This is a genomic window from Providencia sp. PROV119 (genome assembly GCF_028482435.1).
GTDB lineage: Bacteria > Pseudomonadota > Gammaproteobacteria > Enterobacterales > Enterobacteriaceae > Providencia > Providencia stuartii.
On record NZ_JAMPQL010000026.1, the window covers coordinates 1 to 57,671 of the forward strand.

53 protein-coding genes, 1 tRNA gene and 2 pseudogenes (1 of these 56 running past the window's edge) are annotated in these 57,671 nt (G+C 40.8%); 28 read left to right on the forward strand and 28 right to left on the reverse strand.

Annotated elements, in window-relative coordinates; all coding sequences use genetic code 11:
• Positions 1-672: 16S rRNA (guanine(1516)-N(2))-methyltransferase RsmJ (gene rsmJ / locus PSF11_RS18020; RefSeq protein WP_272526321.1), on the reverse strand; the 672-nt coding region annotated here is incomplete at its 3' end.
• Complete coding sequence (prlC, locus tag PSF11_RS18025; RefSeq protein ID WP_072502632.1) at positions 665-2,707, reverse strand: oligopeptidase A; 2,043 nt, start codon at positions 2,705-2,707, stop codon at positions 665-667. The genes rsmJ and prlC, both read right to left, overlap by 8 nt.
• Positions 2,708-2,963: 256 nt before the next feature.
• Between prlC and PSF11_RS18030 the strand changes: the two genes are divergently transcribed.
• Together PSF11_RS18030 and PSF11_RS18035 are read left to right on the forward strand one after the other, a co-directional pair.
• Positions 2,964-3,058, forward strand: a tRNA-Sec gene (locus tag PSF11_RS18030).
• A 142-nt stretch (positions 3,059-3,200) separates the two neighbouring features.
• Positions 3,201-3,388: pseudogene (locus PSF11_RS18035) on the forward strand (Arm DNA-binding domain-containing protein); the annotation flags it as partial.
• Positions 3,389-3,393: 5 nt separating this feature from the next.
• On the opposite strand, the pseudogene PSF11_RS18040 reads toward PSF11_RS18035, so the two are convergent.
• The 6 genes and pseudogenes from PSF11_RS18040 to PSF11_RS18065 form a co-directional block, all read right to left on the reverse strand.
• A pseudogene (locus PSF11_RS18040) lies at positions 3,394-3,492 on the reverse strand (transposase); the annotation flags it as partial.
• Between the two features lie 247 nt (positions 3,493-3,739).
• On the reverse strand, positions 3,740-5,110 hold the full coding sequence (locus PSF11_RS18045; RefSeq protein ID WP_004926185.1) for a class-II fumarase/aspartase family protein: 1,371 nt from the start codon (positions 5,108-5,110) through the stop codon (positions 3,740-3,742).
• Between the two features lie 14 nt (positions 5,111-5,124).
• Positions 5,125-6,681, reverse strand: coding sequence for a PTS transporter subunit EIIC (locus PSF11_RS18050; RefSeq protein ID WP_072502631.1), 1,557 nt, complete (start codon positions 6,679-6,681; stop codon positions 5,125-5,127).
• A 471-nt stretch (positions 6,682-7,152) separates the two neighbouring features.
• Complete coding sequence (locus PSF11_RS18055; protein ID WP_004926190.1) at positions 7,153-7,893, reverse strand: MurR/RpiR family transcriptional regulator; 741 nt, start codon at positions 7,891-7,893, stop codon at positions 7,153-7,155.
• A 43-nt stretch (positions 7,894-7,936) separates the two neighbouring features.
• On the reverse strand, positions 7,937-8,416 hold the full coding sequence (locus PSF11_RS18060) for a cold-shock protein (protein WP_014657106.1): 480 nt from the start codon (positions 8,414-8,416) through the stop codon (positions 7,937-7,939).
• A gap of 321 nt (positions 8,417-8,737) precedes the next feature.
• On the reverse strand, positions 8,738-9,367 hold the full coding sequence (locus PSF11_RS18065; RefSeq protein ID WP_072502630.1) for a TetR/AcrR family transcriptional regulator C-terminal domain-containing protein: 630 nt from the start codon (positions 9,365-9,367) through the stop codon (positions 8,738-8,740).
• Positions 9,368-9,495: 128 nt separating this feature from the next.
• Here PSF11_RS18065 and PSF11_RS18070 point away from each other — a divergent pair, with 128 nt between their 5' ends.
• Complete coding sequence (locus PSF11_RS18070) at positions 9,496-10,578, forward strand: HlyD family secretion protein (RefSeq protein ID WP_072502629.1); 1,083 nt, start codon at positions 9,496-9,498, stop codon at positions 10,576-10,578.
• 1 nt (position 10,579) lies between these two features.
• Positions 10,580-12,097, forward strand: a complete 1,518-nt coding sequence (locus tag PSF11_RS18075; protein ID WP_053110279.1) for an MFS transporter — start codon at positions 10,580-10,582, stop codon at positions 12,095-12,097.
• Between the two features lie 15 nt (positions 12,098-12,112).
• On the opposite strand, the gene PSF11_RS18080 is transcribed toward PSF11_RS18075, so the two are convergent.
• The 9 genes from PSF11_RS18080 to PSF11_RS18120 all read right to left on the reverse strand — a co-directional run bounded on the left by PSF11_RS18080 (position 12,113) and on the right by PSF11_RS18120 (position 17,642).
• A complete protein-coding gene (locus tag PSF11_RS18080; protein WP_072502628.1) occupies positions 12,113-12,550 on the reverse strand; it encodes a YbaY family lipoprotein in 438 nt (145 codons plus the stop codon).
• A 17-nt stretch (positions 12,551-12,567) separates the two neighbouring features.
• Positions 12,568-12,996, reverse strand: coding sequence for a winged helix-turn-helix domain-containing protein (locus tag PSF11_RS18085; protein WP_004926207.1), 429 nt, complete (start codon positions 12,994-12,996; stop codon positions 12,568-12,570).
• Between the two features lie 330 nt (positions 12,997-13,326).
• Positions 13,327-13,827, reverse strand: a complete 501-nt coding sequence (locus PSF11_RS18090; protein WP_072502627.1) for a hypothetical protein — start codon at positions 13,825-13,827, stop codon at positions 13,327-13,329.
• The gene (locus PSF11_RS18095) at positions 13,805-14,455 is read right to left on the reverse strand and encodes a hypothetical protein (protein WP_014657101.1); all 651 of its coding nucleotides are present in this window, start codon (positions 14,453-14,455) and stop codon (positions 13,805-13,807) included. The genes PSF11_RS18090 and PSF11_RS18095 overlap by 23 nt, the downstream gene beginning before the upstream one ends.
• On the reverse strand, positions 14,433-14,987 hold the full coding sequence (locus tag PSF11_RS18100; protein ID WP_053110278.1) for a hypothetical protein: 555 nt from the start codon (positions 14,985-14,987) through the stop codon (positions 14,433-14,435). Before PSF11_RS18100 ends, PSF11_RS18095 begins: the two co-directional genes overlap by 23 nt.
• On the reverse strand, positions 14,971-15,732 hold the full coding sequence (gene sctJ / locus PSF11_RS18105; RefSeq protein ID WP_004926218.1) for a type III secretion system inner membrane ring lipoprotein SctJ: 762 nt from the start codon (positions 15,730-15,732) through the stop codon (positions 14,971-14,973). Before sctJ ends, PSF11_RS18100 begins: the two co-directional genes overlap by 17 nt.
• A 3-nt stretch (positions 15,733-15,735) precedes the next feature.
• Positions 15,736-16,038, reverse strand: a complete 303-nt coding sequence (gene sctI / locus PSF11_RS18110; RefSeq protein WP_004926354.1) for a type III secretion system inner rod subunit SctI — start codon at positions 16,036-16,038, stop codon at positions 15,736-15,738.
• Between the two features lie 48 nt (positions 16,039-16,086).
• Complete coding sequence (locus tag PSF11_RS18115) at positions 16,087-16,428, reverse strand: type III secretion apparatus needle protein (RefSeq protein WP_040132644.1); 342 nt, start codon at positions 16,426-16,428, stop codon at positions 16,087-16,089.
• A gap of 11 nt (positions 16,429-16,439) precedes the next feature.
• The gene (locus PSF11_RS18120; RefSeq protein ID WP_072502626.1) at positions 16,440-17,642 is read right to left on the reverse strand and encodes a PrgH/EprH family type III secretion apparatus protein; all 1,203 of its coding nucleotides are present in this window, start codon (positions 17,640-17,642) and stop codon (positions 16,440-16,442) included.
• 196 nt (positions 17,643-17,838) lie between these two features.
• Between PSF11_RS18120 and PSF11_RS18125 the strand changes: the two genes are divergently transcribed.
• The 21 genes from PSF11_RS18125 to uhpT all read left to right on the forward strand — a co-directional run bounded on the left by PSF11_RS18125 (position 17,839) and on the right by uhpT (position 41,409).
• The gene (locus PSF11_RS18125; RefSeq protein WP_004926225.1) at positions 17,839-18,615 is read left to right on the forward strand and encodes a helix-turn-helix domain-containing protein; all 777 of its coding nucleotides are present in this window, start codon (positions 17,839-17,841) and stop codon (positions 18,613-18,615) included.
• Positions 18,605-20,293 carry a type III secretion system outer membrane ring subunit SctC gene (sctC, locus tag PSF11_RS18130; RefSeq protein ID WP_072502625.1) on the forward strand — a complete coding sequence of 563 codons (1,689 nt, stop codon included), beginning with the start codon at positions 18,605-18,607 and terminating at the stop codon, positions 20,291-20,293. Before PSF11_RS18125 ends, sctC begins: the two co-directional genes overlap by 11 nt.
• Positions 20,284-21,408, forward strand: a complete 1,125-nt coding sequence (gene sctW / locus PSF11_RS18135; protein ID WP_072502624.1) for a type III secretion system gatekeeper subunit SctW — start codon at positions 20,284-20,286, stop codon at positions 21,406-21,408. The genes sctC and sctW overlap by 10 nt, the downstream gene beginning before the upstream one ends.
• The gene (locus PSF11_RS18140) at positions 21,401-23,470 is read left to right on the forward strand and encodes an EscV/YscV/HrcV family type III secretion system export apparatus protein (protein WP_004926235.1); all 2,070 of its coding nucleotides are present in this window, start codon (positions 21,401-21,403) and stop codon (positions 23,468-23,470) included. The genes sctW and PSF11_RS18140 overlap by 8 nt, the downstream gene beginning before the upstream one ends.
• An 11-nt stretch (positions 23,471-23,481) precedes the next feature.
• The gene (locus tag PSF11_RS18145; protein ID WP_014657096.1) at positions 23,482-23,889 is read left to right on the forward strand and encodes a type III secretion system protein; all 408 of its coding nucleotides are present in this window, start codon (positions 23,482-23,484) and stop codon (positions 23,887-23,889) included.
• 3 nt (positions 23,890-23,892) lie between these two features.
• Positions 23,893-25,185 (forward strand): type III secretion system ATPase SctN, encoded by a 1,293-nt coding sequence (gene sctN / locus PSF11_RS18150; protein ID WP_072502623.1) that lies wholly within the window; start codon positions 23,893-23,895, stop codon positions 25,183-25,185.
• Positions 25,185-25,640 carry a hypothetical protein gene (locus PSF11_RS18155; RefSeq protein ID WP_004926241.1) on the forward strand — a complete coding sequence of 152 codons (456 nt, stop codon included), beginning with the start codon at positions 25,185-25,187 and terminating at the stop codon, positions 25,638-25,640. Before sctN ends, PSF11_RS18155 begins: the two co-directional genes overlap by 1 nt.
• On the forward strand, positions 25,612-27,054 hold the full coding sequence (locus PSF11_RS18160; protein ID WP_072502622.1) for a SpaN/EivJ family type III secretion system needle length determinant: 1,443 nt from the start codon (positions 25,612-25,614) through the stop codon (positions 27,052-27,054). The genes PSF11_RS18155 and PSF11_RS18160 overlap by 29 nt, the downstream gene beginning before the upstream one ends.
• A 2-nt stretch (positions 27,055-27,056) precedes the next feature.
• The gene (locus PSF11_RS18165; protein WP_014657093.1) at positions 27,057-27,983 is read left to right on the forward strand and encodes a FliM/FliN family flagellar motor switch protein; all 927 of its coding nucleotides are present in this window, start codon (positions 27,057-27,059) and stop codon (positions 27,981-27,983) included.
• Between the two features lies 1 nt (position 27,984).
• Complete coding sequence (locus PSF11_RS18170; protein WP_036942351.1) at positions 27,985-28,650, forward strand: EscR/YscR/HrcR family type III secretion system export apparatus protein; 666 nt, start codon at positions 27,985-27,987, stop codon at positions 28,648-28,650.
• A gap of 14 nt (positions 28,651-28,664) precedes the next feature.
• A complete protein-coding gene (sctS, locus tag PSF11_RS18175; RefSeq protein ID WP_072502621.1) occupies positions 28,665-28,937 on the forward strand; it encodes a type III secretion system export apparatus subunit SctS in 273 nt (90 codons plus the stop codon).
• Positions 28,934-29,737 carry a type III secretion system export apparatus subunit SctT gene (gene sctT / locus PSF11_RS18180; protein ID WP_036942348.1) on the forward strand — a complete coding sequence of 268 codons (804 nt, stop codon included), beginning with the start codon at positions 28,934-28,936 and terminating at the stop codon, positions 29,735-29,737. The genes sctS and sctT overlap by 4 nt, the downstream gene beginning before the upstream one ends.
• 12 nt (positions 29,738-29,749) lie before the next feature.
• Complete coding sequence (locus PSF11_RS18185; protein ID WP_040132647.1) at positions 29,750-30,853, forward strand: EscU/YscU/HrcU family type III secretion system export apparatus switch protein; 1,104 nt, start codon at positions 29,750-29,752, stop codon at positions 30,851-30,853.
• Positions 30,854-30,967: 114 nt separating this feature from the next.
• Complete coding sequence (gene sicA / locus PSF11_RS18190; protein WP_014657088.1) at positions 30,968-31,480, forward strand: type III secretion system translocator chaperone SicA; 513 nt, start codon at positions 30,968-30,970, stop codon at positions 31,478-31,480.
• A 10-nt stretch (positions 31,481-31,490) separates the two neighbouring features.
• The gene (gene sctE / locus PSF11_RS18195; RefSeq protein WP_072502620.1) at positions 31,491-33,737 is read left to right on the forward strand and encodes a type III secretion system translocon subunit SctE; all 2,247 of its coding nucleotides are present in this window, start codon (positions 31,491-31,493) and stop codon (positions 33,735-33,737) included.
• A 21-nt stretch (positions 33,738-33,758) separates the two neighbouring features.
• The gene (locus tag PSF11_RS18200) at positions 33,759-35,066 is read left to right on the forward strand and encodes a hypothetical protein (protein WP_272682854.1); all 1,308 of its coding nucleotides are present in this window, start codon (positions 33,759-33,761) and stop codon (positions 35,064-35,066) included.
• A 3-nt stretch (positions 35,067-35,069) separates the two neighbouring features.
• Positions 35,070-36,104, forward strand: a complete 1,035-nt coding sequence (locus PSF11_RS18205; protein WP_060561526.1) for a hypothetical protein — start codon at positions 35,070-35,072, stop codon at positions 36,102-36,104.
• Between the two features lie 104 nt (positions 36,105-36,208).
• Positions 36,209-38,344 (forward strand): hypothetical protein, encoded by a 2,136-nt coding sequence (locus PSF11_RS18210; RefSeq protein WP_060561527.1) that lies wholly within the window; start codon positions 36,209-36,211, stop codon positions 38,342-38,344.
• Complete coding sequence (locus PSF11_RS18215) at positions 38,341-38,595, forward strand: acyl carrier protein (protein ID WP_004926263.1); 255 nt, start codon at positions 38,341-38,343, stop codon at positions 38,593-38,595. The genes PSF11_RS18210 and PSF11_RS18215 overlap by 4 nt, the downstream gene beginning before the upstream one ends.
• A gap of 595 nt (positions 38,596-39,190) precedes the next feature.
• Positions 39,191-39,979: an inositol monophosphatase family protein gene (locus PSF11_RS18220; RefSeq protein ID WP_080728250.1), complete on the forward strand. Its 789-nt coding sequence runs from the start codon at positions 39,191-39,193 to the stop codon at positions 39,977-39,979.
• Positions 39,980-40,008: 29 nt separating this feature from the next.
• The gene (gene uhpT, locus PSF11_RS18225; RefSeq protein ID WP_004926266.1) at positions 40,009-41,409 is read left to right on the forward strand and encodes a hexose-6-phosphate:phosphate antiporter; all 1,401 of its coding nucleotides are present in this window, start codon (positions 40,009-40,011) and stop codon (positions 41,407-41,409) included.
• A gap of 40 nt (positions 41,410-41,449) precedes the next feature.
• Here the strand turns inward: uhpT and PSF11_RS18230 are convergent, their stop codons facing one another.
• Positions 41,450-42,166 (reverse strand): FadR/GntR family transcriptional regulator, encoded by a 717-nt coding sequence (locus tag PSF11_RS18230; RefSeq protein ID WP_072502619.1) that lies wholly within the window; start codon positions 42,164-42,166, stop codon positions 41,450-41,452.
• A 216-nt stretch (positions 42,167-42,382) separates the two neighbouring features.
• Here PSF11_RS18230 and PSF11_RS18235 point away from each other — a divergent pair, with 216 nt between their 5' ends.
• Both PSF11_RS18235 and uxuA read left to right on the forward strand, forming a co-directional pair.
• Positions 42,383-43,693: an MFS transporter gene (locus tag PSF11_RS18235; RefSeq protein ID WP_004926270.1), complete on the forward strand. Its 1,311-nt coding sequence runs from the start codon at positions 42,383-42,385 to the stop codon at positions 43,691-43,693.
• 43 nt (positions 43,694-43,736) lie between these two features.
• On the forward strand, positions 43,737-44,927 hold the full coding sequence (gene uxuA / locus PSF11_RS18240; protein WP_004926272.1) for a mannonate dehydratase: 1,191 nt from the start codon (positions 43,737-43,739) through the stop codon (positions 44,925-44,927).
• A 54-nt stretch (positions 44,928-44,981) separates the two neighbouring features.
• On the opposite strand, the gene PSF11_RS18245 is transcribed toward uxuA, so the two are convergent.
• From PSF11_RS18245 to PSF11_RS18280, 8 genes are all read right to left on the reverse strand, one after another.
• A complete protein-coding gene (locus PSF11_RS18245; protein ID WP_101495241.1) occupies positions 44,982-45,791 on the reverse strand; it encodes a hypothetical protein in 810 nt (269 codons plus the stop codon).
• A 304-nt stretch (positions 45,792-46,095) separates the two neighbouring features.
• Positions 46,096-47,472 carry an amidohydrolase family protein gene (locus PSF11_RS18250; RefSeq protein WP_014657076.1) on the reverse strand — a complete coding sequence of 459 codons (1,377 nt, stop codon included), beginning with the start codon at positions 47,470-47,472 and terminating at the stop codon, positions 46,096-46,098.
• 58 nt (positions 47,473-47,530) lie between these two features.
• Positions 47,531-48,481 carry a carbamate kinase family protein gene (locus tag PSF11_RS18255; RefSeq protein ID WP_040132653.1) on the reverse strand — a complete coding sequence of 317 codons (951 nt, stop codon included), beginning with the start codon at positions 48,479-48,481 and terminating at the stop codon, positions 47,531-47,533.
• Positions 48,482-48,552: 71 nt separating this feature from the next.
• Positions 48,553-50,115, reverse strand: a complete 1,563-nt coding sequence (locus PSF11_RS18260) for a hypothetical protein (RefSeq protein WP_004926277.1) — start codon at positions 50,113-50,115, stop codon at positions 48,553-48,555.
• 120 nt (positions 50,116-50,235) lie between these two features.
• Positions 50,236-51,651 (reverse strand): DUF1116 domain-containing protein, encoded by a 1,416-nt coding sequence (locus tag PSF11_RS18265; protein WP_004926279.1) that lies wholly within the window; start codon positions 51,649-51,651, stop codon positions 50,236-50,238.
• A complete protein-coding gene (fdrA, locus tag PSF11_RS18270; RefSeq protein ID WP_072502618.1) occupies positions 51,651-53,201 on the reverse strand; it encodes an acyl-CoA synthetase FdrA in 1,551 nt (516 codons plus the stop codon). The genes PSF11_RS18265 and fdrA overlap by 1 nt, the downstream gene beginning before the upstream one ends.
• Positions 53,191-54,120, reverse strand: coding sequence for a DUF2877 domain-containing protein (locus PSF11_RS18275; RefSeq protein WP_040132655.1), 930 nt, complete (start codon positions 54,118-54,120; stop codon positions 53,191-53,193). The genes fdrA and PSF11_RS18275 overlap by 11 nt, the downstream gene beginning before the upstream one ends.
• Positions 54,121-54,138: 18 nt before the next feature.
• Positions 54,139-54,735 (reverse strand): ankyrin repeat domain-containing protein, encoded by a 597-nt coding sequence (locus tag PSF11_RS18280; protein ID WP_004926285.1) that lies wholly within the window; start codon positions 54,733-54,735, stop codon positions 54,139-54,141.
• A gap of 768 nt (positions 54,736-55,503) precedes the next feature.
• Between PSF11_RS18280 and PSF11_RS18285 the strand changes: the two genes are divergently transcribed.
• Complete coding sequence (locus tag PSF11_RS18285; protein ID WP_004926286.1) at positions 55,504-56,436, forward strand: LysR substrate-binding domain-containing protein; 933 nt, start codon at positions 55,504-55,506, stop codon at positions 56,434-56,436.
• Positions 56,437-56,455: 19 nt separating this feature from the next.
• Here PSF11_RS18285 and PSF11_RS18290 read toward each other — a convergent pair whose 3' ends face one another.
• Entirely contained in the window at positions 56,456-57,334 is an 879-nt protein-coding gene (locus PSF11_RS18290) for an alpha/beta hydrolase (protein WP_004926374.1), read from the reverse strand.
• A gap of 118 nt (positions 57,335-57,452) precedes the next feature.
• Positions 57,453-57,671, reverse strand: the end of a protein-coding gene (locus tag PSF11_RS18295; protein WP_004926288.1) for a TonB-dependent receptor domain-containing protein. 1,827 nt of this gene lie beyond the right edge of the window; the window shows 219 of its 2,046 coding nt (coding positions 1,828-2,046); the start codon falls outside the window, past its right edge; it ends in the stop codon at positions 57,453-57,455.

Sequence of the window (57,671 nt, forward strand, 5' to 3'; positions counted from 1 at the left end):
TGGTCGCTTCACAACGACACGACGTTTAGCTAAGGCTAAAGCGGGAGCCAATAAAGAATCGGCATCATCATCAGCCCCTACCAATGATTGAAAAACACGCATCTCTTTTTTGACTAATGCACTTTTTTGGCGGTGTGGATACATTGGGTCGAGATAAATAACATCAGGCGGTGTTGTGATATTGGCTAATGCAGTAATACTCGAGGCATGGATTAACGACATACGTTGTTTTAGCCACTCGCCAATTTCGCTATCTTGATAACCACGTTGTAGTCCATCATCTAACAGCGCGGCAACAACAGGATGACGTTCAAACATACGTACCTGACAACCTAGCGCCGCTAACACAAAAGCATCACGCCCAAGACCAGCAGTCGCATCAATTACATCGGGTAAATAATCTTTTTTGATCCCAACAGCTTTGGCAACAGCTTCACCACGGCCGCCACCAAATTTACGTCGGTGCGCCATTGCCCCTGAAACAAAATCGACAAAAATCCCCCCTAGTTTTGGTTCATCCATTTTGCGTAATTGCAAATTCTCAGGTGTCAGAACCAGCGCCATAATGGCATCAGGACAATGGATAAGATTCCATTTTTCAGCAAGTTGAGATAGGGCGCCTTGATCGGCACCCTCTTCACAGATCAATTGGATCTTGATGTGATCAGCCATTGATACCATAGCTCTTCAACATTGCATCCAGCTCAGGCTTACGGCCACGGAAACGTTCAAACAGTACCATTGGCTCTTCTGAACCACCACGACTGAGGATATTGTCGAGGAATGATCGCCCAGTTTCGCGGTTAAAAATACCTTCTTCCGCAAAGCGTGAATAGGCGTCTGCCGCAAGTACATCTGCCCATAAATAGCTGTAATACCCCGCAGCATAACCACCCGCAAAGATATGGCTGAAGGCATGTGGGAAACGGCTCCATTCAGGTGATGGAACAACGGCTACTTTTTCTTTTACCGCATATAAGGTTGGCATGACTTGCGCGCCTTTCGCTGGGTCATATTCAGCATGTAAGCGGAAATCAAATAAACCAAACTCCAACTGACGCAGAACAAACATGGCAGATTGGTAGTTTTTCGCTGCCAACATGCTATCAAGCATTGCGCGTGGTAATGGCTCACCCGTTTCATAGTGTCCAGAGATAAACTCAAGCGCCTCAGGCTCCCAGCACCAGTTTTCCATAAATTGGCTTGGTAATTCAACGGCATCCCAAGGTACACCATTGATACCCGCAACATCGGCGACATCGATTTTTGTCAGCATATGGTGCAGGCCATGACCAAATTCGTGGAATAGGGTGATCACTTCATCATGAGTGAATAAAGCGGGTTTATCACCAAGTGGTTTGTTGAAGTTACAAGTCAGATAAGCGACAGGGTTTTGTAGCGAGCCATCTTTATGAACCATTCTACCTGCACAATCATCCATCCACGCACCGCCACGTTTGTGCTCACGCGCGTATAGGTCAAGGTAGAAGCTACCGCGCAATGTGTTGGTGTCATCATATAGCTCAAAGAAACGCACATCGGGGTGCCATGTTTCAACATCTTTGCGCTCTTTGGCTGTTAAACCATAAATACGATGAACGACTTCAAACAGACCTTCAATAACACGTTGCTCTGGGAAGTAAGGGCGCAGTTGCTCATCACTCAGTGAGAATTTGTGCTGCTTCTGTTTTTCGCTGTAATAAGCAATATCCCAAGATTCGAGCTTATCGACGCCATAATGTTCTTTCGCAAATGCGGTGAGTTCCGCTAATTCATCCTTACCTTGTTGATGAGCTCGTTCAGCTAAATTGGTTAAGAAGTCTAATACTTGCTCTGGCGATTCAGCCATTTTTGTTGCGAGTGACTTTTCAGCAAAGTTTTTAAAACCAAGCAATTGAGCGAGTTCATGACGCAGTGCCATCAATTCATCGATAAGTTCACTGTTATCCCATTTGCCTGCATTCGGACCCTGATCGGAAGCACGAGTGCTATAGGCATAACTCATCTCGCGGCGTAGCTCAGCGTTATCTGCATAAGTCATTACAGGTAAGTAACTTGGCATATCCAGAGTGAGTAAATAGCCTTCTTCACCTTTGGATTCAGCCATTGCTTTTGCTGCCGCGATAGCGCTTTCAGGCATACCAGCCAGTTCGCTTTCATCTTTAATTAATTTGGTCCAGCCCATTGTCGCATCAAGGACATTGTTGCTGAATTTAGAGGCGATTTCTGACAAACGGGCAACAATTTCACCGTAGCGCTGTTGTTTTTCAGGTGGTAGACCAATGCCTGACAATTCGAAGTCGCGCAGCGTATTTTCAATCGATTTTTTCTGGGATTGGCTGAGTGAAGCAAATTGTGCACTATCTTTTAGGGATTTATACGCCAGATAGAGAGGTTCATGTTGACCCATCCAAGTGCTGAATTCAGAGAGTAATGGTAGGCATTTTTCATAAGCTTCACGCAGTTCTGGGCTATTTTTGACGGAATGAAGATGCCCAACGGGTGACCATACACGGGATAGTTTATCGCTTGCTTCTTCAAGCGGTTGGCATAGGTTATCCCAAGTATATTGATGAGTGGCTGACAGGATATTTTCGACAGTTTGACGATATTCAGTCAGGACTTGTTGAACCGCAGGAAAGACGTGTTCAGGTTCAATTTTAGTAAAATGAGGTAGTACAGAATCGGTTAATAATGGGTTTGTCATATAAACATCCTGTGATAGCAGGCTTGCGCTCGTAGGCCAAGGCTTACTGTATTGACAATAAGTTAAACGGCTGACCCTCAACTTAACGAAAGCAGCACGCCACTGTGAATATGTAAAATTATATGGGGGCGGAAATGAAAACCTCAATACAAGATAACGTTTTTTGTGCTTAATCTTTATCAATAAATGTGACTATTTGATTTCATAGGCTTTGGAAAATAGAGTATTCGGGCTATAATCAAGCCTCTACAGATAAGGAAGATCGTCGTCTCCGGTGAGGCGGCTGGATTTCAAATCCAGTTGGGGCTGCCAGCAGTCCCGGGCAGGTTCGACTCCTGTGATCTTCCGCCACTCAAGTTCAATACACCGCCACAAAAATCAGCTAATCCCTTAAATATCAATTATTAATCCACTTTCAATTTAACGGATGCCAGCTCAGCTCACCCCAAATCAATAGGATTGTGGGGGCATATGAGGTGCCCCAATGACATAAACCACCCGTCAGGTAGAGGCTGCAAAGCCTAAAGAGAAGCCATATAAACTCTTTGATGGTGGTGGCTTATGCCTTGAAGTTACAACGAAAGACTCATGCTACTGGAGAATGAAGTAGCGCTTTAGTGGTAAAGAAAAAGATTCGCTTTTGGTGTATTGCCTATCGTGACGCTTGCTGAAGCGTGTGAAATATGAAGCCCATTTTGGCGACAGATATCTTCGACTTTCATACCTGAATCAGCGAGTTTTAAAATATTAACGATTTGAGTTTCAGTAAAACGAGCTTTTTTCATCATGATCTCTGCAAATTTTAGGGCAGAAACTCTAATTATCGCTGTCTTATTTTAAGGGAAGTGGACATATATGGATGGGGGCAGGGAAATGATGTGGTGGTATGCTACATGGACAAGCGTTTGAATAATATAGCCAGTGTGAATTTTAAGTGATGATTGGCCATCTTTATCTATAAATATAAAGACGGCCATATCTATTAGAAATTTAAATAATATTTAATATATTATTTATTATTAACATTATGGTTTATTTATAATGTTGTTGAATCTTTTGCGCAGTAGCAAATCCACGTTTTGCTTCTTTCTCGGCGATTTCAACAGACAAACCAATATAAGCTCGAGGGTCTAACATTTCTTTGATTTCATCATTGCTAAATGCCGCGGAAATGATCTCATTCTTAGTTAAGTTAGTATAAAAATCCTCACCATCAGCAGCGGTTTTAATCGCTTCCTCATAGAGTAGTGAGTGAGCTTTATCTTTACCCAATTTTTCAGCCATCTTCATCATAACGTATTCAGTATTATCTAATCCTTTATTTCTGAGGACGTTATGTAGCATTCTTTCTTCATGAGGCACAATCGTTCTAGACAGCTCTTCAGTTCTCAACAAGATCTCCGTAGTAAGCTCTAATGCTTCTTCAATCAAGCCATCAAACAACATGTATGAACTGCTATCCCCTTCATATGGTCTCACCGCAGAGTACATACCCACACTTGGCAAGGAATATAATTTCTGTGAGTTAGCAATGATCCCTTTGGCTAATTTAGGGTTAATTTTATGTGGCATGGTACTGCTACCCACGGTGCCTTTAGTAAACCCTTCCGAAACCTCAGCGATTTCTTCCAATGTTGTGCTATAGACTTCTTCACCAATTTTATGACAGATATTAGCCATCAACGCTAAGTTAGCCATATATTCTAATTTATGGGTACTCAGGTTTCTTGATGGTACTTCCATCGCTTCCATGCCTACTAATTCGGCAACTCTTTTTTGTACCTCTAAACCTACACCTGGCATGGAGTTAAATGCCCCAACAGCGCCGCCCATCATGATAGTAAATACACGCTTTTCACACTCTTGCATGCGCTGATAACAGTCAATGAAGTCACTGATCCAGACAGAAACCTTATATCCATAGGTAATCGGGATCGCATGGCGACCATGGGTCCTTCCCGGCATGACCATCGATTTGGTTTTCAATGCTAAATTAGATAAGTTTTCAATGATCTCGCCGAGCAGCAACATAAACTTATGATGTACCGTCTTCATCATATACAGCTGTGAACTTTGTTGTATATTCTGCGTGGTAATTCCATAATGAATATATTTACCGCTCTCTTCGGAACAAGCATTCACCAGTACTTTTAAAAAAGGTACAAAGCCATGACCGATTTTTTGATAAATACGGTTCATTTCTTCGAAATCAATATTCTCGATAACTGCTTTTTCTTTAATTTCATCCGCTGCCGATTGAGGAATAAAACCAAGTTCGGCTTGAGCCTGAGCTAGCATTGATTCAAACATTAACCAAGTTGAATATTTGGCTTCATTCGATAACAGGTCTTTTATTCCACGGTCATCAATAGTTTTACTTTTAGAATCGTATAACGCTCTCATTTTGTATCCCTTCTTTATTTCTTCATTGCTTCATCAACAGCATTACGAACAAACTCAACTTTTGGACCATAGACAACATGGACATGGTTTGCCGATGGGAAGAAGAATGCAGTACAACCAGACTCCAACATTAAATCTTTATCAATTTGATTCACTTCTGCGACGTCAATACGCATACGGGTAATACAGTTATCAACATTACGAATGTTTTGTTTTCCACCTAATGCATTGATCAGTATTTCTGCAACCTCGCCATAACGCTTTTCTTTAATTAAGGTATTTTTCAAATTACTTGATTCTTCTCTGCCCGGTGTTTTGATATCAAATTTGATGATTGCCCAGTAGAAGATAAAGTAAGTGACAACAGCTAAACAGCTTCCGATAATCACTAAGAAGATCCAGTTCGTATGTTCATACAGCAAGCCAAAGATAGTGAAGTCAAATATTGTTCCCCGGATATAGCCGATTGCAACACCCGCTAAAGAGAGTAGAACTGCACCAATCCCAACAATGATTGCATAAACTAAATATAAAAGAGGTGCGATAAAGACGAAGGTAAATTCTAACGGTTCAGTCACGTTACCTAATATGGCGGTTAATACCATGGTAACTAACATTGATTTAACTTCAGCACGATTCTCTTTTTTGGATGTTTTATAGATGGCTAAGGCAATAGCAGGGAATAAGAACAAGGTCACTAACATCTGCTGTTGAGCCATAAAACGTGTCAGGCTTGGCATCATTGCCCAGTATTCACTGTTTGGTCCTTGTTTGAATAACACTTCCGTCATTGCAGGAACAACACCGACAAAAGTTTGCCCATCAATAACGTAAGAGCCGCCTGCTTCTGTAAATCTAAATAAAACGTTCCAAACATGGTGTAAGCCAAATGGAATAAAGAGTCGTTCACCACCTGCCGTAAAGAATGGGCCGACTGGGCTGAGGATCACGGCTGATAATTTCATCAAGCCAAGAACCAAAATTTCCCAAATAAAAGGTAAGATTGCACCCACTGCGATCATTAAACCAATCATAATAATCGATACTGATTTTTTACCTGAGAAGAAGGCAAATGCAGTCGGTAACTCAAGGTTATAGAATTTATCGGTGGCCCAAGCAGCAATTAACCCAGTGATTATCCCGCCCGCGGCGCTAATATTCATGGTTTGTATGCCTAACACCTTAATTTGCCCAACCTGAGTCATAACGGCAGGATCCGCAAGCTTACCTGTCAGTACTAGCCAGACATTAATGGTTATGATTAATGTTAGGTAGCCAACGACAGAGGCAAAAACAGCAATGCCTTTATCTTTTAAGCTCATGCCATAAGCCACCCCCATTGCGAAAAGGAGCGGGATATTGTCAAAAATAACACCTGCAATTGAACGGATACTGACTAATAACGCATTAACGGTTTCATTCCCCAGAAAAGGAAACCGAGCTATCATATAGGATTGAACTAAAGCACCGCTGATACCCAAAATCATACCAATGGGTGCCAAAACACCGATTGGAAGAAGTAAGGTTCTCCCAAAACGTTGAATTGATTCACCGAACTTTTTTTTGGCCATATTTTTTTCCTTATGACTTCGAATATAAAATATATTCTAAATAATTCGAGGTGCAGCTAAGCGACAAGCCAAAAAATCGTTATGCGCTTAGAAAACGCTGCAACTAGAAGTATGACGAGTATAAAAGGGATACTAGCACTGGAGATCGAGTAAAATAAATGATGTTTCGGTTTTAAATATTATCTTAGGTCATTAATTATGACCTAGGTCATTTTATTTTTTCCAATATGAGAGGAAATTATTCTAAATAATGTAGGAATAATATTGTTGCTCACATTAAATAATGGTTAAAATTATTTAAGTTAAGTGGATATAATAAACAATACATAGGCATTTCTTTAGATAAAAAAATTTTAATTTAACTTTATTTATACTTTAGTGATTCGAGATATAGATAAGTAACAAATCAACGTAGTCACCATACTTTAACGAGAAGCATTGCAGTTTGAAATATGACGAGTACAGATTATTTTAAAGCAAATACTCCAATTCATTGATCAATAAATCAACTAAAATAAAAAAGCCAGTTCTGGACTTGGTATCATCGATCTTAGTGTCATAACTATCTGAAAAACAAAATAGAGTATTGTCTGCATAGCTGGTAAGCTCATTGGTATGAAATGCTGTCATACTAATGATATTTGCCTCTTTTAACTGGACAATTTTCGCTGTTTCAATGATTTTTTTTGTTCCCCCAGACAGAGAAATAAAAATCACGGTATCGTCCTTGGTCACTAAGCGTGTGAATGAATCCGATAGGTTGTAATCATTAATAAAAAAGCAATGTAGCCCCAGTGCAAACAGCATATGTTCAAGATAAAAACCTACTGCTTTACTCGTTCCCCTAGCAACAATAAAAATATTCCTAGAATGACGTAATGTTTTGGCACAATTAGCAATTTGCTCCTCATTTATCAATGTAAAGCTTTTATTAATGTTTCTTTCTAGTTGTTTTTTATAGGATGACGGGTTTATTTTTTCTGTTTTATTTTTGCTGAGAATATAATTATTAATTTGAAATTTAAGCTCTTTAAAACCACTAAACCCTAATTTTTGCGATAAGTTAATGATCACCGTTTTTGAGACAAAGGTTTTAGCCACTAATTCATTAATATTTAAATAAGGGATATCAGTAATATTATCGGTAAGATATTTTAATACTTTTTTTTCGCTAATTGTTAAGTTATCGTAATTTTTTAAAAATTCCAACATACCTTACCGCCTTATTCAGTATAAAAACAGCATCAAAAACCGGTCATTTGATCAATTTTACCGTTTCATCAATATCTATTTCATCTTCTGAGAAGATCAGCGTTGTGCCATGTAACGTGGTGATCGCCAATTTTTTTAATGAGCGCATATCACCCGCTTTAATGTCTGATTTTGGCCTAATATTATTCATTAAAGCGCCTACAGATAATACAGCATTTTCTTTATTAATTCCTGTATCAGCAGGTACTTCTTCACTGTAAACCACATAAGACTTGATGGATGTCAGCTTAATACGTTCACCAGCAATATAAATATACTTGCTTTCAGGTATTACTTTAACCGCGTAAGCCGATAACCCTTTATTATTTGTTGTTGGCTCAAAGGTGACTGCTGCATTTTTCTTAATCAGATCAGGGTTGGCGACCTTAATCACATGAAAATAGCGGTTATCGCCGTTTTCATCTTTGATAAACCCAAAACCTTTATCTTCAAACCACGTTGTGATTGTTCCATTCATCGCCATTACCGCCCATTCAATTGTTTCATTACAGACTGCAGTATAAAGCACAATGATAGTGCAAACTATGCCTTTAATTTAGCTTGTTACCTAAATTAGTTATTATATGCGAAATAATTTGAGGTGCAGCTAAGCAACTCATTGGCGCCTAACATACCAGTAAGTAACATAACGTATTTTAAATAATCAAAATAGATAAATTATCAACTTGCCATACTGGTTTGGCAGGTTTTTTGTGATTTTATTTTAAGTTATATCGATATTTTTTAGCGGCTGGTATTTTGTAATACCGCCGCCTGCTTTTGGCATTTAATGAATTTTTTGGAATTATTTCAATGTTCCTAAGCCACCAATGATGAGGTTTAGCCCGTCTATAAAGCGTTGGTCATAGTTATCAGAAAACAATGTTGCTTTAGCTTCCCATGTATATGGGTACTTATCATTCGATAATTTATTGAATTCATTTAATTTTTCTTGTAGATCATTGCCGTTAGAAAAGAGAGCCGCTTGCTGCTCAATACAGCACCCTAAAATAAAATAGAACACGGTCATGGTGCAGCTTGCTGCTTTGTCGGCGGACATTCCTGACTGTACGAATGTTTTGATTAATGCGTTATTAATTCGTAATACATTATCTGAAATTGCATAGGTCCCAGCGAAAACACGGGCGCCATCTCTGTGTTGTAAGAGCGCTTTTCGTAACTGAGTTGTGATCTTCAGTAAATTAGATTTCCAATCATCACTATCGCACTCATTGAGTGCAACCTCCGCAACAATGTGATCTGCCATGCCTTCGACCAACGATAACTTATTGTTGAAATGCCAATAAAGTGAAGCGGCTTTGATATTCAGTGCGTCCGCAAGCTTGCGCATCGTTAATCCATCAATACCTTCTGTTTCTAAAAGTTGAAGCGCGGTCTCAAGTATTTGTAACCGTGTGATTTTTGGAGTTTTCATAAATAATTCTCATTTAGCTCTTTATTCCCTAACAATGTTAGTTTAACATATTTATCCAACCTAACAATGTTAGATTGCGGGTGTTATTTATTGCGTTGCCAATCGGTGTAAGTATAGAGGTCCATAGAATGACGACAAATGAGACTAAACAATTTTCAAGAAAAATCATTGGATTAACACCTTGGGTTAGTCTGTTGTGTGTCGGCGTATTAGTTGCTATGACGACCCTCAATTGGGATCGGTGGCAAAGTAATCGACGCTATCAAGAATCGAATAATGCCTACATTAAATCGGACTCTGCAATACTGAAATCAAGAATGACGGGGTATATCTCACGTATTTTGGTGGAGGATTATCAATATGTCCGTGAGGGAGACGTGATTGCAGAAATTAACAACCAAGAGGAGTTGTTAAATCAACAGATTGCTAAAGCTAACTATAAAAAAGCACAGCAGCAACTCAATAATCTTGCGGATGAAATTAAAGAGTATGACCTGACCATTGAAAAATTATGGAACCGTTATAAAGCAGCAGGTATTGAGGTTTCTCAAATGCAGCGTAGTCCTTTACTGCGTAAAGAATTAATTAAAAGTGGGGCGATCACTTCTCAAAATTACCTTGATGCGAACTCAGATTTACAGCGGTTAATAAAACTGGAACAAGCCGCAAAAGCCGAATGGGAGCAAGCAAAACAATCGAAATTACTCTTAGCTCAACAAGAGAATATTCGTCTTGCAGAGCGTGATATTGCCTTGGCCAATTATCAACAAGCAAATACGCAAATTTCGTATGCGACGATTACTGCACCTTTTGATGGGCAATTAAATAAAATTAAGCTGAATGTAGGAAGTTTGGTAACACCAGGCACCGAAATTGTCACCGTCACACCGCGTTCACAGCCTTATGTCATTGCTCATTTAAAAGAAACCCAATTAAAAAATGTCCAGTCGGGGCAGTCTGTAGCCATTTCAGTGGATGCTTTTCCTGATATGAAATTTAGTGGCGTAGTGCGTGATATTGGAGCACAAAGTAGCGGAGAGTCCGCTTTAATTCCCGCAGATAATAGCAGCGGAAATTTTACGAAGGTCGTCCAAAGGATCCCTGTTTATATCAGTTTATTATCAGAGCAATCGGCGATAGATAAGTTGCGTCCGGGTATGTCGGTCATTGTGAATATTGATACTCAGAGTACGCAGTTGCAAGGAGACTGAGATGAGATTAGCAATATTGCAAAATAGCAAAGAAACTAATCCACTTTTTGTTGTGATATCCGTATTTATCGGCGCGATATTGTCGACGTTATTTGTACGCATGTTCTCTTTATCACTGGCGGATATTCGAGGCATTTTTGGGTTAGATGTACAAGAAGGCACATGGATTAATGTCTCTTTAAACGCTGCGCAATTAATCAGCATGACATTGACGCCTTGGTTTATGGTCGTGCTGGGTGCCGAAAAAATATTAATGAGTACCAGTGCCGTATTGTTGGTGAGCTTTCTCTCTTTTCCATTAATAGGGGAAGGTGGGGATCTATTTACTGCATTAGTCTTGATCCATTTTGTTATTGGTTTTTGTTTAGGTGTGTATTTACCGATGACAATTTCATTGGCTTTACGAAACCTACAACAGAATGTCTGGTTAATCGTTATGGCCGCGTATAGTTTGCGCGTCTCTTTGGGGATGGATGCGGGGGTCGGAATTTCAGGATCTTTTATTGAAATTTTTGGCTGGCAATGGATGTATTGGGTCTGTGCTTGTTTTGCCTGTTTAATATTTATCTTTGCATGGAAGGGAATGCCATTAGTCGGAATTAACCATGATTTTTTGGCCCAAACAGATTGGGGAGGCATGGCGCTGAAAAGTGTCAGTTTGGTTCTACTGTATATTGGTGTTGTGCAAGGTGAAATGTTGGGTTGGTATGATTCAGGCTTGATCACCGCTTGCTTAATCGCGAGTGTGGCTCTTTTTGCTATTTTTATTATTCGTGCATTCTCTTTTAAGCAGACTTTTGCTCACCCCAGCTGGTTAATGAATAGAAATTTATTTCTTTGTTTTGTCGTTTCCTGTTTATACGGCTTTTTGATGCTAGCAAATTCGTTGTTTATTCCCTCATTTTTAATCACAATTGGGGGATTAAAACCTCACCAGATAGGCGAAGTGACGAATATTGCTTTTATTTCATACCTATTGTTTAGCCCGATCGCAATTTGGTTAGCTAGACGGGTGGACTCGCGGTTATTAATGATCATCGGTGTGTCTATTATTGGTGGCGCGAGTCTATTGGGAATGCAGGTTGATTATCAGTGGCGAGTTGATGAATTTATTCCATTAATGATCATGCAGTCTTTTGGGGAGTGCTTGGTGCTCATTGGCTTAATTGCTTCTTTTGTGGTCAATATTAAGCCGCAAGATGCATTAAATTTAGGCGCCTACATTTCTATTGCGCGCGTATTGATGCCTGCAATAGCAGGCGCATTAATGAACACTTATTTACGAATCTCTTTTGATGAACACTTTGAGGCAAAAAGAGCTTTTATTCAGACTGGGGAACAGAAATTACCCACAATGGATAGCGTGAATATGAGTTTGTCTCTTATCAGTAGAGAAGCTCATGTTGGCTCATTCATTGATGGCTTCGCCATTACATTAATGGTTGTTATCATAGTATTAACCTTATTAATGTTTATAAAACCCGCACCAGAGAATAACATCGTCCCTGGGGGGAAATAAAAAATGACAGGTGATTTATTGGTTCGCGACAACGGTCAGTGAAATTTTATCAGTATTATTTTTAGGGAATGGGCTAATTTGCTCGGTCATCATAATTAGCTCATTATTCTTTTCTACCCTTGCACTAATGCCTAAGTTGTTTTTTCTGATATTTATGTCTGGAGGGAGTGCAACACTAAATGCAATAGTGCGTCCAGCTTCTTTAGTTTTAAACTGAAAGTTATCATTTTTAGTATTTTCATTATCATTTTGTTGTAATGGTGAAAATGACAGAGTAATAATCGATTCATTTGGTATATCAATATTTTTGGAATAAATATTACCTTGTAAACTGATTGCGTTTTCTTTATTACTAAGGTTATGCGGTTTTTTCACACAACCAGATAGAAAAAAAGCGAGAATAAATGAAAATATTGATGTTTTTAATCTTTGTTTATAATTCATAATCTTCATATTGATACTCTTTATCTTTATAAGATAGTGCGATTAAATACTTTTTGAAAGAAACATTGAATATATGAATAAACCCCTTTCTTTTGGTGGTTGAATAGCGCATGGCTAGCCTCCGATTTAGTGCCCGTATAGAGGATGCCGACTCTAGGCAGCGTCATAATTAGGTTTTCATCAAGCTCCATTTTTTTGAAAGAGAGGCGTAATTGTCTGACTAATTTGTAATAACTACTTTCAGTCACAATTGTTCCACGTTTTTCCCAGATCTCATACATAATTTCTCGTTTACTGCTGGTTTTATTCAGTAATAATTTCAATAAGCATGATTCATTCTCTGAAAGATTAATCGTTTTCTTCCCCCGAGACAGGGTTCGCTTAAGTGGGTCATAAACAACATGTTCAGATAAAATAATAAGAGGTTCTTGTTCAATTTGTTCAGTATTATTCATATTATTTTCCGTAAATATAATTTCATCGACAAGTTATTCTTCCATATCCTAACGTTCAATACGTCGTGCCACAATATAAAAAAACGACACACTATAAGATATTTATAAAAAAAAGACGATTTTTAATAAAAACTCTCTGTTTTTTTAGGATGACTTAATTTATAACTTTACGACGCGCTATATATATCAATTTTGTATATTGATTTTTTATATTTTTCTATGGAATGTTTTGGGTTAAGACTTAACATAAAAATAATATATTAAGTCTATGAGAAGGTGGGGATATTAAAAGGAGTGACGCTTTAAGTGTGCTATAACGAATTTAATTGATTAATAAAATTTGAACTCATCATCTTGGTCACCCTCTAGACTAATACTACTGATACTATCATTCATCTGCTTGATAAATGGCTGAGTCATCAGGTTAGTTGCATTAACTCGATATAAGGTTTTTTCAAATGTTGCTTTGAGTTGTTCTTGATCAGCAAATGCGTCGGGAGTTTTTAGTCGTTGCATTGCTCCAGTAATAAACCGCTCTTTTGCTTCATTCGTTGAGTTGGCGAGTTTTTTATACAAGACCAAAAAATTGGCTCTGCGCGCTTCGTTATTTGTGTCATCAATTTTTAATTGACTTAATAATTGATTGATCTCGGTATGTTCAGCATCAGTTAATACAATATAGCGCTCTTGAGATGCTGTCGGTTTGACGGTGGTAGATTTTGTGTGCCACGCATCACTCACTTTGGTTGTAATATTGGGGCGATTCGAACCTGTTGATATTTTTTCATTCATTCCTACGTTGAGTCTATTAAGCGTTAGTGGGGATATCATTACAATCTCCTTGTTCGATCAAAGCCATGATGTGCTGATAGGCTGATTTTCTCTCTGCTAAAATTTGGCAGCGGGCTGAAACGGATAATATTTGAGGCAAAGTCTGCTCGGCGGCAATCGTCGGGGAAAAATGAATGACTTCATTACCTATTTCTAAAGCAATATCCCCCTCTACACTGGGTAAGATTTTTAGACCCGCCTCGATATGGTTAAACATGTTTTGTAACCTATCAGGTAAATACAGTGTGATGGGGCGTCGCTCTTGTTGCTGAATGAGGTATTTAGCAATGATTTCTTGTAAGTGTGGATCATGAAAAAGCGCAGAAAGTTGCTGCAATAACGTTTCTTGGCTTTGATTCACGGCTTGTTGATAGCATTTTTCGCTGATCTCAATGCTTTCAATTAATTTAGACAGGAGTTGTTTTAAGCCATCAGAGTAGCCTTGCTGATAGGCAATTTTGTGAATATGTTCCACCTGTTGCTGAGCTTGTTGATAACGCTCTGTGGCTTGCTGTTGAGCTTGTTGTTCAATCTGTTTCACATAGCGAAACGCACGAGTAGCATGATGTTTAATCAATACTTTTTCACATGCGGTTTGTTGGATATCAGGCTGTATTTTTTCTGACATAACGGCAAGTTTCTTCAATGATATTCCAAGGTAGCATCGCGTTAAACGATGAAGGGATTAGCGCTAACGTTTGATTGCTGAACATATATTTTAACCTCTCGGTATAAGCACGCCCGAAGGGAGTGATATAGGCGAAAAGTTGTTCAGCCCCAAGCGCAAGTAAATGTTGGGGAGTCGGGCTTTCTCTATCAGTGCACTGCCAGCGTGGGTCACTGTATTTGTGGCGTAAGTCGGAAAAAGCCGCCAACTCTCCCCACCAAGGCAGCGCGCCTGAATGTAAAATAGCCCCTAATCCGAGAGCGACTTTTGGGAGTTGATTCCACTCCATCGACAAAATACGAGGTAGCCGTGCCGTTGTGCTATCAGGCCAAGGCAAAAGATACTGTTGGATCAACTGCTGGTTATGCAGTTTTTTTAACGTTGCAGGTAATCGATGATAATCAACATCACTGTATTCTAAATGGAAATAACTCCCCGGCGCTAAGAAGATATCTGCTTGCAGAAGTGGATGAATATTATGCAATAGTGTCATCGATTTTTGCCTCTATAGCGGCCTTGTCTTGATCATCTCTATTTTTCAATGATTGCTGGCGGTGCCAAAGGAATATGGCTAGGCCAAGAACAGCGGCTCCCCCGAGCGTCAGTATGGCAACCCAAATAGGATTAAATATTGATTCAGGTTCAGTGCGAATTTGATGCTGTAAAGGTGGGCGGCTGACAATCACCACAGAAACATTGTCATAATTGGTTTCTGCAAAGCTACTGGTTAGGAATAGTTTGATTTTATTCATCATCAATTTCGGGTCTTCATTACCAGAGTAGGTCACTAAACTAGACACTTTTTGCGTCTGCTTAGTCGGGGTATTACCATTCAGAGGGTAACTGACATGCACCCTCGCATTAACAACATCAGGGATCGTTAATAGAGATTGCTCTAAGCGTTGTTCAATCAAGGAGAGCAGTCGAGTGCGTTCCGCCTGTGGTGAAGCAACCAGCGAGTCTCCCGGGAAAGCCTGAATGATCTCCACAGGGTCTTTAGACGGTAAGTTATATTGACGTAATAAATCTACGGCGATCACAAAGTCACGCGGCGATACCTTTATAGAATCCCCTTGTTTATTATCTTGTTTACGTGAAGCTTCAACGCCATGCTCTTGTAAGATGGCTAGGACTTCATTGCTCTGGCGTTGGCTAAGATGACTGAGTAAGAGTTGGTTATCACACCCAGCCAATAACCCGACGAAGGTAATTAGGATTAATTTCTTCAATGTATTCATGACTTATTGGGCTTTTAGTAGAGTATCAATAGCACCTGTGGCTTTATGGGTGAGGGTCGACACAAAATTGAGGCCTAAACTGTATTGGGCGATTGAATTTTGCATATTCATCACATCAATGGGATTGCTAACATCTATGGTATCGGCTTGGTGAAAAAGGGCCTCTTTTTTATTTTGTACTTCAACAGAATATTGTGCATAAAGAGATCTAACCGTACTTTCAAGAGATTGAGTCGATACGCTGTCAGTAGTATTATCTAACATCATTGACATGAAAACGGATCGATTAATAGGCTGTATCATCATAGGCTCCTAAAAGGTAGAGCACCCACAAAGCGATGCTCTATTGTGAAATTAAACGTTACGGATAATGGCTTGAGCGGTATCTTTAATGGATTTCATTAAGTTGCTTTGTAACTGTCTTGCCATATTGTAGCTACCACTTAAAGCGGTAATTTTTCCGAGAGTCAGTGGGTTATCGACTTCTAACTTTACCGTCTTACCATCAGGTGTTGTCGTCTTACCATCAAGTATGTCTTTTAATTCATCGGCGAACTCTTTGGCTCGGTTACTGACATTCGCACTACTGCGATACATCATTCCCCAGTTTTTATCACCAGCCACCGGCGTTTCGAATGCGGATGACTCCCAATTACCCGTGTCTTTATTAATACCTGGAATACCTGAATCTGACATATATCACCTCATTAATTAATTGTGTTTGAATTAAACGACCAATGGTTATGGCCTAAAATAATAAAACCCTGATCGTTACGGATAAATGATTTCCCTGTTAGTTGATTCGTTGCCAGAGAAATTGAAAACTGAATATGCTGATTTCCCCATTGATTAATAAATTGATCCGCGAGCCGAACAGTAGACGATATCTGTTTATCATCCAAACTTCCTTGAACAATAAATATGGTCATATTATCTTTATCAACTCGTTTCCACGGAACGTTACTTTCTGTTAATCCTATTTCCGCCTTTTTTATCAGTTCGTCTAAATTGACGGTCAAAATTTCACTGTTTTTATAGCAGCCAAGATAACCTTTCATAATATTATTAATGATTTTTTCATCCTTAGTGGTTGCCTGTTTATTGGCTTTTCTAACAATAGGGTGACAAGGATTACTTAAATCAACCTTTAATAAACTCGGTACGTTTTCGGAAATTTTATTCTCAATTTCACTTTCCAAATGAGCTATTTTTGTTATCTGATACTTTTCAGAATAATGCTCTTTTCTTAGGCGTTGAATACTCCAGTCGACGTCACGCTGAGTTCGCACTAAAATTAAGGTTTCACCTTGCTGGTTCAGAGTCACAATGATGGGATAATGGCTGCCTTGTAGAATGTTTTCGACAGTGTTTATCTTTTTTAAAGAATTATTTCCAGAGTAGTATTGAATAACTAGAATTATTGAAAAAATAGTTAAAACAAATAGCCCAAAGAAAATAAAATTTTTCTTGGTTAATTTGGATTCCAGCATAGGTTGACTGTCATTTTCAATACAAATTTCAGGTAATGCAGGCTCACGAGTTGATAGGTTCCATGGTGCATTAATTGGTTTTATTGCAATAGGAAATGTGTCGGCCAATATTAATTCTTGAAAGGGGATAGGAATAGACTTTGATTTCATACCATCATTGATATGAAGATAAAATATTGGTTCATCGGCATCATTGATATGATCATTCGAACCATCCTCTGTTGTGATAGCTAGTTCGTAATGTATTGATTCACTAGGGATATAGTAAGTCATAAGCCCATCATTATCGACCTCCGTGTGGTATTCAACATTCGGGTCAATAACAATCAAATGAGCGTCAGCAGTTAACATTAGCTCATGTCCATTCATGGGGCCGCTAGCAATTTTCATTATACAAGCGCGGCTATTTGTATCTTTCATAAAGTAAATTCCAATGACAAGAAATTGGCGCTAGTAAAACTGATAACTGCATTTCCGTCAGTAGAATTTATCTTAATCATTCTGACCTATTATGTTAGATATCGAGTATGAGTTATTCCGGATTATTCCTTTGTGCCATGATGCATTTTCCGCCATTTTAGCGCTATTGATTCTCTTTAGATAAAGTAGAAACATCATGGTGAATACAAATATTGCGGCATTACTTGAAAATAAAGAAGGCTGCTTCTCTTTACAAGACAGCTTAGTTTTAGCGATACCTAACGCTGAGGAAACAGCGTTAATTTTTCATTCTCCCTATTCGGGTAAAAAAGTAGAGGTAATGGGGCAATCTTTATTTGTATTCCCATCATCAGATATTACTTCTATTAATAAAAAGGGCTGGTTTATTCATTCAATGCTACTTTCTGAGGTCATTGAAGTTCTTGCTGTTATTGATACCGCAATGGGGCAATCATTTCTTGCAGAAAACGAAATAACCTCATCAGATAATAAAGAAGATGAAGTTATTCATCTATCAAGTGATATTTTTTCCGAATATTCAATAAAGAATATTGTTATTGATTTGATTATTCAACGGCAACCTCAGTTTTATTCATGGTGCAATATATTAAGGCGCTATGAAGCATACGGCATTATGCGTTTTTTACTTTCTGCCGCCGAAAAAGATAAAAATGCCAATATTAACCAGCTATGTGCAAGGTATGGCGTGTCGGCTTCTTATTTTAGGCAGCTATATCGAGAAAACTTTAATAAAACAGCAAAAAGAAAAATTATGAGTGTGCGAATGGCGTCAGCCATTTTGAAATTAATTGAAAGCGATAATTCAATACTTGATGTTGGGTTGGAAGCGGGTTATTGCTCCGCATCGCATTTTACTAACGATATTAAAAAAGAGCTAGGGTTAACTCCCTCTGATATTAGGCACCTTGGAGCAAAATTATATGAGCAGTAAAAGAGGCGGAGTGATCTTATTGTCACTCTTTTTACTGAGTGTGGATCATAGTTTAGCGCAAACGACAGTGATCACAGCAGAGCCGGTTAAACAGGAAATGGGTCAGGAGACCTTTGTCGCCAATAATATTGCGGTAGGAAAAGTGTTTGATTCTATCGCTGAGCGACTGAATAAGCCGATTATTCTCAGCAAACTTGCGGCACAAAAACGCATTACAGGTAATTTTAATTTAGCGAATGCCGATGAAATGTTTAAAGCATTAACTCGCCGTATTGCGCTGGTTTGGTATGACGATGGTGCAGCGATTTATGTTTATGATAATAGCGAAATGCGTAGTGCAATTATTCCGATGAATAATGCCAGTAGCCAACAAGTCCTCAATTATATTAAGAAAAATGGGATTTACGACCCGCGTTTTCCTGTCCGTACTCAAGGGGAAAATAGCCTGCTATTTGTTTCTGGGCCGCCGTTATATGTTGAATTGATAAAAGCCGCTACGCTGTATCTTGATGAGCAAGTTAAGCAGGAGTCGTTATCTGGGGGAGAGTTGGCAGTGATCCCCGTAAAATATGCTTCTGTGACAGATAGAAACTATGCGTTGCGCGGTAATAACATCACGGTGCCGGGCATGCTGTCAGTTATCAGTGAGCTATTCAAAGATACGCCGACCGGCGCCGTACCGACGCAAAAAATAACTCCCAAAGAGAAGGTTGGAGATGATATTGATGCCTTGATGGATGCACCCATCGGTGAAGCTTCTGAGTCTCTAGCGACATTTAGTCACTCTTCATCATCAAATGTGCCTTTTTCTTTGGTGGCTCACCCTGATAGTAACAGTCTAATTGTTAAAGGTTCCCCTGAACAAATTCATTATGTTCGCCAACTGGTTAGAACGTTAGATACGCGTCGCCGCCAAGTTGAGCTATCACTGTGGATTATCGATATCACGCGTAGTGAATTGGATAATTTAGGCGTCAATTGGGAAGTTGGCACGATTAATACGGGGAACACGGCATTTTCTTTTAATCGCAGCACGTTATCAAACAGTACGGATTTTCTGTTACGCGTTGATGCCTTAAGCAAAAGCGGTAATGGCCATATTGTTTCTCGTCCTGTTCTGCTAACCCAAGAGAACATTCCTGCCTTATTTGATAACAACACCAGTTTTTATGCCAAGTTACAAGGGGAACGTATTGCCACCTTGGAGCAAGTCACTTACGGCACCATGGTGAGTGTGATGCCGCGTATTTCATCTAGTCATCAAGTTGAGATGGAAGTGAATATTGAAGACGGCGGTGAAAAACAATCAAAAAGTGGTGAGGTTTCGAATGTGGAAGGCCTTCCATCTGTTAATCGTACGACTATCAATACGGTTGCGCGTATTGCGCAAAATAGCAGTTTATTAATTGGGGGATACACCCGAGAACAAGTGGTTGAAAATGAAAGTCATATTCCTTTATTGGGGGATATCCCACTGATCGGCGGCCTCTTTAGTCATACCTCCGTTAATAAGCAAAAAATGGTGCGATTGTTTTTGATCCAACCGCGTTTATTGGACGAAAACGAAGTATGGGATGGGCGTCAGTTCTCGGAAAATCAGCGTATTAAAGAACAAAACGGGCAGTTGCACAGTACCGTTAAATTTTTGAAAACCTATATGGAGCAACCATGGCAATAACGCCTTTGGGCTTTGGTTCCCGCATAGTCAGCAGTTCACATGAAAAGAGTCGATCATCAAAAACCAGTGATGATTCGGACGAAGTATTGCGCGGTCAAGGGGTTATCGATAGTGCTGGGGAATATGCCTCAATGTCGATGTTGGCGGCGAGCCATGTAAAAAAAAGTGGCTCTAAACAAGGAGAAACCGAAGATTGGATGCAATTTGCTGAGCGCATCCTTGATGAGCATGCTGATGAAACCATTTTACATGTTGAAAGTGCGCTTAATCGGCAGTTTATGACTCCTAAAGAGCTAAGAGCATTTTTATTGCGCTTTTTTGCCGACCCTAGCGATTTGTTAATGGCGCTTGCGGCCTTAATCAATCGAGGGAAATTGAAGGCTGAGCAACTCGAACAACTAAAAGAGCTGGAGCAACAACTTAACGCTGAGGATAGCGATAGAAGCACTCAAGCGGGGATAAATATTGCACTGATTGCGAAGGCGTTTGCGCAAAAAATTAAGCAATCCGCAGGGAACTTACGCATGTTATATCGTGAGTTTCTTAGTTATGACGGCCCTGTAGTTTATCTATATGAGCAGTGGGTTGAGGAGATGGAAAGCCAAGAGCGCGAAAATATTATGCGTTATTTAAGCAGAGCGCTGGCGTGTGATCTACAAGCCCTGCCATTGGGCGATATTAATATTAGTGAATTTGGTGATTATTTTCTCTGTGTAGGGCGGTTACGTGAATTGCAGTCACTTGAGCATGTGTTCACCCAACAATTTTTCCAATCGGGGCTTTTTCGGCAGCACAGCCAACTGATTAATTCTGAGTTTGCTAAAAAGCTCAGTCAGCTCTTTACCAGTGGTATTCGTAACCAAGCGCAATTTGAAGAGAATTTGTTGTTATTTATTTCATCACAGTTAGGGGCGATGAGCACGGACTTACGGGCGCGTTTTTTACAATTATTAATTTTGGCATTTGGAACAATACCCACCGCAATTTTTCAATCATTGGAAGCACGAGAAGAGCTGCTCAATCAATTGAAAATATATATGGACTATGTGAAGGCACAAGAGGAAATCATGATGCGCAACGGTTTGCTAAATAAGGAACAGAAACCGCATGAATAAATTTACGGGATTTCTTTTGGCGATCCGCAATCGCCCAGAATTGATGGTCTTAGTTATTATGGTGATGGTCATCGCCATGCTGATTATTCCATTACCAACAATATTGGTCGATTTATTAATTGGCTTGAATATTATGATATCGGTGCTCATTTTTATGAGCTCTTTCTATATTACTCGCATATTAAATTTTCAATCATTCCCTTCTATTTTATTAATAAGCACATTATTTCGTCTCGCATTATCTATTAGCACGAGCCGTTTGATTTTATTGGAGGCTGACGCGGGCGATATTATTGCCACCTTTGGTGAGTTTGTGATCCAAGATAATTTAGTGGTCGGTATGGTGGTGTTTGCCATTGTGACCATAGTGCAATTTATTGTGATCACGAAAGGGTCTGAGCGTATTGCTGAAGTGGCAGCACGTTTTTCCCTCGATGCAATGCCGGGTAAGCAAATGAGTATTGATGCCGACTTACGGGCAGGGGTGATTGATGAATCGACGGTAAAAGAGCGGCGCGGCGACTTAGAGAAAGAGAGTCAATTATTTGGTTCTTTTGATGGTGCAATGAAGTTTATTAAAGGGGATGCGATTGCAGGGATTGTCATTATTTTTGTCAATCTGATCGGGGGAATTTCTGTGGGTGTTGCACAGCAGGGCATGGATATGTCATCGGCTCTGAATACATTTTCACTCTTAACCATCGGTGATGGTTTGGTGGCACAGATCCCAGCACTGCTTATCTCTATTAGTGCAGGCTTTATTGTGACTCGCGTTGGAGGCAATGATAAAAACTTAGGTCAAAATATCGTTTCTGAGTTATTTGCGAATAATTTTACGATTCTTATTACTGCCTTCATCGTTTTATTTATGGGGTTCCTGCCGGGTTTCCCTACCGCTATTTTTCTCTTCTTAGCCTCTTTGCTATCAGTACTATTTTTTGTTCGTTTTTGGAAAACGCGTAAAGAGAAGAATAAGCAGATATCACAAACTGAGCAGGTGAGTGTCGATTCGGAAGTCACCGAAGGGGAAACACAAAGGGAAAATAGCCGTTTTGAGCCTGAATATATTCCTGAAACCTTGCCGATTATTATTTCGGTTAATCAGCAATATAAAAAACAGCTCGAAGAAAAAAACTTTTTGTTTCGTATGAAAAAGGATGTGTTTGTTCGTTATGGTTACCGGATACCCGATATTGCCATTAATTATTCACCTATCGTTCCAGATAACAAAATCATCATTTTAATTAATGAAGTTAAAGCAGGTGAATACGATATCTGTTTCGGTGGATTTCGCTTATTAACCATGAGTGATGAATTGGAATATTTAGGCATAACGCTGACTCATTTTACTGATGAGTATGGCGCAATTAGCTCTTGGTGTGGCAAGCAAGATCACGAACATATTGAACAGCTTGGTTTGATGGTGCGCGATGATGTGACCGAGATGATTGATTGCGTTAGTACACTATTGCTGCGCCATATTAATGAGTTTTTTGGGATCCAAGAAACGAAAAACTTACTAGATGATTTAGAAGGCAAATACCCTGAGCTATTAAAAGAGTGCTATCGACACGCGACGGTGCAAAAGGTGACAGAGGTTTTCCAGCGTTTATTAATGGAGAAAATCTCAGTGCGTAATATGAAACTCATTATTGAAACTCTCGTGCAATGGGTGCCAAGAGAGAAAGATAGCTTAATGCTCGTTGAACATGTCAGAACCTCAATGGCGCGCTATATCTCTTCACGTTTTGCCATTGATGGCCGCTTAAATGTGCTTATGGTGAATTCTGTTTTTGAAGACACCATTCGCCAAGGCATTCGTCAATCTTCTGGGGGAGTCTATTTGCATTTAGAACCAGAAAAGACCAATGAATTAATTCAAGCTGCCGAGCTAGCCCTCGAAAATAGCCATTTATCTATTCGAGATATTAATGTGCTGGTGCCGGTCGATATACGTCGTTTTGTGAAAAAAATCCTTGAAGGACGCTTTCCTGAATTAGAGGTGCTCTCATTTAATGAGGTATCTGAAATGGTGAAAGTGAATATTATTAAGACAATATAAGGAAATTTCTTATGAAATACCGCTTTGTAGAAGCATTAAATACATTTTTAAATTCAATGGGCCGTAGTGATCTAATTAATCCACAACTCGACTGTCATTCAAATATTCAATTAGAAATGAATGACTCGCCAGCGATTAATATCGATCTTTCTGGTGATGATTTAATTATTTGGTGTCACCTTGCTGAATATAGTCCCGCAAAATTTGATTCAATGGCGCATATGCTACTGAGCATGATCGTGGAATATTCACCTCGCAATTTTCAATTGGGGCAACCGGCATTGAATCTTATTGATAATAGCTTGGTGCTTTCGGCTGTGATGAAAGAGTCAGCCTTAAACGATACTCAACAATTTGCTGACAGCTTTGAAGAGTTCTTTGAGCGTAGTAATCAATTCCAAACAGTATTAGCTAATTAAATCATGAAGCTTTTTGATTCTTGCGCGCACCCTGCGCGCATTCATGGCTGTTTAATGGAAGCCCCTTTGCAGGGAGTTTTTATTGGTGAGATCTGTGTTGTTGAACGCTCGATAACGTCAAAAGAGCGCATAGCAAAAGCACAAGTCGTGGGGTTTAAAGAGGGCTTAACTGTGCTCAGCTTAATTGGTCGAGCACAAGGGTTAACGCGTGATGTGGTGATCCGCCCAACGGGCCTACCTTTCGTGTTTGAAATGCATGAGCAGCTTGCCGGTAAAATTTTTGATGCGGCGGGTGAGCAGGTTGGTGTGCTCGGTCATACAGCCGAAACAGCGTTCTGCCCTGACTCAAGACTAATGCGTATTGATAGTCCACCCGCGAGCGTGACATCTCGGCGTCCGATTGATGAACCACTTATCACCGGTATCCGTGCGATAGATGGCTTATTAACCTGTGGTCTTGGGCAGCGTATTGGTATTTTCGCTGCGGCAGGAAGCGGCAAAACTTCATTAATGAATATGATTATTAACCACGCGAAGGCGGATATCCATGTTGTTGCTTTAATCGGTGAGCGTGGCCGAGAGGTCATTGAATTTATTGAGGAGTTACAAGCCTCTCCTCATGCAGCCCAAACGGTGCTTATTTATGCCACTTCCGATAGCCCACCGATAGAGCGGTGTAATGCGGCGTTGCTTGCTACGACAATCGCGGAATATTTCCGTGACCGTAATCGACATGTCTTGTTATTTGTCGATTCAATGACACGTTACGCCAGAGCATTACGTGATGTTGCTTTGGCGGCGGGGGAACTTCCAGCAAGACGAGGCTACCCAGCGTCGGTGTTTGAGCAATTGCCTATGTTGCTTGAGCGCCCAGGTCGTATGCAGCAAGGCTCAATTACCGCCTTTTATACCGTATTGCTAGAAAGTGAAGAAGAGTCAGACCCTATTGGTGATGAAATTCGCTCGATTCTTGATGGGCATATTTATCTTAGCCATAAGTTGGCGGGAAAGGGGCATTACCCAGCGGTTGATATTTTGCACAGCATTAGTCGTGTATTCCAAAAAGTCACGACGGATACACATCGCCAAGCCGCAACAAAAGTGCGTGATCGTCTATCTAGGCTAGAACAAATTCAGCTGTATTTGGAGCTTGGCGAATACCAACGTGGGGAAAGTGAAGACAACGACAATGCTTTGGATAAAAAAGAAGATATTGAACAGTTCTTGCAACAAAAGATGGATGAAGCTGAGCATTTCGAAACTGTATTAAACCGCCTCGACTATTTGGCTTCCTGATGATTAAAAGTCTTCTTACGTTAACGGAAAGACGCCTTGATCGCGCTAAACAGGAACAATGGCAAGTGCAGTCAGCAATCCGTGCGCTACAACAACAATTAACGGATATTCAATCGCGTATTGCGATATTGACGACACAAATCGCGTTATATGAGCAATCCGCCGAACTGAGCAAAATGGCTTTTTGGGAGAGCCAAAGGCTGAAAGCCGCTTTGCTCGCGGAAATTGCTCATCTTCAATACCAAACGGAGTCAATTAATACGGAAATGACTCGGTATGAGCAATCACGAAAAAATATTGTTGTGCGTATGTTTGCGTTACGTAACAAGTGCGAGAAATTCCAAAATTATCTCAAGCAGCAACACCGTGCTCGGCGTTTAAAATCGGAACGTCAGCAACAAAATGAAATTGAGGAGTTGTCCGCCTATGGCAACAGTAAAACTGGCGTTGAATGAACCGAGTACTAGGGTAGCGGAAAACCATGCTGCCTTCCCATTAGCAAAAGGTAAACAACCCGATAGCAAGTCGCTAATTAAACAGCGTATGGCGGAGGTCGCTTCGAAGAAAGCACAAACGTCGCCACCACAAAAACGACGCAAGAAAGAAATGGAAGACAGCTTAGCGCTATTATTGGCGCAGTTACCTGTGCACCTACGCCATACTGAAACGGCGGAAAAAATGATGGCATTTTGCCAATTGGGTATCAATGCAACGGCGGGTGTGAAAGCTGCCCAATCACACCGTGAATTACCCGTGATAGAAGCATCGCTGTCACATAGGGCGCTACCGATGACAGAAATATCGTCGGACAGTAAGGGTGATTCGACCGATAAAGCGCTTATTGATGCGCCATTAGTTCATAATCATGTTGCGATTGGGCAAGGTGTTATCGGGAAAACTCACTGGCAACAAGAGAGCAATCGGTTATCAAATACTGCTGAAACGGTCTCTGTAGAAACCAATGCAAATTTATCTATCTCTGCAAATACAAATAAAAATGTGGTGAGACATCAAGCGTCAATAACAGCTTTAGCGCCTCAGCCAAAAAAATGGCAAGGAGCAGAGCACAATAAGCACGCATTGCCGCCATCAACGCAGATTAAACATCGTGAAGTAGAGCAAAATGATTTGCATATTCACCATGAAACCCATCATGAAATGCCAATACCGCTAGGCGTAAAAACAACGTCAGTTACTCGAGAGGCGATGTCTGTATCCCCCCTCTCTTTCCAAGCGCCAGCGCTATCTCTGCCTACGCATGAAAGCCGGATTTTGTCTCAATCCGAAATAACGGCACGACCAATGTCACCATCTGTGGCTTCTATTTCAGTGGCAGATCAGGGGCAGTACAGTACGCCCTCCTCATTGCCGCTTGTGCAGCCAACGCAATCACAAAAAATAGATGAAGGCGATACAGTGCCTGAGATTAGCCAGCCATATCCGCAATTGGAAATCGATGACTCCCCTGATTGGGTGATACCACCATTAGCCACTACGACTTGCAATGAAAAGGGGCAAATAGCTCCGATGGTGCAATCTCGTCAACCCACAAATAAAGCAAATTCCACCCTAGATATGGGCACAGAAGCGATGGCGGCAGCGACAGAGAATAAAGTGACACAAATTGAAGGAAGCCGCCTCACTTATACCTTTAATCAATGGCAGAACAGCCCTTCGGTGACATTTGAGTTAGCCACTAGAGGCAGTGAACTATTGGCTACCACCACTAGCCCGGAAGTTCATCGTGCGTTACATGAAAATCAGCACCTTTTACGCAGCGATCATCCGTTATCAATTCGTGATGAAGAATCGCGTCATGAGCGACAACGCCAACAAAGGCAACAACAGTCTGAGCAAGAAGATCATTAATCATGTTGAATATTCGCCGTATTAGCCAGCGAGCACTCCAAGTACGCGCTTGGCAGCAATGTTACCAACCTGATTTGGAAACCGTCTCCCCCAGACAGGGGGAGCGCTATTTCCAACTGACGTTAATCAGTCACACGGAAAAAGTACATGCACTGGTCAATGTGGAACGTTGGTGTCACCACCATTGGCCCGCTTTCACGCATTATGCTTGGAATAGCATTGATGAGGATAACTTAATCAGTCTATTTACGACTGAAAATCGTGGAATGCGCTTTTTCTCCGAGCATTTCCGTTGTGGTTCACTCGAAATTATTGATGATAGCCCTGCAAAGCCTTGGTTGTGTGTGCAAGAGCCGGCTTTGGGCCAAGTGTTGTTACCTTCACCAATAGAAGGGTTAGCAAAACAATCAAAACAACAATTTGCGTTGCATAAGCTTAAGTTACAAGCGGATTGGGTATTGGGCTATAGCTATATTAGCGCAAAACTTCTGCAATCTATCCAGTTGCATGATGTGTTTTGTATTCAGCAATTACTGCTGAATATGTCAATCGCAGGGCGCCCTTTTGCCCGTTTTCAAAAACAACAAGAAGGTCAATTTATGATTGAAGAGACGATCGCCCCTATTGCCGATGAGAGTGCGTTATTACAAGAAGAAACCTTTTCAGATGAGGTTGTGAAACCATTCGATGTGAATGCGATGACAATCAAATTAACGTTTGTACTTGGTCAGACTGAAATTACGCTGAATGAGTTAGCCGATATTCAGCCGGGAGCCGTATATTCGATTGGTGAAAATAAAGAGCGTGAAGTCAAAGTGTATGCCAATAAGCAGCTCATTGCTGAGGGAGAGCTGATTTATATCGGTGAGAGTGACGAGTTAGGCTTAGAAATTACTCGCCTTGCTCATCTGGGTGATAAAAGGCCATAACATGTCCATTGTATCCAACGAAATACCCATGTTGGCACTGGTTTCACTGGCCACATTACTGCCGTTTATTATTGCGGCAGGCACCTGTTATTTAAAAATATCGATCGTATTAATCATGGTACGTAATGCCATGGGGGTTCAACAGGTTCCCTCAACCATGGCTTTAAATGGCATCGCGATGTTGTTATCCCTTTTTGTCATGATGCCAGTGGTACAAGACATTAGCCATTATATGCGTGAAGAGAAGGTGGATTTTGGCAATGTGGAATCGGTCGATAATTTTGTTGATGGCGGCTTAGGGCGCTATAAGGCCTATTTACAAAAATATTCTGATCCTGAACTGGTGCAATTTTTTGAATCAGTACAACAGCAGCGAAATGAAGAGCCAATGGACGCCGAAGCGCATTCAGCCACACTATTTTCACTATTACCTGCCTATGCACTGAGTGAAGTTAAGTCAGCATTCGAAATTGGTTTTTATATCTATTTACCCTTTGTTGTGATTGATCTGGTGATATCTAGCATTCTGTTAGCTCTCGGTATGATGATGATGAGCCCAGTCACTATTTCGGTGCCAGTTAAATTGATCCTGTTTGTCGCTATTGATGGATGGTCACTGATTTCGAAAGGGTTAGTGATGCAATATCTTGAATTGGCACAGCAATAACAAGGATACGATGAATGGATGAGATTATTTATAGCAGCAATAAAGCAACGTTATTGATTGTTATGTTATCCGCTATCCCTGTTATTGTGGCGACAGTGGTTGGGTTGCTGGTGGGATTAATCCAAACGGTTACGCAATTACAGGAGCAGACGCTTCCTTTTGGGATTAAATTGCTGGCGGTGTTTGGCTCGTTATTTATGATTTCAGGCTGGCTGGCAGATAAAGTGATGAATTATGCGTTAGAAGTGTTAACGACAGCCATTCCAGCAATAGGGCTTTTGGGATGAATCAAGAGATACTGTCTTTTTATTCGTCCATGTATTTTACCTTTCAGGAAGGGTTAATCACATTAGCTATCGCTTGGGTACGTATTGCTCCAACACTCTTCTTTTTACCTTTTTTGAGTAACAAGTTACTCAGTAGCGGTATGATTAAAAACTGTGTGACTGTCTATATTGTATTAGGACTCTGGCCACTGCTATCGACTCATAATCTTCAAGAAGAGCGTGTTGGTTTTATGGAAATAGTGCTGTATGAATTAGCGGTAGGGTTAATCACGGCACTTATTTTAGCTTTACCGTTTATGATAGCGAATATTATCGGTGAGCTGATTGATACTCAGCGTGGTGAAACAATTAGCAGTATTGTGGATCCTGCCAGTGGCAGTGAAGCGTCAGAACTTGCGGTCTTTATTAGTTATATCGTGTGTATGGTCTTTTTATCGCAAGGTGGCATGCTATTATTAGTTAAAACATTTGCACAAAGTTATCAGCTATTACCGTTTGCGGCAGGTTTTTCCCAATTTAATAGTTTGCCATTAGGGGAATGGATGAACCAAATGGTGGTAAAAGCGATTATATTGGCGGCACCTATTCTCATTACCCTATTTATTAGTGAAGCTGCATTGGGGTTATATTCACGTTTTTGCCCACAGTTAAATGCGTTTTCTTTATCTTTAACCATTAAGTCAATTATCGCATTTGCTGTTTTTTTGCTCTATTTTCAGAATGAAGTGCCTGATATCTTGGTTAATATGATTTCAACCTCTCCATTACATGACATCTTTATATTATCGGACCCAGCATAGAGCACATATAAAATGGCAGAGAAAACCGAAAAACCTACCGAGAAAAAAATTAAAGATTCTGCTAAAAAAGGGCAAAGCTTTAAAAGTAAAGACAGTGTTGCGGCATTAGTGTTAGTCGTTAGCGTTTATGTAATCACAGGAACAACCAGTTTATTTGAAATAGCTGGATTGATGAAACGTATTTTGTTATCACCTTATAATATTAATATCAATATATTATTAAGGGAGTTTATTGGTGCTTTTCTAAAAATAGTTATTCCTGTACTACTCGCCTGTTTTATTTCAGGAGCGATACTTTCTTTATTACAAAGTCGTTTCCGCTTAGCAACAGAAGCCATTAAAATTGATTTTTCAAAGCTCAATCCAATTTCAGGGATTAAGAAAATATTTTCACTGAATTCTCTTAAGGAATTAATTAAAGCATTTCTTTATCTGATCGTATTTTCTATCTCGGCCATGGTATTTTTTATTCTTTGGCGGCATGACATTTTCTTGCTGTATCGTAGCACGATAAATGGAGTGATTTATCAATGGGTGGGGCTGTGCGCTACCTTTGTTGTCGTTTTTTTAGCCGTTGCGTTATTTATCATCTTAGTGGATGTGGTCACAGAATTCTTCTTGTTTATTAAGGGATTAAAAATGGAAAAACAGGAAGTGAAAAAAGAGTATAAAGATAATGAAGGGGATCCTCACTTAAAAAGCGCTCGTAAAGGGCTGCATCAGGAAATATTGTCGGAAGAGGTGAAATCCAATGTGCGTAACTCGACTTTTGTGATGGCAAACCCGACGCATATTGCAATGTTAATTTATTATAATAATGATATTGCGCCATTACCTTTTTTATTATTTAAAAGCCATGGATTACAGGCAAAAATGATTGTTCGATATGCCGAGCAACAAGGCGTTCCTGTTGTCCGTGATATTCCATTAGCTAGAAAAATATGGCGCTATTATCGGAAAGATAGTTTTATTGATGAGCATGGTTTGCAGGATGTAATGCGGATCATCAATTGGTTAATTCGCATTGAATTAGAAAAGATGGGAATAGATCTCGATGAAGAATCAATGAAACTAATAAATGAGAGAAAAATCATTCAGGAAGATAAAGACAGTTAAATTAACCATTTGTCGATAATATCGTTTTTTATAAGAAAATTCAGTTTTGAATAGTTATGATGCAATTATTAATGATATTGCGTCATATATCCTACATTTTTATAAGGTGAATATATGAGTAACAAAGAAAAACAGTCTATAGATATGGATGAATTGCTTAATGATGTTACGTCGGCATTAATGTCTGGGGCAACTTATAAAGATATTCATGGTATTTCACAAGAGATGATGGATGGCATCTATGCCTACGCTTATGAGTTTTATCAACAAGGAAAATTAAAAGAAGCAGAAACCTTTTTTCGCTTTTTGAGTATTTATGATTTTTATAATACCGACTATGTGATGGGGCTTGCCGCTGTTTACCAATTAACTAAACGTTATGAAAAGGCCGCTGAACTTTATGCATTAGCTTTTGTATTGGCTAAGGATGACTATCGTCCTTTATTTCATGCTGGCCAATGTAATTTGATGCTTAAAAAAAGCAGTGCAGCACTGCACTGTTTCGAAAATGTTTGTAATAGCAGTACCGATAGTGAGTTAAAAGCCAAATCTCAGGCTTACCTTAATGCATTGAAAAAGAATCTTGAAAAGACTGATTCAGTGCAGAAAGACTCTTCAATAAAGTAGAGGAAACAATATGGCAGCAATCACCAATATAACATCTGATAGGATAGGCCTAGTCAAAGCCTTTCAGCAAGGTGTTAATCCATTAGAAATGGGGGATAACATCGCCAAAGCGATGTTAAGTATGGAGACCGCATGCGAAGAATTAACATCAAATGAACAAGTGAAACGCAGTAAATTAGAAAGCCAGCCGCAACTGCAAGAGCCGAAAAAAGGCGTGAATGCAAGAGTGTCAATGATGGAGGCTTTCTCATCGATACGTAAGATATTAGGTGAAAATAATATCAATGAATTACGTAATCAACTGCATCAGTTAAATATTGAATCCGATGCGCTGAGGCAACATGGTGATGCGTTATTAGATTCATTTGTAAAAAATACAGAAAAACTACAGCAAGCTGAAAAAGATGTGAATGCTATTTGCGTTGACCATACTAATACCAAAAATGAGTTAGAGGAGCTAACGAAAACACAGACCCAGCAGCAAAATCGACTGAATGAAAATAAGCAGGCGTTAGCCAGTAAAACGAACGCACTCGATTTTGCTAAAGCGAGTTTAAGTGGGATACCAAAACCCCCTAAAACAGCCGATGACAAGCAAGATGCGCAAAAACTGACTCAGTTAATTGAACAGCTAACAACGGAAGTGAATGAGCTTAAACAGCAGGGGGGACAATTAACGACTCAGCTTGCGCAAAGTAATACCCAACTTGCTGATTTAGAATTAAAACTATCTACGATTGAAAGCAATCTTAAGGCCGCGTATTCGACAGCAGAAAAACTTACTGTGGCTGCTAATAGTGATCGCGACGTTTTAAATAAATTTATCCAAAATGCACCACGCCCTGTCGAAGTCGACGGTGAAAAGTGGGAAAACACGCTTGCTCTATTGACCATGTTAACCGCATCGCTGAAAAAAGCGATGAATGAAAACTCTATCCGCAATATGAAAGAGCAAGAAGAGGTGATGGCTAAGATCAGCGAAGCCTCTCGTAAAGATTCAGAGAAAAAAGCCAAAGAAGCCGAAGAGGCTCAGCGTAAAGCAGATGCTGCCAATAAAGCCGCATCGTGCGCCAGTAAGATTTTTAGCTACGTCATGTTAGCGGTTTCTGTTATTGCGACAGTCGCAACATTCGGCGCGGCTGCACCATTAACCCTTGCCGTTGCCGCAATCGGTATCGCCATTTCTGTCACTGATATCGTGTTGGAAGAGACGGGTAATGCAAGTTTAATGCAGATGTTAGCGACGGAAATTTCAAATGTTGTCACGGATATGTTGATATCGTTTGGGATGTCTGCCGAAGAGGCGAAAAAGATTGGTAGCATTGTTGGCATGGTTGTCGCAGCCGTCGCTTTTCTGGCGCTCTCTTTGGTTTCTATGTCCTCTTTTGTGAAAAACATCGCCAATACCGTAAAAACGGTCGTCAAAATTGCGGCCAATACGCTGAAAACTGTCGTGAAAAGCACATTAAAGGCGATGGCGAATACGATCGTCAATCTCGTTAAAAACCTGCTCAGCAAAATTAAAACGTTAGGCAAAGCCGCGGATGACATGGTGGTATTAACGAAATTTACTAAATTAGCCGATGCGGCGGAAGAGTTACAAAGTACCGTTAAAACAGCCAATCAGGTCGTGAGGAAGGCTCGTGATATTAAAAATGTCGCAAAAGCCGTTGATAGGACGCATGAGCAGGCTGATAGCATCAAAGATACTGCAAAAGCGGTCGACAAGTTACATGAACAGGCAGACAGCGCTAAGCATGCAGTGAAAACGGTTAATCAGGTGAATGAACAAGCAGACGGTATTAAGGATGCCGTGAAAACCGTTGATAAGGTGCATCAGCAAGCAGATAGCATCCAAGATACGGTGAAAGTGGTCGATAAAGTCGCTGATCAGGTTGATGATGTTGCTGATATCGTTGATACAGGGAAAAAACTGGGCAAACAGAGCCTATTAGCGTCACGTGTCGAAGTTGGTGCGAAAGGGGCTGGCGTTGCAATGTCAGTGACAAGTGCGGTGACTGTTGGAGCATTACGCTTAGAAGGAGCTGCGCAACTACGAGAGCTTAAGACGTTATTCGCCAAAATGATGATGAATGATGAAATCATTAAAGTCCTCGATGAGTTGCTTGAGTCTCTGATTAAGATGCTGTCAAAACAATATGAGGTGTTTAATAACCTATTTACTGACACGCTGACCTCATTGAAACAATCAAATGAGCGTAAAGCCAATTCAATCAATCTCTCTAATTATGCCTAATTTTCATTAAGGAACTCTATTATGACGACTATTTCCTCACCAATGTCGTTTTCTATTCCAACCCAAAAGTTAGGCAATCTTGAGGGGCTGACTACTTTAACCGGTAGCGAAACTCAAACGATGTCAACGCAAGCACCAGGACAGCAAGTGTCCATCAAAGATGCTGTCGATATTACTGTGCCACGAACGCAAGATAAGCCGTTATTAAAGCTCCCTGAGCAAACGACGGTTAGTCCATCACTCCTGTTTGAAGTGAAAAACATGAACAAGGTCGAGCTTGAAGAGACCTCGAAAGTCATAGGCGGATTTTCATCGGCTTATGCAAACCTTCAGGAGCATATTGCCGTCACAGCAATCAAAGTTGAAAAAGCCGTCAGAGAAGTGATAACGGAAGAAAATAGCAAGTTGGAAAAAATGTTCCCAACAATCGCTAATTTGGACGAAAGCGAGATCAAGCAATTATCTCAAGGGGTTAATTTAATGCTGGCAGCCTCGGCAATTAAAGATGTGCAAGTGGCTCAAGCAAATAGTGAGGATGTAAAACCTGGTATTCAGTCACTTGACGCAATAAAAGAGAGCCAATTTATCGGCATTATGAGTAGCGATATTTTAATGGAGCTACGTAACCTACTGAGCCAGATTAAATCGATTATTAATACCGCTGATCGCCAACTACAAGCGGATTTTTTAAAGCTAAAAACGCAAATGGTGCAAAGTGCAGCAGATACAACGATTCAAGAGGGTAAAAAAGCATTTGAAGGAGCACTGATGGGATTTGCGGTTTCTCTGGGTGTAACACTTGCGGGGGCGGCATTACAAACTAAGCAATTAGTGAAACAAACCAAAGCTATTAATGTTCACGGTGTCGAAAGGCATAAATTATCTACTCAAGCACAATCAGAGATTGAAAGCAGTCGCCCATATATGAAAAAAACGGGAAATAAAGCGCTTGATCAACAAAATGAGTTACATGTTACTAACGTTCAAGATAAGGTTAAAGGATTGCAGTTAAAAGCGGAGCGGGAGCAACTGCAACTCGATCGAATTACCAACCAGACCCAAAAGAAATCGAGCATTATTGAAACAATGACTCGTTTATCCGATAACGCAGGTCAATTGGTAACTTCTGCGCTTAATATAGAGGTGAAAGCACTAGAAGCCCAAAAAATGGTGCTACAAGATATTGGTGATACTGCACGTGCTATAGCAAGTGATAAAGAAAAACAGATTGATACTGTTCTGGATTTGATGAAAAAAGTCTTTGATATTTTAAAAGAAATTATTGAGGGGCAAATCCGTACATTCCAAGCTGTTGCAACCAGAGGTTAGAGTATGAACGGAGTTAATATTGTTATCCAACCATCAGCTCTTGCTTCGATGACACCATCATCAGCGACAATAACTCATGATGATAGCGTGGTATCTCCACTGAATTTACAGGGGACATTTGTCCCCGATTTAGAACTCCCTATAGAGGAACGAGCTGAAAAAATCCTGCAGCAATATGGTGTTGACTACCCTGAAAAAAATAATTACCTGATTTCTAATAATATGCAAGACCATGAGCAAATCTTGGCACTAACGAGACTTGCACAATTTGAATTTAAAGATTCAATGGATAAAACCAGTAATCTTATTGCCTCAATGTCGGCGGAAATTACAAAAACTGAGGATGGCCGATCGCACATTAAAAGTATCAAGGGGTTAATTGATAATATTAACTCTAACTACCAAAAAAGCTTTGGTGAAATAACTAAAGGGGCGACGAAATATATGGAAACGCTTAATAAAGCATTAGGCTTATTGAGTACTTATATTTCAGCAGGAAAAGATGGTAAGATACGCTTTGATAGGTCAAAGTTTAATAATCAATTTATGATAGCTCTAAAGGATTATGTTATACCGAAAACCGGTACGGCATGGGATGCTTGGAGAGAGAAAGTTATTGATGATGATAGAATAAGCGATTTTATTAATCCTATCGCTTCTATATCTTTTAAAGAGGGGGTGGCAAGATCTACTAAAGAGGGGGTGGCAAGTTTTTTTAAGAAAAAATTAGAAGGGCAAGGTTTTATTGTGAAAGAAATAGATGGAAAAATTAAAATTTACCCTGATTTTAATGTTGTCAAGGAAATAAAAAAAATAGTTGATGGTGTTGGATTAGATGGTGATGATGACCTAATTTCCCAAGCGTTCCAAAGTATGCAAACGGCGATTGATAGTAAAAAAAATTCAGTGAATAATAGTGTATCCCGTTTATTAGAAGCTTTCCGTCAAGATAATAGCCATTTTGAAACTTTAACTCAATTATTAATTCAGTTATTAAAAGACCTATTTCAATATAATGCAGGTTTTGCTAATACATAACTGTTTAAAGACAATGTATCTTAATAGAGTGGGGTTTAAATACCCTGCTCTATTCTATTGTATCGAAATGGCTAATTATATTTATATAATTAAAAGGAGTTTCTATGCCAACAATCTCTCCCTCTACAACTATGCGAAGCACCGTTGAGCATAGGAGTAATATTCAGGCTAATGAATCCTCTCATACATTGTTAAATGTTATGAATGGAGCTTTAAATATCGGTGATAGTAGCCCTATACAAATGGGAAAAAGAATCAATTTTTTTGCAAGTAGTAAAGTTCTACATCGTGAGCTTGATAGTGCTAAAGCAAATAACTTATTTACATTATTAAAAAACTCATCAGACAATTTAGTAGCAAAATATCATCTGACACCTGATATGATTGTAAATGTTCTAAGAGAAGACAAGAATAATATCAATGCAGTGTTAACTTCCTTTTCATTATTAAGCAAAGATGAAATTCCTTCTTCCGTATTAAATAGTCTTGCCAAAAATATTGCGGTGATGTCTAAGTCCTCAGCGGAAGTATCAAGTAAAACTTTAAGTAGCGAATTATTCAATTTATTACCTAAATTTGAAAGCAAACTGCAAACACGGTTTTTATCGGAATATGTTACGCCTGCGATTAAAGCTAAATTAAATGAAACTTATACTGATAGTCAATTGAAGCAGATGGCAGGTCTTGACTCTGCTCAACAGATTGATGATACAACACTGGTTAATCATTTTTTAAATCCAACGTTAGTACAGGAAAAACTAACAGGATTTGAGCGTGGGGTTAAGTCGAGCCAAGAGTTAAAATCTTGGAGTAATAAGAATTATAGATTGAATCAATGTTTTCAAAATTTAGAGGAACACATTGAAATTATTCTTGTAAATAAGTTGAGTGTACCGAGTGCAGATCATGCTCCTGTACAGATGAAACCAAAAGCAACAAGACAAGAACAGCCAACTTTATTGACCAATCCACAGCAGTCAGATGATGTGGATGGTGTGCCATATCAAACCAGTAGCCAAACGTCAGCGCCGATCATCAATAATTATTATATAACTAATAATTATGCTTGCCCTCACTGTATTTGTAAGGTGTCCGATACACCGAGTCGTTATGGTAGTGTGGCAACGACGGTAAATATTGACAGCGCGGCCTCTTTTCGGGCGGCGCCGAGTAAGACGATAGCGCAAAAAACCGCGACACCAGCGGCGGAAACCCCAACAACCTACCGAACTGAATTGCATGTTCAGCTCAGCGGTGACGGGAAAATTGTAAAACAGGATAGCCCGACACCGCCAAATAACGCCACTCAAGTTGATGATAGCGCCTCTCACCAGCCAGCGTTAAAAGATAAATCGAGTGGTGAAACATCAGAGAGCACTGAGCCACAAACAGGGGTCAATGAGGCGATTCTGCTGCAATCCAATCAAGAAAAAGAGGCTCCTGAACTTCCTCCTCGCCATCAAATGGGGGGGTATACACGCACAATGGATGGTAAATGGTTACCAAATACACAACAAACTGCCCCATTTGTGATCACCAGCGGGGGATTTAACCAAAGCACAAACCCTGTAGGCAGGTTGCAGTATAGAGCGAGTGATTCCAAGGTTGAGAGTGCAAAACCGACCGATCAACAGCTCATTGCAGCACAACGACAAAGAGCAGTAGATGGAGTCGACTCTCAGTCGTTAGAAGAGCAAGTGACTCAACAGACAGATCATCTGTTTGATGCTCAGATACAACCGAATAGCCATTCACATTTAGTGGATGCGGCAAAGCAAGTGGCAACTGAATTAAGCAATATGCTGGATGTGGCAAATCGCTCTGCCATGGTGCTGAAAGACACGTCATTAGCGGCTGAACAAGCTACGCGCCAGTTAGATACACAACAATCACTAGATGATAAAGAGAAACCGGCTGTTCAATCGAAAGCAAGTTTTCCGTTGAGCAGCCATGCAAGTGGGATTTATCACGCTAAGGTGGCACAGGTTGTGGAAGAGCAGCCAACGGCAACAGTCGTTATTGAAAAAGAGAGTGCCGAACCGGTTGGAGCACAGCCTATTCATTATACTGAAACCACGGAGAAAAAAGCAGATAGCGATGTGACGAAGAAAAAATATCGTTGGCAGGTGAATACGGATAATCGGGTATATACGACGTCAGGTGGGCAGGCTAGAGATTTGTCACAGAAAAAACGTTATATCGGCGATGATCAGCGATTTAAATTAGGAAATGGGTCATGAGTACAGATAATTTAATTCATCAAACATGGCTGACGGAGCAAATAAAAGCGATCCGTGCCTATTCAGGGATCCATAAACCCATTACGATGGATTCGACCTTAATTTTAGATTTACATATTGATTCATTGGAAATGCTTGAGCTAATCACCGCCATTGAAGATTACACTGGCCAACGATTAAACGATAATATCTGGGTAAAATGGCATCGATTACAGGATATTGTTGATTACCTTTCTCAAACGAAGACCTGAAATTATTTTTACATCATGACCTGATAACAAGGATGTTCAGGTCATATCCGTGGTAATCGTACTTGTTCTATATACAACATCTTTAACAGTAATTCTGTTTACTGCTTAATGTTAAATTCACATAATATTAGACCATCTGTTTATTCTATTAATACAAACGTTTTTGTGTTTATATTGAAAAATAGCCATCGACAAGTATTTTCTCAAAACAACATATCACAAAATAAATCTGATTTAGCCAGTTAAAGATAATCTCATGGCAAATCCAAAAACCAGTGGTACTTAGGCGAGTCATTAACAAAAGGCTCGTTAGCGTTATCGCTTAAAATCGGTATTGAGTCATCATAAAAAGATTTGTTTTTGGGTTGATTATGAAAATTTTGTTTTAAAAAAACAAAAAATGGAAAATGAAAAATAATGGGGTTAATTTGATAATTTTATTTATGTTCTTTTTACAACAATAGGTTATTAACAATAAAATATATTTTATAAAATAAAAATTACATTAAATCATCATCTCATGAAATCGATCACAGAATGTACGATTCGTTAAATATATATTTCGAAACATTAATTTCATTATCTGGAGATGGGGATGAATGCGATTTCAGCGAGATATACGTTTATTCAACAAGTCGTTATTGAAGCCGGCAAATTAGCCGTATCTTACTATCATGACCGAAACCAATTAAATATTGAAAAGAAAAAAGAGGATGGGCAGGATTTAGTCACTATTGCGGATAAAAATACGGAACAATTTATTCGTGAGAAAATTCATCAGCAATACCCCCTCGATGCTCTATTTGGTGAAGAAGGGGGTTATACACAAGGCGCATCGCAATATACTTGGGTTGTTGATCCTATTGATGGCACAAGTGCATTTATTTTTGGATTGCCTTCTTGGTGTATTGCGATAGCCCTCTTGGATGAACAACAAAATACACAAATTGCGGTTGTGTATGATCCCGTACAGGAGGAGTTGTTTCATGCAATGGCGGGTCATGGCGCTTATTTAAACCAATCACCTATCCAAGTTAATGCTGTTCAATCCCTGAATGAAGGTTTATTTGGCGTTGGTATTTCAACGCGTCTGTCGCCTGAATACATTATTCCTTTTCTCGATAAATTGCTCCACGCAAAAGGAATGTTTATACGCAATGGCTCTGCTGCATTAATGTTGGCTTATGTGGCGGCTGGGAAATTAATTGGTTATTACGAACCTCATTTAAATTCATGGGATTGCCTTGCGGGCTTATTGTTAATTCAAGAAGCTGGCGGTGTCATGAATAACTATAAAGAAAAGGACGATTTCTTGTTAAAAGGGAATTATGTGTTGGCATCTAGCCCTGGGGTATATCAGCAACTCGCCTCATTTAGAGATTAAAATAATAAAATTAGTAAAAGGTCAATAATATGAGTTCTAAATTTTCGTTTTTTGATATTAAAAGGCTACCGGCAGGAAAAATACCCCTCTCTGTACAACGTGATTTATGGTTAAGAAAGTTTATGGAGCCATTCATCGTGATGTGTTTGGCTTATACAGGGATCTATTTTCTTCGCTATAATTTCAAAGCAGCAACCCCATTTATTATTGAACAAACCAGTTTTACATTAAGTGATTTAGGCACAGTTGGCTTTGGGTTCTCTATTACATACAGTCTAGGCCGTGTATTACTCTCGTATTATATTGACGGTAAAAATACCAAGAAAATACTCAGTTTCTTATTAATGCTCTCGTGTGCCTCTTCATTTGCTATCGGGATGTTTTTACTTTCGTCAGGGCATTCTCTCGGGATCTTTATTTTCTTATGGGCGCTAACGGGTCTATTTCAAGCGCCGGGCGGCCCTTGCTCTAATTCAACCATAAACCGTTGGACGCCAAGAAAAAATCGAGGCCGTTTTATCTCTTGGTGGAATGCGTCACATAATATCGGGGCAATTTTAGCAGGGCCGATTGCATTATTTGGTATGGAATATGCCTTTAATGGCAATGTGGCAGGAATGTTTATTTTCCCAATTCTTTTTGCTGGGGTTATTGCTACATTTGGGATGTTTTTCGGTAAAGATGATCCGTCTGAGTTAGGGTGGAATACGCCAGAAGAGATTTTTGATGAACCAATCTCCAAAGATGATACCGCCGCGGAGAGTATGTCAAAATCTGAAATTTTTGTGAAATATGTGCTGAAAAATCCGGCGGTTTGGTTTTTATGTTTTGCCAACCTTTGTGTTTATACCATCCGTATTGGTGTTGATAACTGGAGTGTGGCATATGTCAAAATGGCGCTTGATTGGGATGATATTTCCGCGATAGGTACGATTACGGCATTAGAATTAGGCGGATTTCTAGGATCACTCACTTGGGGTTATGTGTCCGATAAAATGGGCGGTCGCCGCGCATTACTCGGTATGTTATGTATGATTTCAGTGATTTTCCCATTAATCGCTTATCAAAATATGTCCAGCGTATGGGGCATTTATATTGCATTGTTCTTTGAAGGATTCTTTATTTTTGGCCCTGTGATCTTAATCGGCATCTCTATCATTGGCTTTGCACCAAAATGTGCAACCGCGGTAGTGAACTCCATTCCAGGCTTCTTTGGTTATCTGTTTGGCGATGGAATGGCAAAAGTGTTAGTGTCTCGTATCGCTGATCCAACAGGGAAAGGTATCTCAGTGGGGGGCTTCACGTTTCATGGTTGGTCAGATACTTTCTATCTGTTATTTGCCGCAACCGCTGTAGGTATTGTGATGCTAGCGGTAGTCGCCTTCTATGAGGAGCGTAAAATTCGCCGTGACCGTAGCATCGGCCATTAAGTGATGTGTTTTCTACCCCATATACCTATGGGGTAGAGCATCATTCAATATTGAAGAAGCACTCATAGACATGTTGTAAATGGTTATGCATGCATTTGGCGGCTTCTTTAGGGTTTCTATCCAAAATTGCATTCACAATTAATTGATGGTCTTCATTCATGGTTTTGGGTAAATCAATATTCGCATAGTGTGACTCCATGCGAATAAAGCGTGTTGATTGTCGCATATCCCATAAGTGTTCCATCATGCTGTGTAATACTTCGTTGCCTGTCATTTCACTGATTAACAAATGGAAGCGTTTATCCTCGCGCAAAAAGTTTTCATCATTATCTTTTTGTTTGATGAGATCTTTCATAATCTCTTGTAATTCAGCACATTGTTCATCAGTTGCATTGCGGGCAGCAAGTTCTGCAATCATGGTTTCGAAAGATTGCCTCGCCTTCAATAAATCGCGTAAGCTAAATTCTGTTTCATCTTTTTCTGTTGCTGTACTGACCGCCTCTTTTTTGGACTCAAACTGCGGTAACGGATTTGCCACATAGACCCCATTACCAACCCGAATTTCAATCCAACCTGTCATTTCCAGTGCAATAAAAGCTTCTCGGATGGATGATCGGCTGACTTCCATCTGTTTTGCCAGTTCTCGTTCAGAAGGCAACGGCTCTCCTGCGTTGAAATCGCCACGTTTTATACACTCAATAATAAGGTTTGAGATCTGGCGGTATAATCGTTCAACTTTCAGTGGGGCTAATGCCATGTTAATTCCTCGGTATGCTCATCCATATCGGCACATATCATACGCTTTAATCCTGATTGACTGCTAATCTGAATCACAAAAAAACAGATCTGTGAGCCATATCAAGTTAATTTTTTCTCAATTCAATAACTATAATACCGGCCTGACCACCTGACAATCAAGCCATCGGTCATTCAGGTCACATGACAACTATAATTACTTTTTGAGGATGTAACTATGCAGAGTTCAGCATCTGACATAACACCCGATAATATTGCAAAAACCGCCAGGATTAAGAAAATTCAACGGATCTCGTTACTGCTGCTGTTTCTAGCTGGGATCATTAACTTTCTTGACCGAGGCTCTCTTTCGGTCGCTAACGAAGCTATCCGAGCTGATTTAGGGCTTTCAGCAACTCAATTTGGTGTTTTGTTATCCGCTTTTTCATTATCTTACGGTATCTCACAGCTTCCTTCTGGTTTACTACTCGATAGGTTTGGCCCACGTATTGTGTTAGGAGCAGGATTAATTTTCTGGTCAACGATGCAAGGTATGGCAGGGTTGATCCAAAACTTCTGGCAATTTATTGCGCTGCGTATCGGCCTTGGGGTCGGCGAAGCTCCCTTTATGCCAAGTGGCGTTAAAGTGGTGAATGATTGGTTTAATGCCAAAGAGCGCGGCATTCCCATGGGGATATTCAACTCCTCGACCACAATTGGGCAGGCGTTTGCGCCACCTATCCTTGTGGCTCTCATGTTAGCGTTTGGCTGGCGAATGATGTTTATCATCATTGGTGTGGCTGGAATTTTAATCGGGGTGTGTTGGTATGCTTACTACCGTAACCGTGAATCATTAAAGCTCTCTGAAGAGGATTTGAAATATCTCAACTCAGGTCGTGAGGAGCAGCCAAAACAGAAAGTGACATTGAAAGAGTGGGGTGCTCTGTTTAAGAAACGTACAGTTTGGGGCATGATTTTGGGCTTCAGTGGCGTGAACTATACCGGCTGGTTATACCTTGCATGGTTACCAGGCTATTTACAGGCCGAACGTGGGTTGAGCTTGGCCAATACAGGGTGGGTCGCCGCTATTCCATTTTTATTCGGTTCGCTAGGGATGCTGGTCAATGGCATGGTGGCAGACCGACTGGCGAAAAAAGGTTATTCATTGATGAATAGCCGGAAAATCCTTATCTGCTTAGGGCTGATTTGCTCAGCGGCTTGCACTTTATTGGTCGTGCAATCGACATCTACCGCGATGGCAGTTGCTTTTATCAGCTTGGCGCTATTCTTTGTGCATTTTGCGGGCACTTCTTGCTGGGGACTCGTGCAAGTGGTGACACCAAGCAAAATGGTCGCTTCCGTAAGCAGTATTCAGAACTTTGGTAGCTTTGTTTTCGCATCATTCGCACCGATTGTTACAGGTTGGGTATTAGATACAACCGGTTCATTTAACTGGGCGCTCATTGTTTGCTCAATGGTGACCTTCGCGGGTGCATTAGCTTACTTCTTCATCGTTAAAACTCCGATTGAAGAAACCGTTACACAGTAATTTTTAGGGCACTTGTCTGTGCCCACATATTGAGGTGAGTAATATGGAACAAACATGGCGCTGGTATGGTCCTAACGACCCTGTTTCTTTGAGTGATATTCGCCAAGCAGGGGCGACAGGGGTGGTAACGGCTTTGCACCACATCCCAAATGGGCAAGTATGGACTATCGAAGAGATAGAAAAACGCAAGGCGGAAATCGAAGCTAAAGGCCTTGTCTGGTCAGTGGTAGAAAGTATTCCTGTTCATGAAGAGATCAAAACACATCGTGGTGATTATGAACAGCATATCGCTAATTACCAGCAATCGATTCGTAACCTCGCTGCATGCGGTATTGATACGGTGTGTTACAACTTTATGCCCGTACTGGATTGGACACGAACTGATTTGGAATACGAATTACCTGATGGTTCGAAGGCATTACGTTTTGATCAGATAGCATTTGCCGCTTTCGAACTGTATTTGTTACAGCGCGAGGGGGCTGAGCAAGATTACACGGCTGAAGAGCTTATTCAAGCCAAAGCTTATTATGAAGCAATGAGCCAAGCCGATAAGGATAAATTGGTTGGTAATATTATTGCGGGCCTGCCGGGAGCAGAAGAAGGCTATACCCTTGAACAATTCAAAGCACATTTACAAACTTATGCAGGCATTGATAAGGCTAAGTTGCGTGAGAATATGGCCTATTTTTTACGAGCCATTATCCCCGTAGCAGAAGAGGTTGGCGTGAAAATGGCCGTTCATCCTGACGATCCACCGCGGCCTATTTTAGGTTTACCGCGGATTGTTTCAACGATTGAAGATATGCAATGGCTAAAAGAGACGGTGGATAGCCTTCACAACGGTTTCACTATGTGTACAGGCTCTTACGGCGTGAGAAGCGATAATGATTTAGTCAAAATGATTGAGCAATTCGGTGATCGTATTCATTTTACACACTTGCGCTCGACGTGCCGTGAAGATAATCCAAAAACGTTCCATGAAGCAGCGCATTTAGGGGGCGATGTGGATATGTTTGCCGTGGTTAAAGCAATTTTGGCGGAAGAAGATCGTCGCCAAAAAGTCGGTAATATGCGCCGCATACCAATGCGTCCTGATCATGGGCATCAAATGTTGGATGATCTGCAAAAGAAAACGAATCCAGGTTATTCTGCGATTGGGCGTTTAAAAGGATTAGCGGAAGTTCGTGGTGTTGAATTGGCGATTAAACGAGTCTTTTTCCCTGATTTAAAATAATTCTGAGTACTAAGTGAGTTGGGCCTATCTAGGCCCAACTGGGTAATAAAGAGATTAAATTAGCCCTTCTTCCTGTAATGCGAGATGAAAGTGTTGCACTTCTTCCGGAGTGGCTTGAATTCTTTTTAATGATAAATCCAATATATAAGGAATGTTTTTTTGCGGTTCACAAACGGCTAAAGCATATTTTTTGCCATTTTCTTCGAAGACTATAGGGGATGTTTTTTTATTGCCTGAATAGCCAGTCGATATTTTTTTACCATCTAAATTGAATTTATAAGAAACCATCAATAGGCGGTTAGAATTAACAACTTTGGCAGGAACAGCGATAAGTTTTAGTGGCATTTTGCCGCTAGATAATAATACTTTTCTGATCTTATTGTTCGCTATGTAGCGGTAAATAATAAATACAAGGCTAAAAATTAATAATGCGATGATAATAATTGTAGTTACAAAGCGGAGCATCACATTTTCGACAGCCACATCAACCGTTAAGCGTGATAGATCATTGGCATCGGCGATTGGTTGCACGGCAACATTTCGTGAAGTTCCTAGGAAACCAAAGCTATGTGAAACAGTGTGGCCGCGGTATGTCACCTTAACATTACAATGGGTAATAACCATCAAACTTGCTCTACAAGAGCCATTTATATTGGCATTAACAGGAACCGCATTTTGACCAATTTTATAGTCATACGCGATACCAGGTAATTGAAAAGCAACAAAAACGGTTAAACCGATAAGAACGAGAACAAGAAAAATTAAGCGTATTATGCCACCATCCCCTTTTAGTGGGGTTAACTGTAAGTCTCTTGTAGGAAATGCTTTTATTAATTTTTCAGGTAATTGAATATTATCTTGCATAGTAGCAGTGCTCATTGGAAATTAGAGGTATCAATTATAATAATTAAAAAAAACCTGATAATAGGATTACTACCAAAATAGTATTTTTGTGAGTACAAAAGGGATTGCAGATAGGATGAAATAATTTAGTGGCTAGATAAACAAGGGTATTCAATATCTGGTATCAGTTACACTACACATATTTAGCATAGCCGAAAGATAAATAAAAAATAGATTTAAAATAGGGTTAACATAATACAAGAGTAAAAAGAGAGCCACATATACGAAACTCTCTTTTTAAGAGTAAAGATGATAGGATCTTAAATTAGCTTATTTGTTTTTTAATCGCGCCTGACGCTAAGCTCCCTTTGTGGAAACTGGCTTGCCTTGGCGAAATTCGGGCGACCGCCTCTGCGGAGCAGGATGCATCGACGAGTACAAAGCTGGCATCATCCCCAACTAATGGCCACACTTGTTTACCTTTGTCATCTAATGGCAACTTATTACCGGTGGCAATTGCCAGTGAACGTGATAGGGATAGTTCATCGGGGCGGGTATAGAGCTGGGCATATAAATTCGCTTTTTCTAACATATCACCGAGGCCAAATGGCGACCAATGATCAATCACGCTATCGGTTCCAGACATCACAAAGACACCGTTTTCATTGAGTGTTTTTAGTGGCATATGTAAGGTGCCAATAGGCACTGTGGTGGCGATAGTTATGTGTTGTTCGGCGAGTCGGTGTGCAGTTTCTTGTGCCTGCTCAGGTGTCAGTGTTGCAAGAGCAAAAGCATGGCTAATAGTCACTTTACCACGAAGAGTGCGGTTTTTATCGACGGTATCAATCATATAGTCGATAGCTGCGCGACCAGCTGGGCTTGTTTCATGCAAATGAATATCGACCCCTTTATTATAATCTAGCGCTATCTGGAACATGGTATCGAGCGATTTTTCCATTGCGCCATCAACGTTCGTGGGATCAAGTCCACCCACATAGTGCGCCCCTGCCTGCATTGCCTCTCGCATTAATGGCTCTGCTTTGGATAACAATAACCCATGTTGAGGAAAGGCAACAATTTCACAAGTTAGGTCTTGCTGGTGCTGATCAAGAACTTGAGTGAGCGCTTCAAGGTTCTTAAGACCGGAAACGGGTTCAATATTACAATGACTGCGGGCTATCGTTGATCCTTTGGATTGGATCAGCTTGATAAGCGCATGTGCGCGCTCTTGAGTATACGGCTGTAATTCCGGCAACAACTTTTGTTCAAGCGCTATCATATCAAGGATAGTTTTACCTTCTCGTGATTCGGGAGCTTGCCAAGGTCCACCATAAAAGGTTTTATCCAAGTGAATGTGCATATCACGAAAAGCAGGTAGCATGAGTTTACCATCTGCACTATAGGCTGCTAATTGCTTATCAATATGCTGTTTATTCGCGAGAAGTGCTGCAATTTTTCCATTTTTAATTTCAAGGGTGTGTAGGGCCGTTTTGGTGCCAATCACGCTCGCATCACGGTAACGAAAGCCTGTTTCCAGTAACACATCATCAAGATAGTAGTGATCATCTTTAATGGTGGTCGTGCTATTTAATGAGGTGGGGCCATTATCTGCGGCAGCAATACCGGATATCGCTCCAAATAGCGTGCAGGTGGCTGCCAGTTTTGCACTCGTTGAAAGAAACTCTCTTCTGTTGGATGGCATAAAAACTCCTTAATGAGAGGGTTGCAAGTTACTCGGCGTAACCTGCAATCGTGTGGGGCTAACCTTGAACAATGTGCGTGCCAGTTTCACCGCGTAAGGCTTGTGGCAATCTCTCAGGCGTTGTAATGATCACGCGTTTGCCACCATTGGCGAGAAATGACAGGCTGGCTTCAATTTTGGGTAACATACTTCCCGCTGGAAAATGCCCTTCACGCATATATTGCAGCATCTCCGTTGTTGTCGCCTCCCCAAGCGCTTGTTGCTCAGGTTTGCCAAAGTGAATACACACTTTCTCTACGCCAGTGGTGATAATCAAAATATCGGCTTTTAACTCTTTTGCTAGCAATGTGGTTGATAAATCTTTATCAATGACGGCGTCGACACTCTGGAAACCGCCATTCGTATTTTTAATAACAGGGATCCCCCCGCCACCAGCCGCAATAACAACATAGTTATTTTCACTGAGCGTCCGAATAGCCGCTGATTCGATAACACTCTTAGGCGCCGGTGAGGCGACGACACGGCGGTAACCTCGGCCAGAATCTTCAACAAAATGCCAGTCGGGATTGGCTTTTTTTAACTTCTCAGCTTGTTCTAGGCTGAAAAATGCGCCGATAGGCTTGGTCGGTGAGTGGAAATTAGGATCATTTTTATCGACTTCAACTTGAGTCACAATGGTCACCGCTTGGCGGTGATGGCGTTTTGCCAAGGCGTTTGTCAGGGCTTGCTGGATCAAATAGCCAATACCACCTTGTGTATCGGCGACACAGTTTGCTAATGGTGTGAGTGGTAGCCCTTCAACGGTGTGAGCGATTTCGGCACGGCGTAAATCTAATCCCACTTGAGGGCCATTACCGTGAGTCAGAACAATATTGTAATTACCCTCAAGCATATCACAGACATGGGAAGCGACCTCTTGTACCGCTTTTTCTTGAGCTTCAATCGATTGGCCGTTGTTATCTTTGATAATACTGTTGCCCCCGATGGCAACAACCACGAGTTCTTTCATTGTTATTGTATCCTGATACAGAGTCTATAAGTCGATGTGCTCAGCACATCGACGATCGGAGGTTAATGGCATTACACTGATTTGCTGATTTTCTCAGCGGTTTCAGGTTGTTGCGCTTCTATTGATTTCCCTTTATCTAAGAAGTATTTCATCACAAATAAGCCCGACATCATGAGGTAAGCGTATACAAACATCAAGGCGGGTCCTTGTGCTATCCCTACCATCGGTGAGTGGATAATACCGAAGAATACCAGTAGCGCGCCTACGGCGGCTGTTATAGCCCCACGTAGTGGCTGATTGAGAATGGCAAAGATAGCGATACAGCCCCATAACATACTGGCTAATGGCGCACCATTCCCGAGATGGACTAAACCTTGGTAGTAAACACCTTTACTGAGTAAGACATCTGTGCCGATTTGTGCCGCAGAAGTTCCCGCCGCCCCCATCATGCTGTTCATCATGGTCAGTGCCCAGTTGGCAATCCAAGGGAACAGACAGATAAAGATGACAGGCACTTCCACTTTCGGTGTCTCTCGCACCACTTGGTTAGCAGTGACAACACCTATAAACACTAGGATAGGCACAATAGCCGTCATCGGAATTATGGCTAACATAAAAGCGCCTAGACCGAACAACGGTACGATGAACATGGTAATACCAGAGGCGAGTGTATAGCCGATACTGGCTCCCATAGCTTTCCAACCTGCATGACCCACATAGACAGTGACAGGGAATGGGTTACCCATAAAACAGCCTACAGTAGAGGATAATCCATTAGCTAACATCACTTTACGGGTATTGTATTCATCGCCAGCGGCATGGGCGCTTTCAATATTTTCAAGGTCGAAAATATAGTTTGCTAAGCCTAATGGTACGGCTGAAGCCAAGTAGGGTAAGGCATGTGGTAGACCCTGTAAGAAGCTATCAATATGAATACCGGGCGGGTTAAAGCCAAATGAAGCAACGGAGGCTTTAATGGCTTCAGGACTTTGTAAGCCAGAGACCCACGCCAGCACAGTTCCTGCAATAAGCAGTAATAACCCCGTTGGAATACGCGCAAAGATAGGTTTTTTACCAAACCAGTTGATAAAAATGAGCAGTAATACGATAAATGAAACGGTAGGCGCTTCAAAAGCCTGTAACATCGGGTTCATTGCCAGTAATAGCAAACCTAACCCAGAGAGACAGGAGAGCAATACGGTGCGAGGGATCATTTTACGGATAGTTTCGCCGAGGAATGAGCCACCGACAAGGATCATCGATTCTACAAAACACCAAACCAGTGCGATTTGGATCGCAAACTCGGCATTTTGAGTCGTTTGGTAAACAGGCATGATGACCAAAAAGGTCACGGTAAAGATAGAGGGAGCGCTTGGGCCGGAAGGCAGTGCAGTGACATCATCGCGCCCAGTCTGTTTGGCGAGTTGCTGACCAAAATAGGCATAGCTGATACTCGCTAGCAATACGGCAAAACCAAATGCAGGTGCAATACGTCCATAAACAAGATCTTTAGGGATGCCGACGACAAAGATCAGTAATCCCATCATAGTGAGCAGGTTGGTTAAGTTATTGGTCATCAGCCCGAAGTAGGCCGCCCAGTCACCACGTTTCCACTTTAGTTTCGTTACACTCATGGAATGTATCCTTCAAAGAAGAGACTGCGGGGGCAGTCATGATTAAAAACCCTATTGCTCAGGTGAATCACAGCGTATTATTATTAATTGCCCAACCGAAGTTGGGCTTATTATCGGCGACTAGGCGTATTTTTCGGCGTAAGCCAACATAGCTTTTTCAAAGCAGTCGAACGGGGGATGCACAATACCAGCCCCGATCATACCGATACCTGCGTCTTTGTGGGCGATGGCCGTATTGATGACCGGAAGGATACCGCTGGCGGCAACCTTGGTAATATCAATGGCTGTGGGGATCCCCATAAAACCTAACAGCGGGATCGTGACGTTAGGGTTTTCACCTAATGTGATCTCTCGCATTTGACGTGAGAAATCGATGGCCTCTTCAACGGTTCCTCCGACCAAAGCGACAATGGCAGGAGCGGTTGCCATGGCGAATCCGCCAATGCCATAAGTCTCGGTAATGGCGGAATCACCGATATCGAGGCCTGAATCTTCGGGTTTATAGCCAGCAAACATCGGGCCGATAACTTGCTGTGAAGGGCCTGTAAACCATTGACCCGGTAGCCCACTGATACGTAATCCAAATTCATAACCATTACGCGCCATGGTGGTAACGACGGTGCTGTATTCGATACCATGAGCCGCATCCATCGCCGCTTTACACATCGCCATCCATGTAGGGCCAGAGAAGTAATCGCTGCTTGCGACAAAATCAAAAACGTCTTTTTGTTGAGCAACTGAGAAATCCGTTTGGATGATATAAGGGGTCAGTGCTTGGATAAGCAGCGTGGTGCCTGCGTTATTACGGTTATGGCACTCATCCCCCATATGCAGTGCTTGAGCCAACATCAGACGCAAGTCGATTTCGCCGGCCAGCTTCATAGCATCACGTAGCATTGGGCCTAAAACATCACGCATCCAGTTCAAGCGGTCAATCACACTTTGGTCGTTGGCTCCCATGCGTAAAATTTTTGCCATTTGCTCACTGAGGTTGGTAAATGCGCGGTTACCATAGGTTTTGTTTTCGACAATGTGCATAAACATTGAGGCAGAGGTCACACCCGCCATAGAGCCAACACAGTCGTGTTCATGACAAGGGGAAAAAATAATCTCGCCAGAAGCGGCTACGCGTTCGGCATCTGCTAAATCTTTTGCTAGCCCTTCAAATACCAGTGCGCCAGTCACTGCGCCTTTCATTGCGCCACACATGTCTTTCCATTCAACAGGCGGTCCAGCATGTAAAATGGTGTTTTTAGTCATCCCCGGTACGACGTTAATGGCTTGATCATAGCCAACAAGTACAGGTTGTGACTGAATAATGCGTTCTAAGGCCTGCGCATTGGCAGCGGCAATTTTCTCTTGTAATGCGCTATTACTTTCAATTTTATCTAATGCGTTGATCACGGCAATATTGCCTTGCCCAGGTGGCGTCCAATCTAAGTGCGTGACGGGAACATGCTGCTTTTTAAGGTCATCACTGAACATTTCGATGCCCACGTTAATCACATTTAATGGCTGTTTAAATAATGAAGTCATTACGCATTCTCCCCTTTCCAGACAAATTCGCGGGCTAACAAACCGGTGTTGGTGCTACTACTTGCCCAAATCACACCTGCATCGGTGAGCATTTTCACTTGGGCATCCATGGATGGAGTGTCTTGGTCAGTACCGAGAACATAACCAAGGATTTCCAGCTCTCGACCCTCTTGTTTGGCAATCTCTTTTGCTGCTTTGATGGCATCGATCATCACGCCAACAGGATCTTCATGGGAGCCGTATCCCAGCACAAAATCCATAATGATAACGCCGACTTCTGGGTCACGAGCCTCTTGCAGTAGTCGTTCGATACGGTTGGTCGGATCAATCATTGGATGGGGTTTACCATTGGTGAAGTCATCATCACCAAAATCTAAGAAGGTGTGTGCGATGCTCTGGTTAAGATCGCTTAAGCGATATTCAGGGTTTGGCTGGATATTACTGTAGACATCATCATATTTTTCCAAAGCGGCAAACATCGCTTCATCACATAAGGTGCCACCACAAAATAGACCGCGAATGTATTTTTGCTTTGGTGATAGTTTGGCCCTGACTTCTTCAATGAGAGGCCAATTGAGTGAGTGTAAATTCAGTTGTTCTTTTTTGATACCGGTGAGTAAAACCGCTTTCAATGCTGCCTCTTTGGTGCTTTTAGCAAAGCTTAAGCCAGGCTTATCGTCGGGGATAGGCTGATTACCGAGGAAACAGACCACCACAGGTTTATGGCATTTTTCGGCTTGTGCTAAAACTTTTTTAGCGACGGTGGCGGCTGGTGGCTTAGAAATTAACACAATGACGTGAGTTTCTTCATCAGCATCAAGCATTTTTAGGGCATCAATCATCATGATCCCGCCGATCTTTTCACTCAGATCGCGTCCTCCCGTTCCGATCAGTTGTGAAACGCCCGCGCCAAACTCATGAATACGTACACTCAGTTCTTGGCTGCCTGTACCGGAGGCGCCAACAATACCGATATTGCCGCGACGAACGTTATTCCCAAAACATAAAGCCGCGCCATTGATTATTGCGGTTCCACAGTCTGGCCCCATCATCAATAATCCTTTACGGCTAGCAAGCTGTTTTAAGGCTAGCTCATCATCAATAGAGACATTATCAGAGAACAGCATGACATTAAGGTCATTTTCAAGAGCAATACGGGCTTCACGAGCAGCAAACTGACCATTAACCGAAATGACCGCTAAGTTGCTTTCTGGAATATGGCTATGTGCCGAATGGAGAGTGGCATATTTGGCTTCGTGTTGTGACCCACCTTGATTTTTCTTATTAAATAGCGCTTCAATGGCAACAAGCGTCGCCTCATTCGCTTCATCACTGGCGCCTTTAATGACAATCATTAAATCGCCATTTTTTGCCGCTTCTAATTCTGGTGTTAATAACCCTAAATTTTTCAGCACGCCTTTATTCATCTCTGTTGCCATTGCCACAAATGCCTGCTCAACATTGTCGAGTTGATTGGCTTTAGTGGAGATAGACATCAGTGATACGGAATCAAAATACGTATTCTTTTTGATGACAACTTTAGTCGACATACTTTTCTCCAAAGTAGAGGGTCAGGTACAGTGCATCACGAATGCCTAATAACATGTCGCTGCCTGAGCTTGACCCGATATCTAAAATCTTTTGCAACTGCGAATAAGGCTTGGCGTCATTTGTATTTGCAGTCGCTAATATGTGTAGTAGTTGCAGCAAATTTTCTCGATAGTGACGGTTTACTGCTTTTTCTAAGGTAATGGCACTGACTTTAGTGGTTGCCTCTTTAGCATGGCGAATACCCTGTTCAAAAAACGGATGCAGACATTGAGCTGGATGATGTTTAAGTAATAAAAACGCCATTAATCCAACCAAATAATCATCCCCAGATGGGGTCAAACCAATACCTAGGCCAATAAACTGCCTAACCATTTCAGGCAATTTTTGATGGTCTTTTTTCTTTAATAAATTAATCAGTTCAATGCGTAATGAATTTAATTTTTTTGCTGCGGTTAAATAAAATAAATTATCTCCATGATAATGAAATAAAGAGTGTCCTTCTCTGTTTAGCAAAACATCGATTACGCTTATTTGTGTATTTAAAAAGGATAAATAGGTTTTTTTATTGATGTTTTCTGGGATAAAACACACATTATTGGGCTGCCATGGATGGCAAAAGGAAAACGATATAAAATAATATTTACCCAAATACAGTGTTTTATTACAGAAATAAATATATTCCCCTTCTTTTAAATTTAATTTAGATAAGTCGTTATTCAATAATCGACAACTGTTAGGGGCATTATCTAATTCAGCACTGAGTAAAGTAAAAAGCGTATTATTAATAGAGATATTAATTGCTTTACGAAAAACTTGCTCTATTTGTCCTGAAAATGTAGGCTGATCGAATAAATTTAAAAATGTCGCATCAGCCGAAAGCCCAAACAGTTGTTGCCTTTGAGTCTTGGTCTTGTTCACAAGCCTCCTTGTGATGCACTATGCGCCCGCTGCGATTAGTAATTCAGCAATTTCGTGATAGCCTTTTTCGCGTGCTAGTTCTAAGGGTGTTTTACCGTATTTATCCGTCATATGTGGGTTGGCGCCGTGGTCGAGTAACAGCTTGACGATCTGTTGCTGCTTTTCGCCGCCATCATTTAATACGATGGCTTCAAGCAGTGGCGTCCAACCGACAAAGTTGGTGTGATTCACATTGATATCTGTTTTTTCGAGTAATTCACGGACGATTTCAACATGGCCTTTTTCGCTGGCGGGGGTGATCCCTACACCACCAAAGCGAGTTAATAAATCAAGATTGGGCTTAGCGGGAAGGACGATACGTAATAGGGTTAAGTCATTATTCAAGCAACTTAACAAAAAGGGGTTGAAGCAAGTTTGGTCTTGCTTATTAATATCCGCACCGGCATTAATGAGGAAAGTGACGCATTCGTAATGTTTATTTAAACTCGCATTTACGATAGCTGTCCGGCCTTGGCGGTTGGTAGTATTGATGTCCACTCCTTTGTCGAGGCAGTGCTTCAATAACGCTAGGTTGCCTTGTTCTGCTGCGGATAAAAACTCTTGCTCTAATGTCATGGTTTTCCCCTTATTTGGTTATCTGCATTTCATTGACGACAACCAAAATAGATAAAGACAATTTTAAATGTAATACCCAATCCGCATTATGTATGAGAAGAATGGGTATTTTTATGATGGATTAAGCATAGCAAGCTGTTGAAATAAATAGAATCCATTTAAAATTCATTCATCAATAGCAGCCTTGATTATTGAATTAAAATCAACAATTTCGTTTTTTTGTGCGCGAAAGCATAATTTTTCATCAATTTCTAGGCTTTTTTGCGTAATAAATGACCGAAACAATCCAATTTCACTGGTCAATCAGATAGGCAATAAAGGATTTAGTCAGTTTTGTGATAAGCATCAAACTAAAGGTTTTGCAACTGTTAAAAATGTGAATTAATTGATCGAGATCAGCGAGATTGTTAAGGGGATGCTCTAGTATTTATTTCAATGTTATTAATTATTTTGATTATAAATTAATGGGCTTTCTTTGCAGTTAATTCATCTAAAAAAGATAGCCCTGATAAATGGCTCAGTATGATAAAAGATTTCTTTTAAACGTAATAAAATGGTTGATAAACAACCAATATCTATAGGTTATTAAATATAATTCACATATATTCTTCTTACTTTAAGCGACAGGGTTGTTGGCGGTATTCACGGATCTGAGTCTCGCAGTGATCGATGTTGCTAGTGACCCCGCTATGTTCTGCCTTTCTGTAGCTCGAATTATTTTGATTATAAATTTTTTAATTTCTTTCTATCCAATTTCGGGTCACCAGTATGAATTCAATATTTACCGAAGAAAATTTACTGACATATACAACGGCTGCAAAATATGCCAGTTTTAGTAAGGCGGCAGAAGAGTTGGGGATCACCACGTCTGCGGTTAGTTACACCATTAAACGTATCGAAACTTATTTAGACGTGGTGCTATTTATTCGTGATACACGGAATATTGAATTAACAGAAGCGGGTTACTACTTTTACCGCAAAGCTACGGATTTATTAAATAACTTTCATCTGATCAAAAAGAGTATTTACTCTATTGAGCAGGGGATTGAAGCTCGGGTGCGTATTTGTATTAATCAGTTGCTATATACGCCTTATCACACTGCAAAATTGCTGCAAATCCTTAAAAAACAATTTCCGACTTGCCAAATAACAGTGACCACTGAGGTGTATAACGGGGTATGGGATGCCATCATCAATAATCTCTCTGATATTGCGATTGGTGCACCAGGTACTTTGATGGATGGCGGAGGCATTGATTATACGGAAATTGGGGCAATTCATTGGCAATTTGCCATTTCAGCAACGCATCCATTAGCGTTGATGCCTGAGCCTATCGCCGAAAGCCAGTTGCGCTTATATCCTAATATCATGGTAGAAGATACAGCACATACCATTAATAAGCGGGTTGGTTGGCTATTACATGGGCAAGAAGCGATACAAGTTCCTGACTTCAATACCAAATGCCAATGTCAGATTTTAGGTGAGGGGATTGGTTTTTTGCCGGATTATATGGTGAAAGAGCATGTTAAGAATGGCCTGTTGGTCATAAAACAGATCCAAAACCCACGGCAAGACTCGCACATGTTATTAGCAACTCAGCATTCTGCGACGGGCCTCGTGACACAGTGGATCCGTAGGGAATTCACCGCAAATGGGATTCTAACGAAACTCTATAGTGATTTGTTAAAACCCATTAATTAGCCCGTCACATTTTACGTGTTTATTGAACGGTGACATCCAGAGCTTTATTGATAGCGTCAGGGATCACGCTGCCATGGCTTTGATTGGGGTAAAGTGTAAATTCACAATGGCGTCCATGGTCGCTGAGCATGGTGCATAATTGGCGTGAGGTTATCCAACTTGAGCGTGATTGATAATGCTTAATCTGCTCCTCGCTGAGACGCGATAAATCAGGCTTTTCTTCTAACTCTCCTAAGGTGATAAATAAAGGTGACGCATTTTGTTGTTGCGTTAACTGAGCCTTATCTATCATTGTGCCTTTTCCCCACCATAAAGAAGGGCTAGCAGAAACAAAAGATTGAAATGCCGTAGGATGCTTTTGATAAGCCATCAACGTAAATAGCCCACCAAATGAATGCCCAAATAGGGTCTGTTTTTGTTTATCAATAGCAAATTGCTGCTCCACCCAAGGGCGAATTTGGCTTGTCAGAAATTGAGATAGTTCCTCTGATCCACCACCTTGTGCGAAATCATCACCAGCAACGCGGGGCGTATAATCGTAGGTACGCAATTGCTTAGGAAAGGCTTCATGGATTGGATAACCGACCCCAATAATAATAGGCAGTTTATCTTTGGGGAGTTTTTGGATGGCGCGATTGACGACAAGCGGGAATATCCCATTGCCATCAAGCATATACAGCACAGGTCTTGGTGACTGCATCCCATGAGGCACAGCACTAAAAATTCGATAGGTACGGCTTCCCTTTGAGCTATGGGGATTTTCCATATCATGATGCTGAACATCATAAAATTGGCTGACTTGCTTATCCAATGCCGGAGGGGTTTGCGATGGGCGAGCATAGGCGGTCGTCAAAGCCATTGAAAAGAGTAAACTGGAGATAATAAGTTTATTTATCATTTGGTTATTATGTTTTTTAGTTGTTGACGGTGTCTATGGGGAGGCCTAGCGCCAGCATAGGCAAACAGCGAATATTGGCCGATGACGCCAAATATTCGCTGCCGATGGCTAAGATAACTTAGAAGCTAACATTGACGTTAGCCCAATAGCGGCGTCCGTCTTCAACATCCCAGTTGCCGCCTTTGGTATCAATTTTGGGGCCTTTTTCATTCGCAATATTCAATACTGCCAAATTGAGTTTGGTATTTTTCAGTAGCTGATACGTCATCCCAACATCCATGGTGGTGTAGCCGCTACGGTAGCGTGGTGCGGTATAACCGTTACGCTGAGCGGCCCA

Coding starts and splice junctions, on each gene's coding strand:
- prlC (WP_072502632.1), bottom strand. CDS start 2,707: ATGACAAACCCATTATTAACCGATTCTGTACTACCTCATTTTACTAAA.
- PSF11_RS18045 (WP_004926185.1), bottom strand. CDS start 5,110: ATGAGAGCGTTATACGATTCTAAAAGTAAAACTATTGATGACCGTGGA.
- PSF11_RS18050 (WP_072502631.1), bottom strand. CDS start 6,681: ATGGCCAAAAAAAAGTTCGGTGAATCAATTCAACGTTTTGGGAGAACC.
- PSF11_RS18055 (WP_004926190.1), bottom strand. CDS start 7,893: ATGTTGGAATTTTTAAAAAATTACGATAACTTAACAATTAGCGAAAAA.
- PSF11_RS18060 (WP_014657106.1), bottom strand. CDS start 8,416: ATGGCGATGAATGGAACAATCACAACGTGGTTTGAAGATAAAGGTTTT.
- PSF11_RS18065 (WP_072502630.1), bottom strand. CDS start 9,367: ATGAAAACTCCAAAAATCACACGGTTACAAATACTTGAGACCGCGCTT.
- PSF11_RS18070 (WP_072502629.1), top strand. CDS start 9,496: ATGACGACAAATGAGACTAAACAATTTTCAAGAAAAATCATTGGATTA.
- PSF11_RS18075 (WP_053110279.1), top strand. CDS start 10,580: ATGAGATTAGCAATATTGCAAAATAGCAAAGAAACTAATCCACTTTTT.
- PSF11_RS18080 (WP_072502628.1), bottom strand. CDS start 12,550: ATGAAGATTATGAATTATAAACAAAGATTAAAAACATCAATATTTTCA.
- PSF11_RS18085 (WP_004926207.1), bottom strand. CDS start 12,996: ATGAATAATACTGAACAAATTGAACAAGAACCTCTTATTATTTTATCT.
- PSF11_RS18090 (WP_072502627.1), bottom strand. CDS start 13,827: ATGATATCCCCACTAACGCTTAATAGACTCAACGTAGGAATGAATGAA.
- PSF11_RS18095 (WP_014657101.1), bottom strand. CDS start 14,455: ATGTCAGAAAAAATACAGCCTGATATCCAACAAACCGCATGTGAAAAA.
- PSF11_RS18100 (WP_053110278.1), bottom strand. CDS start 14,987: ATGACACTATTGCATAATATTCATCCACTTCTGCAAGCAGATATCTTC.
- sctJ (WP_004926218.1), bottom strand. CDS start 15,732: ATGAATACATTGAAGAAATTAATCCTAATTACCTTCGTCGGGTTATTG.
- sctI (WP_004926354.1), bottom strand. CDS start 16,038: ATGATGATACAGCCTATTAATCGATCCGTTTTCATGTCAATGATGTTA.
- PSF11_RS18115 (WP_040132644.1), bottom strand. CDS start 16,428: ATGTCAGATTCAGGTATTCCAGGTATTAATAAAGACACGGGTAATTGG.
- PSF11_RS18120 (WP_072502626.1), bottom strand. CDS start 17,642: ATGAAAGATACAAATAGCCGCGCTTGTATAATGAAAATTGCTAGCGGC.
- PSF11_RS18125 (WP_004926225.1), top strand. CDS start 17,839: ATGGTGAATACAAATATTGCGGCATTACTTGAAAATAAAGAAGGCTGC.
- sctC (WP_072502625.1), top strand. CDS start 18,605: ATGAGCAGTAAAAGAGGCGGAGTGATCTTATTGTCACTCTTTTTACTG.
- sctW (WP_072502624.1), top strand. CDS start 20,284: ATGGCAATAACGCCTTTGGGCTTTGGTTCCCGCATAGTCAGCAGTTCA.
- PSF11_RS18140 (WP_004926235.1), top strand. CDS start 21,401: ATGAATAAATTTACGGGATTTCTTTTGGCGATCCGCAATCGCCCAGAA.
- PSF11_RS18145 (WP_014657096.1), top strand. CDS start 23,482: ATGAAATACCGCTTTGTAGAAGCATTAAATACATTTTTAAATTCAATG.
- sctN (WP_072502623.1), top strand. CDS start 23,893: ATGAAGCTTTTTGATTCTTGCGCGCACCCTGCGCGCATTCATGGCTGT.
- PSF11_RS18155 (WP_004926241.1), top strand. CDS start 25,185: ATGATTAAAAGTCTTCTTACGTTAACGGAAAGACGCCTTGATCGCGCT.
- PSF11_RS18160 (WP_072502622.1), top strand. CDS start 25,612: ATGGCAACAGTAAAACTGGCGTTGAATGAACCGAGTACTAGGGTAGCG.
- PSF11_RS18165 (WP_014657093.1), top strand. CDS start 27,057: ATGTTGAATATTCGCCGTATTAGCCAGCGAGCACTCCAAGTACGCGCT.
- PSF11_RS18170 (WP_036942351.1), top strand. CDS start 27,985: ATGTCCATTGTATCCAACGAAATACCCATGTTGGCACTGGTTTCACTG.
- sctS (WP_072502621.1), top strand. CDS start 28,665: ATGGATGAGATTATTTATAGCAGCAATAAAGCAACGTTATTGATTGTT.
- sctT (WP_036942348.1), top strand. CDS start 28,934: ATGAATCAAGAGATACTGTCTTTTTATTCGTCCATGTATTTTACCTTT.
- PSF11_RS18185 (WP_040132647.1), top strand. CDS start 29,750: ATGGCAGAGAAAACCGAAAAACCTACCGAGAAAAAAATTAAAGATTCT.
- sicA (WP_014657088.1), top strand. CDS start 30,968: ATGAGTAACAAAGAAAAACAGTCTATAGATATGGATGAATTGCTTAAT.
- sctE (WP_072502620.1), top strand. CDS start 31,491: ATGGCAGCAATCACCAATATAACATCTGATAGGATAGGCCTAGTCAAA.
- PSF11_RS18200 (WP_272682854.1), top strand. CDS start 33,759: ATGACGACTATTTCCTCACCAATGTCGTTTTCTATTCCAACCCAAAAG.
- PSF11_RS18205 (WP_060561526.1), top strand. CDS start 35,070: ATGAACGGAGTTAATATTGTTATCCAACCATCAGCTCTTGCTTCGATG.
- PSF11_RS18210 (WP_060561527.1), top strand. CDS start 36,209: ATGCCAACAATCTCTCCCTCTACAACTATGCGAAGCACCGTTGAGCAT.
- PSF11_RS18215 (WP_004926263.1), top strand. CDS start 38,341: ATGAGTACAGATAATTTAATTCATCAAACATGGCTGACGGAGCAAATA.
- PSF11_RS18220 (WP_080728250.1), top strand. CDS start 39,191: ATGAATGCGATTTCAGCGAGATATACGTTTATTCAACAAGTCGTTATT.
- uhpT (WP_004926266.1), top strand. CDS start 40,009: ATGAGTTCTAAATTTTCGTTTTTTGATATTAAAAGGCTACCGGCAGGA.
- PSF11_RS18230 (WP_072502619.1), bottom strand. CDS start 42,166: ATGGCATTAGCCCCACTGAAAGTTGAACGATTATACCGCCAGATCTCA.
- PSF11_RS18235 (WP_004926270.1), top strand. CDS start 42,383: ATGCAGAGTTCAGCATCTGACATAACACCCGATAATATTGCAAAAACC.
- uxuA (WP_004926272.1), top strand. CDS start 43,737: ATGGAACAAACATGGCGCTGGTATGGTCCTAACGACCCTGTTTCTTTG.
- PSF11_RS18245 (WP_101495241.1), bottom strand. CDS start 45,791: ATGCAAGATAATATTCAATTACCTGAAAAATTAATAAAAGCATTTCCT.
- PSF11_RS18250 (WP_014657076.1), bottom strand. CDS start 47,472: ATGCCATCCAACAGAAGAGAGTTTCTTTCAACGAGTGCAAAACTGGCA.
- PSF11_RS18255 (WP_040132653.1), bottom strand. CDS start 48,481: ATGAAAGAACTCGTGGTTGTTGCCATCGGGGGCAACAGTATTATCAAA.
- PSF11_RS18260 (WP_004926277.1), bottom strand. CDS start 50,115: ATGAGTGTAACGAAACTAAAGTGGAAACGTGGTGACTGGGCGGCCTAC.
- PSF11_RS18265 (WP_004926279.1), bottom strand. CDS start 51,651: ATGACTTCATTATTTAAACAGCCATTAAATGTGATTAACGTGGGCATC.
- fdrA (WP_072502618.1), bottom strand. CDS start 53,201: ATGTCGACTAAAGTTGTCATCAAAAAGAATACGTATTTTGATTCCGTA.
- PSF11_RS18280 (WP_004926285.1), bottom strand. CDS start 54,735: ATGACATTAGAGCAAGAGTTTTTATCCGCAGCAGAACAAGGCAACCTA.
- PSF11_RS18285 (WP_004926286.1), top strand. CDS start 55,504: ATGAATTCAATATTTACCGAAGAAAATTTACTGACATATACAACGGCT.
- PSF11_RS18290 (WP_004926374.1), bottom strand. CDS start 57,334: ATGATAAATAAACTTATTATCTCCAGTTTACTCTTTTCAATGGCTTTG.